The organism is Microbacterium sp. PF5 (assembly GCF_004794315.1).
Classification (GTDB): domain Bacteria; phylum Actinomycetota; class Actinomycetes; order Actinomycetales; family Microbacteriaceae; genus Microbacterium; species Microbacterium sufflavum.
The window spans coordinates 1-47,021 of sequence record NZ_SSDQ01000052.1; the positions used below are offsets into that span (position 1 = coordinate 1).

At 68.6% G+C, this 47,021-nt stretch carries 54 protein-coding genes and 1 tRNA gene; 42 read left to right on the forward strand and 13 right to left on the reverse strand.

Features of this window, described 5'->3' with window-relative positions; translation table 11 throughout:
• The 17 genes from DW297_RS18725 to DW297_RS03005 form a co-directional block, all read left to right on the forward strand.
• A partial coding sequence (locus tag DW297_RS18725) for a hypothetical protein (RefSeq protein WP_168442775.1) occupies window positions 1–206 on the forward strand: 206 nt, incomplete at its 5' end.
• An 18-nt stretch (window positions 207–224) separates the two neighbouring features.
• Window positions 225–644: a Gp19/Gp15/Gp42 family protein gene (locus tag DW297_RS02930; protein WP_136029201.1), complete on the forward strand. Its 420-nt coding sequence runs from the start codon at window positions 225–227 to the stop codon at window positions 642–644.
• Window positions 641–970, forward strand: a complete 330-nt coding sequence (locus tag DW297_RS02935) for a head-tail adaptor protein (protein ID WP_168442776.1) — start codon at window positions 641–643, stop codon at window positions 968–970. Before DW297_RS02930 ends, DW297_RS02935 begins: the two co-directional genes overlap by 4 nt.
• A 321-nt stretch (window positions 971–1,291) precedes the next feature.
• Entirely contained in the window at window positions 1,292–1,684 is a 393-nt protein-coding gene (locus DW297_RS02940) for a hypothetical protein (RefSeq protein ID WP_136029205.1), read from the forward strand.
• 63 nt (window positions 1,685–1,747) lie between these two features.
• The gene (locus DW297_RS02945; protein ID WP_136029207.1) at window positions 1,748–2,584 is read left to right on the forward strand and encodes an IPT/TIG domain-containing protein; all 837 of its coding nucleotides are present in this window, start codon (window positions 1,748–1,750) and stop codon (window positions 2,582–2,584) included.
• Between the two features lie 84 nt (window positions 2,585–2,668).
• On the forward strand, window positions 2,669–3,013 hold the full coding sequence (locus DW297_RS02950; RefSeq protein WP_136029209.1) for a hypothetical protein: 345 nt from the start codon (window positions 2,669–2,671) through the stop codon (window positions 3,011–3,013).
• Window positions 2,988–3,605 (forward strand): hypothetical protein, encoded by a 618-nt coding sequence (locus tag DW297_RS02955; protein WP_136029211.1) that lies wholly within the window; start codon window positions 2,988–2,990, stop codon window positions 3,603–3,605. Before DW297_RS02950 ends, DW297_RS02955 begins: the two co-directional genes overlap by 26 nt.
• A gap of 40 nt (window positions 3,606–3,645) precedes the next feature.
• Window positions 3,646–5,688 (forward strand): tape measure protein, encoded by a 2,043-nt coding sequence (locus tag DW297_RS02960; protein ID WP_136029213.1) that lies wholly within the window; start codon window positions 3,646–3,648, stop codon window positions 5,686–5,688.
• Window positions 5,688–6,425 (forward strand): hypothetical protein, encoded by a 738-nt coding sequence (locus DW297_RS02965; protein WP_136029215.1) that lies wholly within the window; start codon window positions 5,688–5,690, stop codon window positions 6,423–6,425. The genes DW297_RS02960 and DW297_RS02965 overlap by 1 nt, the downstream gene beginning before the upstream one ends.
• Before the next feature lie 6 nt (window positions 6,426–6,431).
• The gene (locus tag DW297_RS02970; RefSeq protein ID WP_136029217.1) at window positions 6,432–7,505 is read left to right on the forward strand and encodes a hypothetical protein; all 1,074 of its coding nucleotides are present in this window, start codon (window positions 6,432–6,434) and stop codon (window positions 7,503–7,505) included.
• Window positions 7,505–8,491, forward strand: coding sequence for a hypothetical protein (locus DW297_RS02975; RefSeq protein ID WP_136029219.1), 987 nt, complete (start codon window positions 7,505–7,507; stop codon window positions 8,489–8,491). The genes DW297_RS02970 and DW297_RS02975 overlap by 1 nt, the downstream gene beginning before the upstream one ends.
• A 2-nt stretch (window positions 8,492–8,493) precedes the next feature.
• Entirely contained in the window at window positions 8,494–9,300 is an 807-nt protein-coding gene (locus DW297_RS02980; RefSeq protein WP_136029221.1) for a hypothetical protein, read from the forward strand.
• Between the two features lie 30 nt (window positions 9,301–9,330).
• Window positions 9,331–9,696, forward strand: a complete 366-nt coding sequence (locus DW297_RS02985; protein WP_136029223.1) for a hypothetical protein — start codon at window positions 9,331–9,333, stop codon at window positions 9,694–9,696.
• A gap of 2 nt (window positions 9,697–9,698) precedes the next feature.
• Complete coding sequence (locus DW297_RS02990) at window positions 9,699–10,277, forward strand: collagen-like protein (protein ID WP_136029225.1); 579 nt, start codon at window positions 9,699–9,701, stop codon at window positions 10,275–10,277.
• On the forward strand, window positions 10,274–10,819 hold the full coding sequence (locus DW297_RS18730) for a holin (RefSeq protein WP_168442777.1): 546 nt from the start codon (window positions 10,274–10,276) through the stop codon (window positions 10,817–10,819). The genes DW297_RS02990 and DW297_RS18730 overlap by 4 nt, the downstream gene beginning before the upstream one ends.
• On the forward strand, window positions 10,819–11,280 hold the full coding sequence (locus tag DW297_RS03000) for a hypothetical protein (protein WP_136029227.1): 462 nt from the start codon (window positions 10,819–10,821) through the stop codon (window positions 11,278–11,280). The genes DW297_RS18730 and DW297_RS03000 overlap by 1 nt, the downstream gene beginning before the upstream one ends.
• A 268-nt stretch (window positions 11,281–11,548) precedes the next feature.
• Window positions 11,549–13,093: a hypothetical protein gene (locus DW297_RS03005; protein ID WP_168442778.1), complete on the forward strand. Its 1,545-nt coding sequence runs from the start codon at window positions 11,549–11,551 to the stop codon at window positions 13,091–13,093.
• Between the two features lie 67 nt (window positions 13,094–13,160).
• Here the strand turns inward: DW297_RS03005 and DW297_RS03010 are convergent, their stop codons facing one another.
• The 3 genes from DW297_RS03010 to DW297_RS03015 form a co-directional block, all read right to left on the reverse strand.
• A complete protein-coding gene (locus tag DW297_RS03010; RefSeq protein WP_136029231.1) occupies window positions 13,161–14,474 on the reverse strand; it encodes a hypothetical protein in 1,314 nt (437 codons plus the stop codon).
• On the reverse strand, window positions 14,471–14,647 hold the full coding sequence (locus tag DW297_RS18735; RefSeq protein WP_168442779.1) for a hypothetical protein: 177 nt from the start codon (window positions 14,645–14,647) through the stop codon (window positions 14,471–14,473). Before DW297_RS18735 ends, DW297_RS03010 begins: the two co-directional genes overlap by 4 nt.
• A gap of 339 nt (window positions 14,648–14,986) precedes the next feature.
• Window positions 14,987–15,166, reverse strand: a complete 180-nt coding sequence (locus DW297_RS03015; RefSeq protein WP_136029233.1) for a hypothetical protein — start codon at window positions 15,164–15,166, stop codon at window positions 14,987–14,989.
• A gap of 186 nt (window positions 15,167–15,352) precedes the next feature.
• Here DW297_RS03015 and DW297_RS03020 point away from each other — a divergent pair, with 186 nt between their 5' ends.
• Window positions 15,353–15,859: a hypothetical protein gene (locus DW297_RS03020; RefSeq protein WP_136029235.1), complete on the forward strand. Its 507-nt coding sequence runs from the start codon at window positions 15,353–15,355 to the stop codon at window positions 15,857–15,859.
• Between the two features lie 24 nt (window positions 15,860–15,883).
• A complete protein-coding gene (locus DW297_RS03025; protein ID WP_136029237.1) occupies window positions 15,884–16,984 on the forward strand; it encodes a fatty acid desaturase family protein in 1,101 nt (366 codons plus the stop codon).
• Between the two features lie 162 nt (window positions 16,985–17,146).
• On the opposite strand, the gene DW297_RS03030 is transcribed toward DW297_RS03025, so the two are convergent.
• The gene (locus DW297_RS03030) at window positions 17,147–17,404 is read right to left on the reverse strand and encodes a hypothetical protein (RefSeq protein ID WP_136029239.1); all 258 of its coding nucleotides are present in this window, start codon (window positions 17,402–17,404) and stop codon (window positions 17,147–17,149) included.
• A 242-nt stretch (window positions 17,405–17,646) separates the two neighbouring features.
• Here DW297_RS03030 and DW297_RS18740 point away from each other — a divergent pair, with 242 nt between their 5' ends.
• Window positions 17,647–17,817, forward strand: a complete 171-nt coding sequence (locus DW297_RS18740) for a DUF5419 family protein (protein ID WP_168387267.1) — start codon at window positions 17,647–17,649, stop codon at window positions 17,815–17,817.
• A gap of 402 nt (window positions 17,818–18,219) precedes the next feature.
• On the opposite strand, the gene DW297_RS03040 is transcribed toward DW297_RS18740, so the two are convergent.
• From DW297_RS03040 to DW297_RS03055, 3 genes are all read right to left on the reverse strand, one after another.
• The gene (locus DW297_RS03040; protein WP_136029243.1) at window positions 18,220–18,753 is read right to left on the reverse strand and encodes a hypothetical protein; all 534 of its coding nucleotides are present in this window, start codon (window positions 18,751–18,753) and stop codon (window positions 18,220–18,222) included.
• A gap of 372 nt (window positions 18,754–19,125) precedes the next feature.
• Window positions 19,126–19,198, reverse strand: a tRNA-Arg gene (locus DW297_RS03050).
• Between the two features lie 16 nt (window positions 19,199–19,214).
• Window positions 19,215–20,021 (reverse strand): SGNH/GDSL hydrolase family protein, encoded by an 807-nt coding sequence (locus tag DW297_RS03055; protein WP_136029247.1) that lies wholly within the window; start codon window positions 20,019–20,021, stop codon window positions 19,215–19,217.
• A gap of 93 nt (window positions 20,022–20,114) precedes the next feature.
• On the opposite strand from DW297_RS03055, the gene argS reads away from it, so the two are divergent.
• Window positions 20,115–21,779: an arginine--tRNA ligase gene (argS, locus tag DW297_RS03060; protein ID WP_136029249.1), complete on the forward strand. Its 1,665-nt coding sequence runs from the start codon at window positions 20,115–20,117 to the stop codon at window positions 21,777–21,779.
• A 28-nt stretch (window positions 21,780–21,807) separates the two neighbouring features.
• Window positions 21,808–22,650: an LmeA family phospholipid-binding protein gene (locus tag DW297_RS03065; protein ID WP_136029251.1), complete on the forward strand. Its 843-nt coding sequence runs from the start codon at window positions 21,808–21,810 to the stop codon at window positions 22,648–22,650.
• 4 nt (window positions 22,651–22,654) lie between these two features.
• Here DW297_RS03065 and DW297_RS03070 read toward each other — a convergent pair whose 3' ends face one another.
• From DW297_RS03070 to DW297_RS03085, 4 genes are read right to left on the reverse strand one after another with little or no spacing between them, the layout of a single operon-like run.
• Window positions 22,655–23,407 carry an alpha/beta fold hydrolase gene (locus DW297_RS03070; protein WP_136029253.1) on the reverse strand — a complete coding sequence of 251 codons (753 nt, stop codon included), beginning with the start codon at window positions 23,405–23,407 and terminating at the stop codon, window positions 22,655–22,657.
• Between the two features lies 1 nt (window position 23,408).
• Window positions 23,409–23,990 (reverse strand): TetR/AcrR family transcriptional regulator, encoded by a 582-nt coding sequence (locus DW297_RS03075; RefSeq protein WP_136029255.1) that lies wholly within the window; start codon window positions 23,988–23,990, stop codon window positions 23,409–23,411.
• A complete protein-coding gene (locus DW297_RS03080) occupies window positions 23,983–24,870 on the reverse strand; it encodes an alpha/beta fold hydrolase (RefSeq protein ID WP_136029257.1) in 888 nt (295 codons plus the stop codon). The genes DW297_RS03075 and DW297_RS03080 overlap by 8 nt, the downstream gene beginning before the upstream one ends.
• A 57-nt stretch (window positions 24,871–24,927) precedes the next feature.
• Entirely contained in the window at window positions 24,928–26,010 is a 1,083-nt protein-coding gene (locus tag DW297_RS03085; RefSeq protein WP_136029259.1) for a YihY/virulence factor BrkB family protein, read from the reverse strand.
• Between the two features lie 149 nt (window positions 26,011–26,159).
• Between DW297_RS03085 and lysA the strand changes: the two genes are divergently transcribed.
• The 6 genes from lysA to DW297_RS03115 all read left to right on the forward strand — a co-directional run bounded on the left by lysA (window position 26,160) and on the right by DW297_RS03115 (window position 33,545).
• The gene (gene lysA, locus DW297_RS03090; protein ID WP_136029262.1) at window positions 26,160–27,578 is read left to right on the forward strand and encodes a diaminopimelate decarboxylase; all 1,419 of its coding nucleotides are present in this window, start codon (window positions 26,160–26,162) and stop codon (window positions 27,576–27,578) included.
• Between the two features lie 22 nt (window positions 27,579–27,600).
• Entirely contained in the window at window positions 27,601–28,905 is a 1,305-nt protein-coding gene (locus DW297_RS03095; protein WP_136029264.1) for a homoserine dehydrogenase, read from the forward strand.
• Window positions 28,902–29,870, forward strand: coding sequence for a homoserine kinase (thrB, locus tag DW297_RS03100; RefSeq protein ID WP_240744499.1), 969 nt, complete (start codon window positions 28,902–28,904; stop codon window positions 29,868–29,870). Before DW297_RS03095 ends, thrB begins: the two co-directional genes overlap by 4 nt.
• A gap of 163 nt (window positions 29,871–30,033) precedes the next feature.
• Window positions 30,034–31,992 carry a transcription termination factor Rho gene (gene rho / locus DW297_RS03105; RefSeq protein WP_136029303.1) on the forward strand — a complete coding sequence of 653 codons (1,959 nt, stop codon included), beginning with the start codon at window positions 30,034–30,036 and terminating at the stop codon, window positions 31,990–31,992.
• 8 nt (window positions 31,993–32,000) lie between these two features.
• Window positions 32,001–33,080, forward strand: coding sequence for a peptide chain release factor 1 (gene prfA / locus DW297_RS03110; RefSeq protein WP_136029266.1), 1,080 nt, complete (start codon window positions 32,001–32,003; stop codon window positions 33,078–33,080).
• Between the two features lie 33 nt (window positions 33,081–33,113).
• Window positions 33,114–33,545: a phage holin family protein gene (locus tag DW297_RS03115; RefSeq protein WP_136029269.1), complete on the forward strand. Its 432-nt coding sequence runs from the start codon at window positions 33,114–33,116 to the stop codon at window positions 33,543–33,545.
• Here DW297_RS03115 and epsC read toward each other — a convergent pair.
• Window positions 33,533–34,102 carry a serine O-acetyltransferase EpsC gene (gene epsC, locus DW297_RS03120; protein ID WP_136029271.1) on the reverse strand — a complete coding sequence of 190 codons (570 nt, stop codon included), beginning with the start codon at window positions 34,100–34,102 and terminating at the stop codon, window positions 33,533–33,535. The two genes, DW297_RS03115 and epsC, sit on opposite strands and share 13 nt — an antisense overlap.
• A gap of 8 nt (window positions 34,103–34,110) precedes the next feature.
• A complete protein-coding gene (gene cysK / locus DW297_RS03125) occupies window positions 34,111–35,049 on the reverse strand; it encodes a cysteine synthase A (protein WP_136029273.1) in 939 nt (312 codons plus the stop codon).
• Window positions 35,050–35,149: 100 nt separating this feature from the next.
• Here cysK and prmC point away from each other — a divergent pair, with 100 nt between their 5' ends.
• From prmC to DW297_RS03195, 14 genes are all read left to right on the forward strand, one after another.
• A complete protein-coding gene (prmC, locus tag DW297_RS03130) occupies window positions 35,150–36,010 on the forward strand; it encodes a peptide chain release factor N(5)-glutamine methyltransferase (protein WP_136029275.1) in 861 nt (286 codons plus the stop codon).
• A 52-nt stretch (window positions 36,011–36,062) separates the two neighbouring features.
• Complete coding sequence (locus tag DW297_RS03135) at window positions 36,063–36,767, forward strand: L-threonylcarbamoyladenylate synthase (protein WP_136029277.1); 705 nt, start codon at window positions 36,063–36,065, stop codon at window positions 36,765–36,767.
• A complete protein-coding gene (locus tag DW297_RS03140; protein ID WP_136029279.1) occupies window positions 36,764–37,936 on the forward strand; it encodes an MraY family glycosyltransferase in 1,173 nt (390 codons plus the stop codon). The genes DW297_RS03135 and DW297_RS03140 overlap by 4 nt, the downstream gene beginning before the upstream one ends.
• Entirely contained in the window at window positions 37,933–38,451 is a 519-nt protein-coding gene (locus tag DW297_RS03145; RefSeq protein ID WP_136029281.1) for a hypothetical protein, read from the forward strand. Before DW297_RS03140 ends, DW297_RS03145 begins: the two co-directional genes overlap by 4 nt.
• 143 nt (window positions 38,452–38,594) lie before the next feature.
• Window positions 38,595–39,383 carry a F0F1 ATP synthase subunit A gene (atpB, locus tag DW297_RS03150; RefSeq protein WP_205828218.1) on the forward strand — a complete coding sequence of 263 codons (789 nt, stop codon included), beginning with the start codon at window positions 38,595–38,597 and terminating at the stop codon, window positions 39,381–39,383.
• Between the two features lie 43 nt (window positions 39,384–39,426).
• Window positions 39,427–39,663: an ATP synthase F0 subunit C gene (atpE, locus tag DW297_RS03155; RefSeq protein WP_025103147.1), complete on the forward strand. Its 237-nt coding sequence runs from the start codon at window positions 39,427–39,429 to the stop codon at window positions 39,661–39,663.
• Window positions 39,664–39,690: 27 nt separating this feature from the next.
• Window positions 39,691–40,248 (forward strand): F0F1 ATP synthase subunit B, encoded by a 558-nt coding sequence (locus DW297_RS03160; protein WP_136029285.1) that lies wholly within the window; start codon window positions 39,691–39,693, stop codon window positions 40,246–40,248.
• The gene (locus tag DW297_RS03165) at window positions 40,248–41,039 is read left to right on the forward strand and encodes a F0F1 ATP synthase subunit delta (protein WP_136029287.1); all 792 of its coding nucleotides are present in this window, start codon (window positions 40,248–40,250) and stop codon (window positions 41,037–41,039) included. The genes DW297_RS03160 and DW297_RS03165 overlap by 1 nt, the downstream gene beginning before the upstream one ends.
• Before the next feature lie 47 nt (window positions 41,040–41,086).
• Window positions 41,087–42,727, forward strand: a complete 1,641-nt coding sequence (gene atpA / locus DW297_RS03170) for a F0F1 ATP synthase subunit alpha (protein WP_136029289.1) — start codon at window positions 41,087–41,089, stop codon at window positions 42,725–42,727.
• 19 nt (window positions 42,728–42,746) lie between these two features.
• A complete protein-coding gene (locus tag DW297_RS03175; protein WP_136029291.1) occupies window positions 42,747–43,646 on the forward strand; it encodes a F0F1 ATP synthase subunit gamma in 900 nt (299 codons plus the stop codon).
• A gap of 23 nt (window positions 43,647–43,669) precedes the next feature.
• On the forward strand, window positions 43,670–45,124 hold the full coding sequence (gene atpD / locus DW297_RS03180; protein WP_136029293.1) for a F0F1 ATP synthase subunit beta: 1,455 nt from the start codon (window positions 43,670–43,672) through the stop codon (window positions 45,122–45,124).
• A gap of 2 nt (window positions 45,125–45,126) precedes the next feature.
• Window positions 45,127–45,387 (forward strand): F0F1 ATP synthase subunit epsilon, encoded by a 261-nt coding sequence (locus DW297_RS03185; RefSeq protein ID WP_136029295.1) that lies wholly within the window; start codon window positions 45,127–45,129, stop codon window positions 45,385–45,387.
• A gap of 71 nt (window positions 45,388–45,458) precedes the next feature.
• On the forward strand, window positions 45,459–46,205 hold the full coding sequence (locus tag DW297_RS03190) for a YaaA family protein (protein WP_136029297.1): 747 nt from the start codon (window positions 45,459–45,461) through the stop codon (window positions 46,203–46,205).
• A 108-nt stretch (window positions 46,206–46,313) separates the two neighbouring features.
• On the forward strand, window positions 46,314–47,021 hold a 708-nt coding region (locus DW297_RS03195; RefSeq protein ID WP_136029299.1), incomplete at its 3' end, for a DUF5684 domain-containing protein.

Sequence of the window (47,021 nt, forward strand, 5' to 3'; positions counted from 1 at the left end):
ACGAGTCCGACGACGAGTCCGACGACGAGTCCGACGACGAGTCCGACGACGAGTCCGACTCGAGCATCCCTCCCCTCAAGGGCCCGGGTTCCTCCGCGAAGGCGTGGGCCGCGTACGCGCTCAAGCAGGGCTTCGAGGTGGAGAAGGACGCGAAGGCGTCCGAGATCCGCGACGCGCTGGCTGAGGCTGGCATTCCCGTCGAGTAGGCAGAGAGGACCCTCCACATGGCACTTGATCCATTCGCAACCGTCGAAGACGTCGAGGCTGTGTGGGGGGAACTCCCCGTCGACGAAGAGACGAAGGTGGAGGCGTGGCTGCTGATCGCGTCGAACAAGCTGCGGCTGAAGGGCCGCAAGTGCGGTATCGACGTCGACCAGTTCATCGCCGGCGACGAACTCCTCAGTGAGGCCGCCAAGGACGCGGTCGTGGCGTCGATCCGCCGTGTGCTGCTCAACCCGAAGGGGCTCCGGCAGCGCTCCGTCACGACCACTGACGGACCATTTTCGGACACGGGTTCCGAGACCGTCGACACCGCAATCTCATCGTCTGCGATCTACCTCGCCGATGAGGACCTGACCTGGTTGCCGTGCGCTCCGAAGAACCGACTGCGGTCGTTCTCGGTCAAGTCGGGGTTCCGGCAGTGACTCCGCGGTACGAACCCGTCATCATCCGACGTGCAGTCGAGGTCCTCAACCCTGATGGCGACCCCGTAGGAGCCGACTGGACCGACCATCTCACTCTCTCCGCGAAGTTCGCCCCATCGAATCCCTCCGAAGCGCTCGAGGTTGGGAAGAACACCGTCATCACCGGCGGCATGGTCTACGTGCGGGATCTCCCAGTTCGACCAGACATCACCTCGAGTGATCGTGCCAGCGTGCGCGGCGTCGAGTACGAGATCGACGGCGAGATCGGGGTGTGGCTCCGCGAAGACACCTGGGCCGTCCAGTTCGCCGTCCGCACAGCCAAGTGAGGAGAGCAGGTCATGAAGGTACGAGTGAAGTTCCCCATGATCCGCAACCCTGAAGGGTCCCCGACTGAAGCCCGCCAGAACCACAAAGTGATACGCGAGTCCCTCCTCCTGGACACGACCGGCTCTGGGGTCGAGAAGGCTCTCGTGGACGCCGCGCAACGCGCCACAGGCCCAGGGCAGGAGGTATTCGTTTCGCGTGGCTACGGCCCCGCAGGACGTCTATCGGTGTGGATCGTTGACCAGTCGACAGACGGGCGTCGCCGCGACAAGCAGCAACGGCTCCGGGCCGCGCTCGCCCGCGTGCAGATCTAGGGGTGAGACATGGCAGAGTTCGCGTCGAAATGGCCCCACGTCCGTCGCTGGGCCATCAACACCATCAGGGCGTCCGTCACCGCAGATCGCGTATCCGCTGAGCGCGACGAAAGTCTCCGACGCCAGGTCGTTGTCTCCGTCGCACCGTCGCGGCTTGAGACGGCCGTGTCGCGGCAGTATCTCGTCACCGTTGACTGCTGGGCGTACGCGAACAGCGTGATGGCGAAGGACGACGCGTTCGAGCTCTGCACCGACGCCGCATACGCCGTCGAGTCCGCGGCCCGCGACGGCGCCCCGGTCGTCCGGACTGAGCTAAACGCTGGCCCCACGGAAAACCGTGACGAGGCCGGCCATTACTACTACACGGCCACCGTCTTGGTGGTCGCCCACCGACTCCCGTAACCGCGGGGGACCGCCACCAGTTGCCGGGTGGGTCACTCACTGACACAGGAAGGTAGCTGGCACATGACCGCTGCACTCATCGAAAACGGCCGGACCATCAACCCGGCTGACGTGCGCCTGGTGCAGGATGGTCGAATCCTGCTCGGCGCCTACGGAATCTCCGCCCCCACCGGACCCAACTGGGATCCGACCGCGGACCTCGCCTCGAAGATCCGTACTGATCTTGGGTACTACGGCGAGGACGGGTTCTCGCTCACCGCCGAGCCCGGAGACAACAAGCGATTCGTCGCCCACAACGAGGACGTCGTCATCGATCAGGACGGCCCGGGCACATGGGCTGTCGCCTTCTCTGGCATTCAGCGATCGCGCACCCTCACCGAGGCGTACTTCGACACCGAGGTGAACGCGACGACGGGATCGTTCACCCTCACGAAGGCGTCGGTCAATACGTTCCGCGATCTCGTCACCGTCGGCATCTCTGGGGACGACGTGATCATCACCCACTATCCCCGGGTGAAGGTCGCCGACCGTGAGGCCGTCCAGTTCGGTGCTACGGCGATCAACGCGCTCGGGATGACACTCCGCGCGTTCCGAGACCCGATCCTCGGCTACCAGGTGCGCCAGTGGGACACCACCCTCATCGAGGTCGCACCAGCTGCTCCCACGATCACCACGACCGTCCCCGCCACGGAGCAGGCGGCGGCCGGGAACGTCATCATTTCCGGAACCGGGTTCACCGGTGCCACGTCGGTGAAGTTCGGTACAGCCGAAGCATCCTTCCAGATCCTCTCCGATACTCAGATCGTCGCCGTGATGCCCGGTGGGACCGTCGGCGCGGCGAACATCACCGTCACGACCGCAGGCGGCACTTCCACCGCGAAGACCTTCGCCCGTTCGTGAACAAGCCCCGGGGGTGGTGGAGCGGCAACCCCGCCACCCCCGGTCAAACTCCCGGTTGCCAGACACCACGAAAGGTTGCCGACCATGACTGAAGAGACCCCCACCGAAGTCCAGATCACCCCTACCGCGCCCGCAGCTGTCGAGCTCATCGCGTTCAACATCGTCGGCGTGGGCAAATTCGACCTCCCGGTTCTCGGGACGCCCGGGGTGCCATTCGGTATCACCTCCGCATTCGGCCAGTTCGAATCGTCCCGGCGTACCGGGACCGCGCAACAGAAGATGACCGCGTGGACGCGACTCATCGACACGCTGGCGGACACCTACCCGGACGCTGTCCGCGTGATCGCGCGGCTGGGAGGGGACGACATCGCGGAGATCTTCAAGCAGTGGGGCAAGAAGTCTCGTGAGCACACTTCCTCTACTCGGTGAGCGCGACTGTCCCATAGAGGTATCCCATGCCTTTGCGCTCCTCGAAGGCGACTACGAGTGGTCCGAGGAGCGCAACGAACGGTGGCTGCACCTGTGGGACGTGCTCGCCGGATACCCGGACCTGCATGCGCGTGTGCACACACTCGACACCGGCGCGTTCACTGAGTTCGTTCGACAGTGGGTGGGCAAGTCGAGCACCTTCGACCACCGGTCGGCGATCATCGTCCCGATCATGCGCCACCACCCCGGCGAACTCCGGCACGATCTCGCGAAGATTGGGATCGCGTACAAGGACCTCGAAGATGGCACGCTCACATGGAATGAGATCTGGGCCTACGTCGGCGGCGTCATTCGGGACCGATCCTCGACCACCGTCGCCGCGATCCAGGGGCACAAGTACGTGCCATCGCCCGCAGAGATCGCGGCGTGGGACATCCACGAGCGCGAGATGAACGCGCAGCGCGGGAAGAACGCCCAGTACAGACGATTCCCTCGTCCGTGGGCAGGGAAACCGCCGACCTACTCGACGACACCCACAGAGGTAACGCCCGAGCGGGCGGCCCGGCGCGCGAAGCTCGCCGCCATGTTCTAAGCCCTGTTGCCGCGGGGACGTTCCGTAAGGAGGAGTCCCCGTGGCTGAAGCTGTCCTCTTCGTCGAACTCGTCCCCACAACCACTGGTGTCAAGCGAGGGATCGAAAAGGACCTCAACGGCGCGTTCCAGGAAACCGAGAAGCAGGGAACTGGCGTTCTCAACAAGCTCGGTGCCCTCGCCAAGGGCGTGGGTATCGCCGCGGCGGGGGCGGTTGCAACCTTCGCGGGAATCGCCGTCGCAGGCGGCTTCTCGCGTGCGATGAAGATCGACGAGGCGCAGGCGAAGCTCCGCGGACTCGGCAACGACACCAAGGCCGTCGACACGATCATGGCCAACGCCCTGGCGAGCGTGCAGGGCACTGCCTTCAGCCTCGACGCTGCTGCAACAACAGCGGCGGGTGCTGTCGCCGCCAACATCGCTCCGGGGGAAGAGCTCGAGCGTGTCCTGACGTCTGTGGCGAACGCGGCTGCGGCCGCTGGTGTCGACATGGCCGACATGGGCAGCATCTACAACAAGGTCGCCTCTCTCGGCAAAGCCCAGAACGACGTTCTTCAGCAGGTCGCCGATCGAGGAATCCCGATCTATCAGGCCCTCGCTGACCAGCTCGGCGTCACTGCCGACGAAGTCTTCCGCATGGCTTCTGCCGGCGAGATCGGATTCGCGCAGTTCGAGGCCGCGATGTCCGCGGCCTCCGGCACGGTCGCCGACGAGATGGGGACCACCTTCTCCGGGCAGTGGGCCAACATGATGGCCTCTGTCAGTCGCATCGGTGAGGGCCTGATCTCTGGGTTGTTCCCGCAGATCAAGGACGGCGTCGCCGGGGTGACCGACCTCTTCAAGCAGTGGGAAGTCGGAGCCAAGGACATCGGCGCCGCAATCGGCGAGTTCGTGGCTGATGCCGGCCCGAAGATGGTGGACGTCCTCAACCAGGTCTGGGAAGCCGGCGCGAACGTCGTGGGGTGGATTCAGGACAACATCACCTGGCTCGGTCCACTCGCCGCCGCCGTTCTCGGAGCCGTCGCCGCCTATGGTGCCTGGAAGCTTGTCACCGAGACGGCGACAGCTGTCCAAGCGGCCTTCAATCTCGTGATGAACGCGAACCCGATCATGTTGATCGTCACTGCGATCGCGGCTCTCGTGGCCGGGCTGGTGTGGTTCTTCACTCAGACCGAGCTTGGGAAGACGGTCTGGGCGGAGTTCACCCGATTTCTCGGTGAGGCGTGGGCGAACATCTCCGGGTTCTTCACCGACGCGTGGGAGAACGTAATCCAGCCGATCTTCCAAGGGATCGGTGAGGTGTTCACCTGGATCTACGAGAACATCATCGTCCCTGTCGTCACCGGGATCATGCTCTACATCGGCCTCTGGGCGGCTCTCATCACCTGGCTGTGGGAAACCGTCCTTCAGCCTGTGTTCGCCGGCATAGGTGAGGTCTTCACCTGGATCTACGAGAACGTCATCGTCCCGATCATCGACGGCATCATCCTGTACTTCCAGGCATGGGGTGCGATCTTCACGTGGCTGAACGACACGATCATCCAGCCTGTCTTCGCAGCGGTCGGCGCCGCCTTCACGTGGATCTACGAGAACATCATCTCGCCAGTCGCGACCGCGATCTCGGGTGCGATCCAGTTCGTCGGTGACACGATCCACGCCGTCTTCTCCGGGATCTCCGCGTTCATCGGCGCAGCGTTCGAATCGGTGCTGTCGGTCGTGCGGGGCCCCATCAACGGGCTCATCGGGCTGATCAACTCCGTCATCGACGGATTGAACTCCGTGAGCGTCGACATCCCCGAATGGGTACCCATGGTGGGCGGGCAAACGTTCGGGCTGAACATCCCGCATATCCCTCAGCTGGAGGACGGCGCGCTGGTCAAGGCGCGCACCGGGGGGATCATCGCGAACATCGGCGAGGGCCGGTACGACGAGATGGTCATCCCGCTGTCTCCGCAGGTCCTGGGGCAGCTCAACGGCGGAGGCAACGGCCCATCGGTGAACGTGTACCCGCAACCGGGCATGTCGGAAGAAACCGTCGGCCGGATCGCGGCCGACCGGCTCGCCTATCAGCTCGGGAGGTACTGATGTTCCGAGGAGCACGGATCGGCGGGGTCCACTTCGAGGCGGTACCTCGGGACTTCGACTCCTTCGTGATGGTCAGCCCAGGGGGATACACGCGGTCGTCGTCTGTGCGGCGCGAGGACGTACCTCGCGCCGCACAGCACGGTTCGTTCGCGCTGTCCGCATACCGTGACGCACAGACCTTCTCCATCAAGGGCATTGCCAAGCGGCGCACACCCGAAGAGATGGAGAATCTCGAGCTGCATGTGCGCGGACTCTGCGGCGACGGCGGCTGGGACACACTCGCCATCGACGAGGGCACCGGATCGTACTGGGCGAAGGTCGGACTGTCGTCGGTCGACTTCGACATCCTCGGCTCCGACCCCACGATCGCTGAGTTCCTGATCCAGCTTTGGTCACCGGACCCGTGGCTACTCGGCGAAGTGGAGGACTTCCCTGCGGGGGTTCCTGCGTTCCACCGGGGCAACTTCCCCGCGACCCCGACGTTGCTGGTCGGCGCGGGCACTGGTGGGTACACGATCACCGGCCCCGGCGGCCGCATCATCACTGTCACGTCCGCGCCCGCTGCGGCGCACGAGATCGACTTCGAGCAGGGCGGGCTGTTCCTCAACGGCGTTCGGCAAGTCGGCGCGATCACTGTGTTCCAGGACTGGAAGGTTCCCGCGAGTCTGCCGGGCGTCACAGCAACCATCAGCGGATCGCGATCCCTCACCCAAAGGGTGACAAAGACGAAGGTGTGAGTGCGGATGGCTGAAATGCGCGTGCACGTCTGCAACGGCATCACGGGTGCGCGCGTCGAGACCGTGCGGGCCTCAGCATTCAGCTACGCCCGGCTGCTGTCCGCGGGCGCGGAAGGGACCGCGACGATCCCGCTGGACGGCTCGATGAGCCCCGCCGAGATCGACGCCTTGTTCGCGGCATGGAAGCACATGCTCGTCCTTGAGCGAAACGGTGTCGTCGAGTTCATCGGCTACATCGTCGCTGAGCCGCAATACACCCGTGGCACATCCACGCTTCAGCTGAAGCTAGGTGATCTGTGGTCTCTTCTCGCCGGACGCCTCGCCGTCGATCACTCCGTGGGGCAGGCGGTGCTTTGGTCCCAGACGGTGACGGGAAACCTCGCGACGCACGCGAATACCGCGCTGGTGTGGGCTCGTGACTCGTACACCGGGCTACCCAACGCGTCGTTCCCCCTCACCATCCCGGGAGTGCCCGGGGGGACCTCCGTCACCCGCACGTACTACGGCTACCACCTGCAGCCGCTGCCCGCGATGTTGAACAACCTCATGGACGAGGGGCTGGACATCTACTTCAAGCCGCAGTGGCTCGCGCCTGGAATGGCTGGCTGGGTGACGCACGCGAACAACGCCTGGTCGTCGGGGACCACGCGGGAGATGTCTGTCACCGCGCCGTTCTCCCAGGTGACCGGATTCACGCAGCGAAAAGACGCTGCTCGCGTCATCAACAACTCCATCCGTGCCGGTGAGGGTTCCGAGCTCGACATGCTCGCCGTGTCGAACATCGACATGGCCTCGCCGTTGCCGCTACTCGAACGGGTCACCAACTCGAAGGATGTCACCTCGGCGTCGCAGCTCTCCGTGCTGGCGGGACAAGACCTCGTCACCTACGGGGAGGCGACCGTCCAGTGGGACCTCGAGGTCCTCGCTGACACCCCAGTCGATGTCGGCGACACCCTCCGCCTTCACTTCTCTGGTGACCTGCGAATCCCCGACGGCTGGTACACCCGCCGAGTAGTGAAGATCGCCGGCGACATGGGGAACTTCAAGACCGTGTCGGTGCAAGCAACTGGGGGTGCCTGATGAGCGTGAAGCACCTCGGGGAGGGCGCGACCGAGCAGCAGATCCAGCGTCTGTGGACCGCCATCAACAATCTGTCCCGCGCGACCCTGCAGCATGCGTCGATCGGCCGTGCGGGCATCCGCGTGCACAGCGGCGGGTTCATCACCATCGAGAACGGTGGCCTGGACGTCACCGGCATGGCCACCGTCGCCGGGGTCCTCACCGGCTCGGGCGCCTTCGACTGGTGGGGCCCCTCCATCCTCCGCGGCACGGTCAACGTCACCGGCGACCTCTACACGTCCGGGCAGATGGGCATCGCCGGGCTGCTGACCGTGGCCGGCTCGACGACGCTGAACGGCGCCGTCACGATGAACAACGACCTCACCCTCGGCACTGGTCGCGTCCTGGCCGGTCCGCTGCGGATCGACCGGGCGGGCGGCTACGGCGGCCGCGTGTACTCGTCGAGCATCCTCGTGCTGGAAGCAGCGAACGCCGTGCTCATCCCGAACGACGTCGACATCCGCGGAATCCTCCTCACCGACGGCCTCGACGTGGACGGGCCGAAGAACTTCCGGATCGACCACCCCACGAAGCCCGGCTACTGGCTGCGCCACGGCTCGACCGAATCACCGGTCTCCGGCACCGAGTACACCGGCACGGCCACCATCGGGCCGGACGGGTCCGTCGACGTCGAGCTGCCGGACTACTTCGAGGCGCTGAACAAGCCCGACGGCCGGACTGTGCACGTCACCGCGGTCGGGCGGCCCTTCCTCGTGGGTGCCGACAAGCCCCGTGACGGGAAGGTCACGATCTACGGCGACCCGGGCCGCGACGTCGACTGGATTGTGAAGGCCGAACGCGAAGGGGCCGACTTCCCCCTCGAGGAGAAGATCCCGACCGAGCCGGAGCCCGAGGCGGAACCCGAGCGGCCGCAGGAGCCCGAGGGTCCCGCGGATGAGCCCGCATCGATCTGGGAGCTTCCCGGCGTGCGGGCAGGAGAGGAGTAGCCATGGGTGGACTCGTCATCGAAACCGTACGCCCCGGGGTGCAGTTCGTCCCGGTCGCGGCCGCCGCGTTCCGCCGAGCCAACGCGCAGGTGCGGGCCGAGTTCGGGCGCGACATCGACTCGAACTCCACGTATCGGTCCTGGTCGGACCAGATGCTCATGTTCACGAACTGGAACCGGTACGTCGCCTCCGGGCGGCTGCCGGCGCTGTACCCGGGACACAGCAAGGCCGTGCACCCGTCCGAGTCGTTCCACGTCAGCGGGCTCGCGCTCGACTCCGACGACTGGAAGATCCCGCGGATCGTCGCGATCCTCGCCGAGCACGGCTTCATTCGTACCCGCCTGCACGTGCCCGGTGAGGACCACCACTTCGAGTACGTCCAGAAGCGCGACCGCCACTTCGGCGAACCGATCCCCACCGGCAGCGCGACCGCGCCCGCCACCACCGCACGACCCGAGTCCGAGGAGGACGAGATGCCCGATTCCATGTTCGCGATCGTCGACGGCGTGCCGTCCTGGTGCTGGCTCAACTGGGGCACCGGCGCTCTCATCGCCGTGCACACCCAGGCCGAGGCCGACTGGATCGGCTCCTACATGGGGTCGATCCGGCAGGATCTCCGGTTCGCTCGCGTCAACGGCGCGCAGGTCACGGATGGCGGCACCGAGCTCTACAAGAACAAGCTCGCCATGTTCGGGCTGCTCTGCCCGAAGCCGACCATCCAGCGGGGCGGCTTGTCCGACGGGGACTTCACACGCCTCGAAGCGATGATCACCGCCGGCGTCAAGGACGCGCTGACCGGCGTCGCCTGATGCGCACGCGCGTAGTCGGGGGAGGTGCGCATGGCTGAGGAGCTCCCACCGTCCCTGTTCAACATCCTGCGCAGCGACCTCCGGGATACGCGCACCGAGATCAACGGACGCCTCGACGGGCTCTCGCGCGACATGGTCACCGCCTCGATGCTCGCGCAAGTCCAGGCGAACCAGAAGGAGCGCGACGACCGGCAGGACGCGCGACTCCGCGACCTCGAAGAGGCCGACACCGAACGTGAGAAGGAAGCGCGCCGCATCGCGGAGGAGCAGCGGAAGACCCGCGCGCAGCAGATGTTCTCCATCGGCCTCGCCGGATTCGGTGCCCTGCTCTCCGTCATCGGCGGAATCGTCCTCTGGACCGTGACGACCGGTCTGCAACAGATCGCAGGAGGTTGAGCATGTTCTCGACGAAGATGTGGACCGTCGGCTACAAGGTCATGGGCGCGCTGATCGTCGTGCTCGTGCTCGGTGCGATCGTCCTGGTCTCGCTGAACAACGCGCAGCTGCGCGCCGAGAATCAGGACATGTACGCCGACCTGCAGGCGTCGCAGGCCAACGCGCAGAGCCTTTACGAGCAGCTGCTCGCTGAGGGCGTCGAGCCGGAGGGCGAAGCGCCCGCCGAGGTCGTCCCCGGACCCGCAGGAGATCCCGGCCCGCGCGGACCGTCTGGCCCTGCAGGCGATGACGGCCAGCCCGGCGCGGCAGGGCTCCCAGGTGCACCCGGCGCGAAGGGTGACACCGGCGACCCCGGACCGCAGGGCACACCGGGAGCCACCGGCCCCAAGGGCGACATGGGCCCCGCCGGGCCTCCCGGCGCCACCGGCGCGACCGGCCCCACCGGACCCGCAGGTCCGCTCTGCTCCGACGGGTCCAAGGCCGTAACCGGCTGGATCACCATGGCCGGCACCGAGTTCGGCCCGTTCACCCCGACGCAGGCGACCGTCTGCGTCCACCCAACGACAGGAGTCACCCCATGAGCAAGCTCACCGACCGCACCTGGTGGAAGGCAGCGCTGCTGCGCGCTCTCTACACGGCCATCGCGATCGTCCTCCCGTACCTCGGCGGCGCGCTGCTCGCCGATGTCCCGTGGATCACCGCGGCATCCGCGGCCGCGCTCGGCTTCCTCGCCTCGCTCGCGACGTCCCTCGCCGGACTCCCCGAGACGCAGGGCACGAACCTGCCCTGGTGGCTCGCCGCCGTCGAGCGCGTCGTCAAGACCTTCGCCCAGGCCCTCGCCGCCGGATTCCTCGGCGCGACACTGCTCTCCGACGTCCCCTGGTCGACCGTGGTCCAGGCCGCACTCATCGCCGCGCTCACCTCGCTGCTGCGCCTCGTGCTCGCCACGCTTCCGCAGGACCCGACGATGCAGCCCTCCGACGGCATCACGATCCGCGGCCCGCTTCGTCTCTCGGGGACAGCGATCGTTGTCGACCAGGTGAACCACTTCGACACCACGGACCCGCGCGAGGCGGCAGAGCTCACGTCCACGCAGCTGCGTCGAGACCTCAAGGGGGAGTGATGGCCGTCGTCACCTTCACGCTGACCGACTTCGGACTGGAGACGCTCACCGACAAGTCGCCGCGCGTCATCTTCACGCCGTCGTCGGCTGGCGTGAAGGGGGCGCAGCTGTTCCCGACGACCCCGATCGTCACGATCCCCGACGCCGCCGGCAACGGGTCCGTCACGCTCGAGGCGACCGACGGGGTCGTGCCGACCGTCTGGTATTCGGTGTCGATCGAGCACCTGCAGCCCGGCGGTGAGTACACGCACTACGACGTGCTCGGCTATCGGCTGTTCGTGCCCGAGCAGGGCGGGCCGATCGGTTCGCTCCCGGGTGCGCCCCTGTCGCCGCAGAGCGTCCTCGTGTCCCTCGACCCGCCACCGCCCGGATACAAGGGCTGGTGGCTGTATTCCCCCGCGCAGGGGCAGGAGATGCCCCTCGACGACCCCCTCATCGGGGAGCTAAGGCTGGTGAGCTGACATGGCCGACATCATCCCCATCACGAACCTCCGCGGGCCCGCCGCGCGCATCTCCTCGTTCACGGCGAAGACCGTGCCGGCTGATCAGCCCGCTGCAGCTCGCATGACGGGGCCCGACCAGAACCGGCAGATTGAGGTCGACGTCCCCCGGGGGCTCCCTGGTGTGAACGCCGTGGAGAACGACCAGGCGGTCGCCACGTACCTGGGCGCACCAGACTCGCAGACCTACCAGGCCGCGGCCGGGTCCTTCACGCGCGCCGACGAGCTCGTGATCAATGTGGCGCGCTTCCCGACCGTTCAGGCTGCTTTCGACGCCGCACCGGACGGCGCGCGCCTGTACTTCCCGCCGGAGATGAGCCCGGTCACTGTCCCTCCGAGCAGCTTCCAGCACAAGGCGAACAACCAGACGGTCGACGCCATGGGTGTGGAGTTCCTCGTGTCGACTTGGGGGACGCCGGTCTTCTTGGCTGTTCGGTCCTCCCTGGGCGTCGGGGCGAATGGGCACACGTGGCGCATCGGCCTGGTGCGCTTCGTCGGCACCCGAGGCAACCACACAGGGGCGCCGATTCGCGGATCGGCGCCGTACTGCTCCGGCTGCGCCGTCTGGTCGAACGGCGACCGCAACTACGTCGAGTACCTGCGCACCGACGGCATGCCGACCCCGATCTTCTTCTCGTCGTGGGACGGGAGCAGCATGAACGACCGCACCGGAGTCGGCAACCGGATCGGATACCTCGAGGCGACCCGCTACAACTTCGCACTGCTGTTCGTCAGCCAAGAGGGATACGACTGGGGAGACGCGTACTGCCACGACGACCTCGATGACTCCGGGGGCGTCAATCCGACCCACGCCATCTATGGTTCTGCATCATCGACGTTCCGTTCCCGGGGCGGACGGATCGGGAAGTGGACGGTCGAGAACAACCTCAGCGGAGCCCCGTTCCAGCTGAAGTTCACCGACGGGGTGGTTGCGGGCACGCTGTCAGGCAACGGATCCGCAGGCGTCGTCAGCATTCAGAATTGCCACGACTTCACAGCGGAAGGCATTCTGGGACAGAACGTCAAGACGGCAGTGACGGGTTCGCGCTTGGTCGAGCTCGTAGGCACGGAGACCTGCAAGCGCCCGAACATCGGGCGTGTCTCCGTCGACAAGGCGACGGGCGTGAACACGGAGTCGGTGCTCCTCATCCTCGATGAGAGCGGCTACATCGGATCCATCACGGTCACCAGCCGCAACACGAGCAACGCCGGCGCAGAGGTCTCCCTGCGCGGGGTCGGAGCGTTCTCGATCCCTGCGATCCTCGTGAACGCGCGCGGCACAGCGAACCGACCGGTTCGTCTCGGCAACGGGGCGGAGGACGGGCGCGCGGCGGGCTGGAACTTGCCCAACGTCCGATCGGTCGGCGGCGGATCGACATACGACCCGATCCCCGTCGAAGAGTTCGCGCAGTGCTACAACAACGCGTGGGGCGACGGCAACGCGTACCTCATCGGATCGATTCCGAATAAGGGACTGTTCCGACGTGGAATGCGATGGAGCGCTTCAGCCCCATCGTCCGGCGCCCCTCGTGGGTGGACGCAAACCGTGAACGGTGCGCTTTCCAGCGCCACGTGGGCGGCGTCGACCGCGGTGGTCGCTGGCGCATGGTGGAAGCTGGCGAACGGCCGGGTGATCCGCTACCGCTCCTCCGGGACGACCGGAACGGCCGAGCCGAACCCCACCGCGATCGGCGAGCTCGGGAATGATGGAACCGCCTCCTGGGAGTACATGGCGGATTCATCCGGCGCCGTCGTTTCCGAGGGCAACCTATAGCTGGACCACAAGGGCCCCAGCCGCATCGAGTGATGCGGCTGGGGCCCTTCGTCGTGTGTGCGCGGAGCTAACTAACGGGCTGCGGTCGCCGCGACGCGAGCGCAGCCGTAGACCTCTCTTCGGCCGCTTGGCGTCGTCGGTCGCGTGCCACGAGCACGAGAAGAGTGATCATCACCCAAGTGACCGTGGAGATGCGGTTCGCGGTGAGCGGGGAGAATCCGGCGGAGCCCGCGACGGTCACGACCGCGAGCCACGTCGCGAACCACTTCGCCGACTTGTCCTGGTCGCGCCGCAGCGTGAAAATCGCCGCTGTGACGAAGGCGAGAAGGAACAGCCCGATCACTCCACCGACGATCAGCGCCTCGGCGACGGCGCCGTCGTACGGCATCTTCCAACCGGCCGCGCCAACTCCAGTGAGCGGGTTGTAGGCCAGCACCTGGCCAATCACAGTCGTGAAGGTGGAGTCGGTGTCGAAGCGGCCGGCGCTGTAGAGCTCCAAGAACCCCTGGTTGTTCGAGGTCACGAACAGCCGACCGAGGTAGTTGGCACCCGTCCACTGCGCGAACACTCCCGACTGCAGCACGCCTAGCGCGATGAGGGCCAGGCCGAAGACGGCGGCGACCTTCCGCCCGCCGCGCTGCGACCAGAACCAGTAGATGACGATCGCCGGAAGGCCCCCGAAGATGAAGACCTTCGACACGCTGATCAGCCCGCCGAGGGTCATCAGCGTCACGAGCAGCGCGACCAGCACGGGCCGGTTGTTCCACGCGTAGATCGCGCCGAGCCCTGCGACCCCGTAGAGCGCACCGGCCTCGGACGGGAGGTTGAAGATGCCCGAGTAGCGGCCCAGTTGGGCGGCGAGGTCAGCAGTGGTCGCGCTGTCCTCGCTGGCCCAGAACGGACGCATGAAGGCGGCGACATCCACGCGGGTGGAGAGTACGGCGATGGCGCCGTTCACCGCCATCGCGACGGCAACGATTTTCGCGAACCGCTTCAGCAACCGCTCCGCGTCATGTTCGGGGACGACCGACCAGATGAGGAACATGAGGGCGAGGGGAGCAAGTACGTTGTCCATGCCGCCGAGGAAGGAGCCTGCCTCGTACGGCATCTCGCCCGCACTCGGTGCGATCACTCCGAGCGTGGCGATCACGATGTACAGCACCCACGGAATGAAGAACCGGAGTCCACCTTGGGGGCGGAAATGTGAGAACACCACCGGAAGCAAGAGGAGAAAGAGCCCGTACACAGCTGCCTGCTCGGTGCGGATGCTCTCCCAGAGGTAGGGCCCGAACGTCGCCAGGGCGAGGCAGGTCACGACGAAGCCCGCGAGGCGGGAGCGGCGCGCGTCGGTGTGGGGACCGGTGAGCTTGGCCGTGATCATGCTCGCGGGTCTGACGTCGCCTTGCGGATGCGGATCGTCAGGGCCCACCCGGCACCACCCACGAGCAGAATCGCTGCATACCAGAACATCGCTGTGCCGTAGTTCAGCACCATCCCCAGCACGCCGATCACCATCACGGCGACGGCCCACATCAGGTCTTTCAGGGTGCTCACAGTCACGACTCTAAGCGATCCCAGCATTCATCTGCACGACGACGATCTTGCCGCGTGCCCGGACGGCGCCCTGGGCCTCTACTCGCCCCCGTGAAGAGGCCCGGGACGGGAGTCATCGTCTGTGCCGAAGTTCCCCAGAACATTCGTCGCCCCAGCGTTGCAGCAGATGGTGCTCCTTGTGAGCACGGGGGGCTGTGCTCACGCGAGTAACTCTAGTCGCGCGAGTAATTCGATTCTGGGGGGGGCGAGAGCTCGATTCCGCGCGCGGCAACGGTTGAAGTGTGGCCTTCGAACGGGCGTTGGAAGGCTGCTCTCGTCCGTGACGAGTCGCGCGACGGGTCAGGGCTCGGATCGCGTCTTGTGGCTGCGATTCCGTACGAAGCCGAAGATGAGCGTCCCGAGGAACAGGATGATTCCGATGATGGCTAGCCATAGGAGACCCTTGATGGCGAAGCCGACCACCGCCAAGACGGCCCACAGGATGAGCAAGATAACGAGGACTGTCCACATGTCGCTCACGCTACGCGCATCGACTCGGGATAGATATGCCAACTTCAGTGAGCTGCCTCATAGTGGAGCCGACACGCGCTGGCGATTAGTACCCGGGTGCACGCCGGATCAGCGAGAGCTTCGCGAAGGAACTCGGTCCACCGGCCCGCGCTGGAAGCTGTGAGCACGCACATCTTCGGGGCGTAACGTTTGAAGATGAACGCACAATTGAAGAACGTAGAACCGCTGGGGCTCAAAGCGGTCATGCTCAGCTCGCTTCCGGCGACGCTCATGACGGATGATGCCCCGGACCGCTACACCGTCGAAGCGGTGTTCACGCGTCAGGCCGATCGCGACGAAGTCGCCGCGATCCACGGGGTGCCGATGCGCGACTTTCTTTCCGCCCGTGGATATCCGACGGTGGAGTTGAAGGTCTCAGATCGCCGACTGGAGATCGCCAACACCAATCTGCCTGAGTTGCGAGACGGCCTTGCCGCAGTCATCGCGGAACAGTTGGTAGAAATCAACCGGCGCCTCGTCGCGGAACGACTCGTGTCCGCGCTGGGGCTCGAGAAGGCTTCGGCGCGCGAGCATGAACGAGTCGCGCTCGTGGCATCGCTCGCCGAGTCCGTGGTGTTCGCCGCGGGAGCCCACACCGCGTACAGCGACGACGCATCCCGGGCGAGCGACTGGGAAGAGGAGGGTGGGGCACCCCTAAGTTAGGGGCTCCACCGCTGGGAGGTCATCATGGGTGACACCGCTTCGGTCATCCGAACTCGCCCGCGTGACCGTGCCGCGAGTTCGTTCACGGCTCTCGCGCAGCAGGTGCGTGACGCTGGTCTGCTCCGCCGACGATACGGGTACTACTGGACCAAGTTGGTTGGGGCCCCTCTTGCGGTCGCGCTGGGTCTCTTTCTCTTTGTGTGGTTGGGAGACACCTGGTGGCAGTTGTTTGTGGCCGCAGGATTCGCGGTCCTTTTCACTCAGATCGCGTTCCTCGGTCATGACGCGGCGCACCGGCAGATCTTCGTCTCAGGCCGGTGGAACGACTGGGTGAGTCTCATCCTTGGTGACTTGCTTGTGGGCATGAGCTATGGATGGTGGCAGCACAAGCACACCAGGCACCACGGCAATCCGAACAAGCTCGGTGTCGACCCGGACATCGAGCTTCCGGTCATCGCTGTCACTGACGAGAGTGCCAAGAAGTACCAGCGTGGGCCGTTGCGGTGGCTGCGCGCACATCAAGGGTGGTTCTTCTTTCCGATCCTTCTTCTGGAGGGAGTTTCCCTTCACGCGTCTGGAGTCCGTCGGGTGTTCGCTCGAGGGCACCTGGATCGTCGATGGGTGGAGATCGTGTTCCTCGGGGTCCGTATCGGTGGCTACCTGGTCGTTGTCTTCTTGGTTCTTTCGCCAGGGATCGCTTTCACATTCCTCGCCGTGCAACTCGGGCTCTTCGGCTTCTACATGGGCGTATCGTTCGCGCCGAATCACAAGGGCATGCCGGTGGTGCCACGCGATCTGAGGCTCGACTTTCTTCGTCGCCAGGTGATGATGAGCAGGAACGTTCGTGGTAGCAGGCTGCTCGATGTTGCGATGGGGGGATTGAACTATCAGATCGAGCATCATCTTTTCCCCTCCATGCCACGCCCTCATCTCCGCCGCGCAGCGCCCATCATCGAGGACTACTGTCGCGCACAAGGCGTGCCCTACACCGGGGTAAGCCTGTTTCGGTCATACGCCATCGTTGTCGCGTACATCAACCGGGTTGGGTTGGGCGAAAGGGATGCCTTCGCCTGCCCGCTCGTCGAGGCGAGAGCCTCGATCGGATCAACTGCTTACGTCGCGTGAGGTGTGGGTTATGGGCTGATCCGATTGCGCGTAGTGTTGCAAGCAGAGCGCAGCTCGGGACTCTGGGGAGAACCCTTGTGAAGGCTCCGGTTGAGGGGCTCTTGCCCCGCGGTTGCGATTCGCCCGCCGCGCGAGAGCCCTTCTCCTGTGAGGCGGATCGAACTACAGGTTCCAGTCCGCCCAGTCGTCGGGCAATAGTCCCATCGCTGCGGCTTGAGCGGTCGGATCGACGCAGACCGTGACCCTGGTGTGGGCGCCGATGAGTACGCTGACTAGGCTGCCTGCGGTGGCGAAGGTAACGAACGCGGCGGTGTCGCTGTGGGCGGCGGCCTCGATGCGATCCATGAGAGCCACCACGTCGCTACCCGGTGGAAGCGGGTAGGTCTCGTCGTCGAACGTAATCGTCGTGCTCTGCGTCATGATCACCTCGATGTTGGTGCGCGCTGGCCGCCCGCCCCTTCAAGGCTAGCTGCGTGGTCACAGGTGCGACCGGGGGTTGCACTCCGGGATCGATCGTGCGCGGTATTGCTCCCACCTGGTGGATTGCCTCGTGACTAGGGATAGCGGTCGCGTCGACGGGATCGGAGCGATGGGCGGCTGCGGAAGTCCCTGGCAGCCGCCGTGTCCTCCGCCCGAGCATCCAGACGCGGTAGGTTCCCAGCATGAGTGAGCGGAGCCGATGGCGGGAATGGATGGCCGCGACCGATGACGAGCTGCACCGGCTGACCGGGTTGCGGTCCGACCGGCTCGTGCGTTGGGACTATCTGGGGGCCTTCGAACGTGGTCTGAGCCCGAGGGAGGCTGCCAGTCGCGCGGCGGCTGAGGCGGAGTGAGCGGATTGATGCTGACGCGCCGACCGGAATGGACGGGGCACGACTGAACTCACCCTGGTGAGACGCTTCGAAGGCGCTTCAGCTCCACCGCGGCGCGACGCACAATGGGTCCTAGAGTGGCCTGGCGCAGCCCTTGGCGGGGTGGTCGCTCGACTCGCGCCCCCTCCCTGTCCCCCGGGGAGGGGGCTCCTGCGGTTCTGATCCTGGGGTGGTGATCGCGCACTGCTCGCCAGCGATCACGGCCGCTGTCGATCCCGTGCTGCTGAGAGGATGCGAGCATGAAGAGTCCGGCGAATGTGGGCGCCGCAGAGCCTTCCGATGCCGCACGGCGCCGTTCCTGCGACATCGCAGTTCGCATCTTGGAGAACCTGGCGGAGCGTGACGCTCGCCTCGAGGCAGGCTCTACGGCAGCGGTGACAATCGAGGGGGAGGAGTGTATGGCTCGCGCGACCCATCTAGGCTGACAGGCACGCGGTCGGAGAAATCGCTGACGCCTTCCGCCCAGTCGCTCACCTCCTCAGTGATGTAGACCACGGTTCGCGGCGTCGGCTTGAGGAAACGTGGACCGGCGCCGCGGAACCTGAGATCGCGTACTCGCCAAAGCGGAAGCTCGGGCACGAGGATGCTGAGCGACGACTCGCTCACGTAGGTTCGCCGTCGCAGCGTGGCAAGATCGGCGTCGGCATAGACGTATCGGCGATCTGGGCTCGGAGGAGAGCGGTACCCGGCGGCGGGGCCGAGCACCCAGTCCGTGGCGACGGTAGCTTCCAGCCAGCGTCGAAAGAGGAGCTCGTCGAAAAGCCTCTGCCTGTCAGTCAACGTCCAGACTGGAGGGCCAAGTCGTGCCGGGGAGCGCAGGAGTGTTGAAAGACGTGCAGACGTGAGCCCCGGCGCGATAGTCCCGGCTTCCTCCAGAGTCAGCCACGCCGATTGCATGCCTCGACTATAGGTGGCGTGAGTGGACTGAATAGCAGGCGCCGGATTCAGCAAAGCTCCCGACAGATGGGGAGCTTTGCGTATGAGTGGCACTCGGGTCAGGCGTCAGAGCGGGGCTTTCTCCCTGCCCCGGCGCCCTTCCCGGGACGCGCCGCGTTCCATGCGTCGACCGTCTCGACCGTCCACCCGCGCGTAGTGCCGATCATCGCGTCCGGCTCGGATATCGGCGAACCGAACCCGAGTACGAAGCACGGATGGACGACATCTGAGACGACACGCCGCAAAACTTGTAGCCACCTCAGAAAGTTGAGGTGGCTACAGTTATGGCTACTGCCGCTCGGGGAAAATCCCCGACTTTTCAGTGTTTTCTAGTGCCCCCGACAGGAGTCGAACCTGCGACCTACGGTACCGGAAACCGGCGCTCTATCCACTGAGCTACGGAGGCGTACCGATCGACCTTATCACTCGTCCGGGGTGGTCTCCGACCCGCCCGCTTCGGTGACCGGGGCGGCCCGCAGCTCGTCGAGCGCGGCGGCCAGCTTCTCGGCGAGGTAGCGGTGGCCCGCGGTCGACGGATGCTTGCGTCCGACCTCCACGTCGATCACGGAGAGGTAGTTCTGCTCGGTGATCCAGTGCTGCTGCACGGGGGAGATGTACCACCAGCCGCGGGCGGCCGCGAGCTCGGACAGGTCGTGGTCGATGCGGGCGGTCTGCGTGCCGACGGGGAGCTCGTGCGGGGCGGGGCCGAGCACGACGATCGCGGCCTCCGGGTACAGCGCGGTGAGCGCGTCCCAGGCGGCGGTCACGGCGTCGCGGTAGCCCACCTCGCCCTGGGCGCGGTCGTTGATGGAGCCCTGCACGATCACCAGGTCGGGGTCGATCGCGGGGTCGAGGGCGGCGATCCGCTCCCCGAACGTGGGGCCGTCGAGCCCCGGCTTGAGGTAGCCGCTTCCGCGCACGCCGTTGACGACCGTGTGCCCGTGGATCAGGTCGGCGAGCACGTACGCGTACCCGAGCGTGGGATCCGTGGCCGCCGAGCCGTAGGTCCACGAGTCGCCGAAGACCAGCACGGTGGGGTCGTCGGGGAGCGTGAGAGGAGCCGGAGCGATGGCCGCGGTGGCGGTGTCGTCACCGGCGGCGACGGGCGCGGCGGAGGGAGCGGGAGTCCACGGCCGCCACACACCCAGAACGCCCGCCGTGACGGCGAGCACCAGTGCGGTGGCGACCCCGGCGGCACGCAGTCGGCGGCGGGTGGCGGGGGCCTTCATGGCATGAGAGTAGATCACGGTCGGCCGAACGCAAATTCGGCGCGACGCACGGGGGCGGAGATCACCCGTCCGCGCCCGTAAACTGGGGAGTCTATGAACCCCGAAACGCTCGCCTCCGCCATCCTCGCCGTCCTCGCACCGATCGCCGAGGCTCGACGTCCCGGCGAGCCGCTCGGGGTCACCGCCGCCGACGTCGTGCTGGAGCGTCCGCGCAACCGCGACCACGGCGACTGGGCCTCCAACATCGCGATGCGCCTGGCGAAGCCGCTCGGCACCAACCCGCGCGAGCTGGCGCAGGAGATCGCCGACGGACTCGTCCGCGTCGACGGGGTCGCGAGCGCCGAGGTCGCCGGTCCCGGGTTCCTCAACATCCGTCTCGACGCAGCCGCGGCCGGCGCGCTCGCGAAGGTCATCGTCGACGCCGGTCCCGCGTACGGCACCAACTCCTCGCAGGAGGGCGTGAGCGTCAACGTCGAGTTCGTGTCGGCCAACCCCACGGGTCCGCTGCACATCGCGCACACGCGCTGGGCCGCCCTGGGCGACGCGATCGTGCGCCTGCTGCTGGCGAGCGGCGCGCACGCGGTGCGCGAGTACTACATCAACGACGCCGGCGTGCAGATGGACCGCTTCGCGGGCTCGGTGCTCGCCGCCGCGAAGGGCGAGCCGACCCCCGAGGGCGGCTACCCCGGCGAGTACATCACCACGCTCGCCGGCCGCGTGCTCGAGGCCCGCCCCGACCTGCTCGACCTCCCCGAGGCCGAGCAGCTCGACGTCGCCCGCGAGCTCGCGTACGAGTACCAGCTCGCCGAGATCACGCACTCGCTCGACCGCTTCAACGTGCCGTTCGACGTGTGGTTCTCCGAGCGCACGCTGCACGCGAAGGACGCGTCGGGCCTGAGCCTGATCGACCGTGCCGTCGACCGCCTCCGCGAGCAGGGGCACGTGTTCGACCAGGACGGCGCGGTGTGGGTGCGCACGACCGACTTCGGCGACGACAAGGACCGCGTGATCCGCCGCTCGAACGGCGAGTACACGTACTTCGCCGCGGATGCCGCGTACTACCTCGACAAGGGCGACCGCGGCTTCCGCGACAAGATCTACCTCCTCGGCGCCGACCACCACGGCTACGTGCACCGCCTCAAGGCGGTCGCCGGTGCCGCGGGGGAGGACCCGGAGAAGAACGTCGAGGTGCTGATCGGCCAGATGGTGTCGATCAACGGCGCCCGCCTGAGCAAGCGCGCGGGCAACATCATCGAGATGGACGACCTGCTCGACTGGCTCGGCACCGACGCGCTGCGCTACTCGCTGGAGCGCTCGCCCGCCGACTCGCCGCTCGACCTCGACCCCGAGCTGCTGCAGAAGCGCACCAACGACAACCCGGTGTTCTACGTGCAGTACGCCCACGCGCGCACGCACAACGTGGCCCGCAACGCCGCCGACTCCGGTGTCGACCGCTCCGAGTTCGCGCCGGAGACGCTGACGCACGAGAGCGAGGCCGCCCTGCTGGGCGCGCTGCAGGAGTTCCCGCGCATCGTGGCGTTCGCCGCTCAGGTGCGCGAACCCCACCGCGTGGCCCGCTACCTGGAGGAGCTCGCGGGCCTGTACCACCGCTGGTACGACAACTGCCGCGTGATCCCGCTCAGCGACGACCCGGTCGAGAGCGTGCACCGCACCCGCCTGTGGCTGAACGACGCCGCCGGTCAGGTGTTCCGCAACGGCCTCGGCCTGCTGGGCGTCTCGGCTCCCGAGCGCATGTGACCGGCCGCCCGTGCGGCAGGATGACACCATGAGCGACGACAACCACACGCTGCCGTACCCCGAGCCGTCGCGGGAGCACCCGACGCTGGTGATCCCCGACGCGGCGGCGTCGCAGCCGGAGAAGGCCAGGCGACGGCCGCGGTGGCCGTGGGTCGTGCTGATCGTGGTCGTGGTGCTCGCGGTGCTCGTCGTGGCGGCGGAGCTCATCGCCCGCGCCGTGCTTCCCGGCGTGGTGCGGTCGATCGTGATCGAGCAGCTCGACCTGCCGGCGGATCAGCAGCTCGACGTGGAGACCACGGGCCTGCTCCTGCCGCAGCTCATCGGCGGACGCCTCGACACGTTGCACCTGTCCACCGATGCGGTGACCCTGGAGGGCATCACCGGTGCGGCCGACGTGACCGCGACCGGCGTGCCCCTGCGCGGCGGCGACCTCGACGGCGCCGACGGCACGATCCGCATCGACCAGGAGCAGTTCACGGCGCTGCTGGCCACGACCGACCTCCCGGTGGACTCCGTCGAGCTGGACGAGCCGAATGCCACGCTGGGCGGCTCCTTCGACGTGCTGGGCACCGCGGTGCCGGTGTCGATCACGCTCACCCCGGGCGCGGTCGACGGCGATCTGGAGCTGACCCCCGTGGCGGCGAGCGTCGGCGGGATCGACATCGACCTGTCCCGCGTCGGCTCGTCCCTGGGCGGGCTGGGCGAGGGCCTCACGGAGCCGCGCCGCGTCTGCATCGCGGATCAGCTGCCGGCCGGGCTCACCCTCACCGGGCTGCAGATCTCCGGCGATGCCGCCGTGATCGACGTGGATGTCGACGGCGCGATCGTCACCGACGAGGCGCTGCAGGAGAAGGGCACCTGCCCGCGCTGACCGGCTACCCGGCCTCGGCGCGCGGTCCGTCCATCCGGGCCCGTAGGAGCTCGGCGAGCCACTGCGGCCGCTGCAGCGGGATGCCGTGGCCACAGCCGTCGACCGTGACCAACGTGCTGCCGGGGAGCGCACGGTGCAGTGCCGCGGCGGAACGGTGCATGAGCTTCTTCTCTTTCTGTCCGACGAGGACGAGCGCCGAGCCGGGGAACTGCGACCACGCGGGCGGCGGCGCGAAGCGCAGGTTCTCCGCCACCGCGGTCACCAGGGTCTCGCGCGAGATGCCGGCCGAGGTGCGCAGGTAGGCGGGGAGCAGGTCGTCGGGCACGAACAGCTCCCGCGCCTGCAGCCGGGCGAAGCGCTCGTTCTTCGCCAGCCCGGCGGTCGCCCGCAGGAGCGCGAGGGTCGGGCCGATCGCGCGCGCCGGTTCCGCCTGGGCGCTGATCACCACCGCGTCGGACACCAGGTCGGGGCGCTGCGTCGCGAGCAGCACGGTCAACTGCGCGCCGAGCGAGAACCCGACCACGGTCGCGGGGGCGGACTCGTGCTTCAGGATCCGGGCGAGCGCGTCGACGGTCGCGGCGTGCGACACGTACGGCTCGGTCGCACTCGCGCCGTGGCCGGGCAGGTCGGGCACGATCACCCGCTGCTGCTCGCCGAGCCGGGCGCGCACCGGGTCCCACATCCACCCGGCGACCCCGCCACCGTGCAGCAGGAGAAGGGGTCGTGTGCCGGTCGGGCCGGAAGTCTCGTGGTGCACGTCACTGCCTCTCGAACGTCGCCGCCATGCGGCCGATGGTGTCGATCGTGCTCTCCAGTCGATCGCGATTGAGGGGGCCGAGCAGCCGCGCGGCCGACAGCAGGCCGAGCGTGGCGCTCGACAGGGCGAGGGCGAGCGACTCCGGCGCCACGTCGGCGACGACGAGCCCGCGTCGCTGCAGGTCGTGCACCCACGCGATCACGCGCTCGTGTCGTTCCCGGTACCGTCCGTCCTGCTCCTCCGCGACGTGCGCCCCGAGCACGCCGGTGTCGTCGAGGAACGCCGCGGTCATCAGCTCGTCGTCGAGCAGCGCGCGGGCGGTCGCACGATATGCGGCGGCGAGCGAGGGGTGCGCGCCGAGCTCCTGCTCCACGCGCGCGGCGATGCGGGCGTTGCCGCGCTGGAGCAGGGCGTCGCGCACGTCGCGCTTCGACGTGAACTCCCGGTACACGGCGCCCTTCGCGATCCCCGCGTCCTCCGCGACGGCGGCGATGCTCATGGCGTCGAAGCCGCGGGCGAGCACGAGCCGCTCGGCCGCGTCGAGGATGCGGTCGCGGCGGTGGGGGATGAGCGGTCTAGGCATCGGCCCGCCCGTCGAGGTGTTCGAGCAGCGCCGCGGTGACGACGTCGGGACGATCGCGCTGCACCCAGTGGCCGGCGCCGGGGACCACGACCAGACGGGCGTCGGGCAGCAGGCGCGCAGCGGTGCGGATGCGGTCGAGGGGCACACCGGAGTCGCGGTCGCCGTGCACCAGCAGCGTCGGCGTGCGCACGGACGGCAGCCGGTCGGTGTACACCGTGCGCAGTCGGTTCCACCGCACCTGGTCGCGCTGCCACTCGCCGAACGTCGCGAGCCCGGTGCCCGTGGCGGCCTCGGAGAGCACGGCTTCGACGAGCTCGGGCGTGCGCGCCTCCGGGCTGCGCACCAGGTCGGCGAGACCCTTCTCCATCGCGGTGGCGTTGCGCGCGTACGAGCGCGTCATCGCGGAGAGCAGGCCGGAGCGCAGCAGCAGGAAGGTGGAGAAGTGGGTGAGGGCGCCGAGCGGACCGTCGGCCAGCCGCGGCATCAGCCCGTAGCAGCCGAGCAGGGCGGCCGCGCGTGCCTGCCCGGGGCGGTCGAGGAGGTGCCCGACGGTCAGACCACCGCCGAGGGAGAGCCCGGCGACGACGTAGTCGCGCAGGCGCAGCGCGTCGACGAGCTCGCCCACGTACTGCACCAGCCGCTCCTGCGTGAGCCTCCACTCCGGACGGGGACTGTGCCCGAAGCCGGGGTGGTCCGGCGCGAGAACCCAGTGCCCGGCGGCGGCGAGCTGCGGGCCGATGCCGCCCCAGGAGAGCTCGGCGCTGTCGGCTCCGCCGCCGTGCAGCAGCAGGAGGGGCGAGCCGGATTCGTGCGTCGGGGTCCATTCGCACAGTGAGACCTCGGCGCCGGGGAGGCTGATGCGCGTCCGCGTGGGAGTCATGCGTGTCCTCTCGTTGTGACCAAACTAGCAGTTATGGTCACAACGAGGGTCGCGCGGTCAGCGGTCCTCGTGTGCGGCGCCGGTCCCGGCCTCCTCTGCGGCGGCGCGCTGGGCTTCGCGCAGCTCCGCGGTCGCCACCTGCACGTCCACCTCGGCGCGCTGCAGCCGGCGCTGCACGAACGTCCGAGCGCCGAACCGCTCGTGCAGCCGGTCCTTGCGCTCCTCCTCGGCGGTCACGATGTACGCGCAGGCCACCAGAATCACCTGCGTCGACAGGTTGAGCCAGATCAGCAGGGCCAGCAGCGAGGCGAACGACGCCAGCAGCGGGTTGCTGGTGGCACCGCCGACGAACAGGCCGGACAGCTCCTGCAGCACGATGAGCCCGAACGCCCCGAGCAGCGCCCCCGTCCACAGCGACCGCGCCGCGGGGCGCACCCCGGACAGCAGAAGGAACGCGCCGACGATGAGCGCGGCGTCGAGCGCGAAGACCACCACGAGCGACAGCAGCCGCACCGTCACGGCGACCGCGGGGGAGTCCGACGGCAGACCCAGGAGGTCCGCGATCCACGTGGCGCCGAGCTGCCCGATGAACGTCAGTGCGGCCGCGAGCACGAAGGCCACGCCGATGCCGAGCCCCAGGAGCAGGTTGCGCACGATCACCCAGATCCACAGGATGTCGGACTGCACGGTCCCGGCGATCACGCGGATGGCCGTGCGCAGCGAGCCGATGGCTCCCAGCGCCGCACCGATCAGGGCGACCAGGGAGACCAGCCCGGCGACGGAGAGCGACGCCGGGGCGCGGAGGTCTTTCGCATCGATCACGCCGTCGTCGCCGATCAGCCCGGGCACGGCGGCCTGCACCGCGTCGATGATCGCGCGCCACGCGTCGGGGTTGCCCGCGAGCCACAGCGCCGCGATCGAGAACCCGAGCAGCACGCCAGCGAACACGCTGAACAGCGCGCGGTAGGTGACGCTGTCGGCCAGCATCGGGCCACGGCGCTCGGAGTACAGCAGCGCCGCGCGGACGGGGCGACGCGCGAGGGCCCAGGCGATGACGGGTCCTGTGATGCGCGCGACGAGTCCGGGCCGCGACGGCCCGTCGGATCGGGTGTGAGCGTCTGTTGCGTCGGTGTCTGCCACGCCCCCACCCTAGGAGAGCCGCGACGGGGGTCCCCAGGGGCTTGACGCGGGCTGTCACCGTGCGCAGGCGGATCGGGGCGTTGCCCTAGAATCGGGGGCAACTCGATGTGCGCCCTCCCGCCCGAGACCCGACCCACGATTGGTGCTCCGTGCTTGCTCCTGCCGACTCGCTCGCCCCGGAATGGCTCCTCGTCCCCGATGACCCGAACGATCTCGCGAGCGGTGTGTGGCCGGCGTCGGCCCGTCGTGACGAGGATGGAGCGCTCGTGCTCGCCGGCGTGCGCGCCACCGAGCTCGCCCGCACCTACGGCACCCCGGTCCTGGTGCTCGACGAGGACGAGGTCCGCACCAGGGCCCGTGCCTTCCGGGTGGCGTTCGACCGGGCCGCGGCGGAGCACGGCACCACGGCGCAGGTGTACTACGCGGGCAAGGCGTTCCTGAGCACGACCGTCGCCCGGTGGGTCGTCGACGAGGGGCTCCGCGTCGACGTGTGCACGGGCGGCGAGCTCGCGGTGGCCCTGGCCGCCGGGGTCGCACCCGCATCGCTCGGCTTCCACGGCAACAACAAGTCGGTCGCCGAGCTGGAGCGCGCGGTACAGGTGGGCGTCGGCACGATCGTGGTCGACAGCGCGATCGAGATCGAGCGGCTGGCCGCGATCGCGGCCCGCACCGATGCGGTGCAGCGGGTCATGGTGCGCGTCATCAGCGGCGTGCACGCCGAGACCCACGACTTCCTCGCGACCGCCCACGAAGACCAGAAGTTCGGCTTCCCCCTCGCGGAGGCGGAGGTCGCCGTCGCCCGCATCCGCGAGATCCCCGGGCTGGAGTTCGCCGGTCTGCACTGTCACATCGGTTCGCAGATCTTCGGCGTCGCCGGGTTCCGCGAGTCGGCGTCGCGCGTGCTCGAGCTGCATGCGGCGCTCCTGGAGCACGGACCGGTGCCGCAGCTCAACCTCGGCGGCGGTTTCGGCATCGCGTACACCCGGGTCGACGACCCCACGCCGATCGATGAGCTCGCTGGCGCCATCGTGGCCGCGGTCGCCGAGGGCTGCGCGGCCAGGGGCATCCCCGTGCCCGCGCTGTCGTTCGAGCCGGGCAGGGCCATCATCGGCACGGCCGGAGTGACCCTGTACGAGGTCGGCACCACGAAGGACGTGACGATCGCCTCCGGGGCGACCCGCCGCTACGTCAGCGTGGACGGCGGGATGAGCGACAACGCCCGCACCGCCCTGTACGGCGCCAGCTACTCGGCGCGGCTGGCGTCCCGCACGGGGGAGGGCGAGCCGCAGCTGAGCCGCGTCGTCGGCAAGCACTGCGAGTCGGGCGACATCGTGGTCGACCACGAGTACCTTCCCGCCGACCTCGCACCGGGCGACCTGCTGGCCGTTCCGGCGACGGGCGCCTACTGCGCCTCGCTGTCGAGCAACTACAACCACGTCCCGCGACCGCCGATCGTGGCGGTGCGCGACGGCCGTTCGCGGGTGATCGTCCGCGGCGAGACCGTCGATGACCTGCTGGCCCGCGATGCGGGCATCGACGGGGCCGACGCCCCCGAGGGAGACCGATGACCCACCCCCTGAAGGAGCACGCATGACTGACTACCGACGACTTCGCGTGGCGCTGCTGGGCGCCGGAGCGGTCGGCTCCCAGGTGGCGGCGCTGCTGCTGCGTCACGGCGACGAGCTCGCCGATCGCGCGGGAGCCGCCCTCGAGCTCGCGGGCATCGCGGTGCGCGATGTGGACGCCCCGCGCGACGTGGAGCTGCCGAAGGAGCTGTTCACGACCGACGCCGAGTCGCTCATCCTCGGCGCCGACATCGTGATCGAGCTGATCGGCGGGATCGAGCCGGCGCGCTCCAACATCCTGCAGGCGATCGGCTCCGGTGCCGACGTCGTCACTGCGAACAAGGCGCTGCTGGCGACGCACGGGCCCGAGCTGTTCGAGGCGGCCGACCGCGTGGGCGCCTCGGTGTACTACGAGGCCGCCGCGGCCGGTGCCATCCCGATCATCCGGCCGCTGCGCGACTCGCTCGCGGGCGACCGCGTGGTGCGGATCATGGGCATCGTGAACGGCACCACGAACTACATCCTCGACCGGATGGACACCGAGGGGGCCGACTTCGCCGACGTGCTCGCCGATGCGCAGCGCCTGGGATACGCCGAGGCCGACCCCACCGCCGACGTCGAGGGCTACGACGCGGCACAGAAGGCCGCGATCCTCGCGAGCCTCGCCTTCCACACCGCCGTCCCGCTCGACGCTGTGCACCGCGAGGGCATCACCTCGATCACGGCGTCGATGATCGAGGAGGCGCGCGCGGCGGGCTTCGTGATCAAGCTGCTCGCGGTGTGCGAGCGCATCGAGGCGAACGGTGCCGAGTCGATCTCGGTGCGCGTGTATCCGGCGCTGGTCCCCGCGACCCATCCGCTGGCCTCCGTGCACGGCGCGAACAACGCCGTGTTCGTCGAGGCGGAGGCCGCCGGCTCGCTCATGTTCTACGGCGCGGGCGCCGGCGGCGTGCAGACGGCCTCTGCCGTGCTGGGCGACGTGGTCTCGGCCGCGCGGCGCCACATCGCCGGCGGCGTCGGGGTGGGGGAGTCGACCAGGGCGAACCTCCCCATCGTGCCGATCGGTCACGTCACCACCCGCTACCAGATCACGCTCGAGGTCTCCGATGCGCCGGGCGTGCTCGCGACGGTCGCGGGCATCCTCAGCGACGGCGGCGTCTCGGTCGCGACGGTCGTGCAGACCGTCGAGGGTGAGGACGAGCCGACCGCCCGCCTCATCATCGGCACGCACCGCGCGACGGAGCAGGCACTGAGCGACACGGTCGCGGTCCTCGCGGGCAGCGACGTCGTCGCCCGCGTCGTGTCCGTGCTGCGGGTGGAAGGCGAGTGAGCACCGTGGCCGCCCCGGCGCCGGAGGAGAAGCGCTCGATCCTCGGCCGCACGGTCGAGGTCACGGTGCCAGCGACCAGTGCCAACCTGGGCCCCGGCTTCGACACGCTCGGCCTGGCGCTCAGCGTGTACGACCACCTCGAGGTCACCGCCCTGCCGGCCGGACAGCTGGAGATCGAGGTCACGGGGTCGGGCGCGGACGACATCCCGCGCGATGCGTCGAACCTGATCGTCCGCACGGTCGCCTACGTGTTCCAGGACGTCGGGCGCCCGGTCCCCGGGCTGCGCATCGTCGCGGAGAACGGCGTGCCGCACGGCCGCGGACTCGGGTCGTCGGGTGCCGCTGTCGCCGCGGGCGTCCTGGCCGCGAAGGGTCTGCTGGCGGGCGACGTGGATCTGTCCGACACCGACCTGCTGCGTCTGGCGACCGAGATCGAGGGTCACCCCGACAACGTCGCCCCCGCGCTGTTCGGCGGGCTCACGATCGCGTGGATGGGCGAGCGCGGACCGCAGCACAAGAAGCTGCTCGTGCACCGGGGCGTCTCGCCGCTCGTGCTCGTCCCCGCCTACACGATGTCGACGTCGCAGGCGCGGTCGCTGCAGCCGCCGCACGTGTCGACGGCCGATGCGGTGTTCAACCTGTCGCGCTCCGCCCTGCTGGTCGCGGCGCTCATGCAGAGCCCTGAGCTGCTGCTCGATGCGACGGCCGACCGGCTGCACCAGGACTACCGCGCCGAGGCGATGCCCGAGACGCAGCGGCTCGTGCAGGCGCTGCGCGCGGCCGGGTTCGCCGCGGTCGTGTCGGGTGCGGGCCCCAGCGTGCTCGTGCTCGCCGACGGCCCGGGCAGCCGTCAGGACGCGGTGGAACTCGCCGATCGTGTGACCGACACCCCGTGGGAGGCGCTGCTGCTCGCCGTCGACGTTCGTGGTGGTACAGTGGGGGATCGAGCGGAGGGCTCCACGTAACGTCGTGAATCTGGCCCCATTGCAACTCTTGCAAGACCCGCACGCAAACCCTTGAGGCACAAGTGCCGAGGCTGGCTGACGCCGAGCGTCAGCCCGTGCGATCGTGCGCAGCACCCGTTGTGCGCGTTCACGCTCATATCCCATGACCTATAAGGGAGTACTCGTGGAGAACCTCTCCGAGACCCAGAACGATCAGGCTGCTCCGGTGGCCGACGCCGTCCAGACCGCGGAGTCCGCGCCGGTGCGCAAGCGCGCTCCGCGCCGGGCGACCACGGCGACCGCCGCCGCGAAGGCCGAGAAGTCGGCCGAGGAGTCGGCCGCGGCACCCGCCGAGGCCGAGTCCGGCGAGGCAGCGCCCAAGGCGAAGGCCCCGCGCCGCTCGCGGGCGAAGAAGACCGATGCCGATGCCCCGGCCGCCGAGGCGACGGAGGCTCCCGCGGCGAGCGAGGCTCCGGCTGCCGCCGAGGCGCCCGCCGAGGCGCCCAAGACGGGTCGCGGTCGTCGCACCAAGAAGACCGAGGCCGAGGCGCCCGCCGCCGAGCAGGGTGAGGGCGCCGCCGCACCGGCATCCGCCGACGCCCCGAGCGGCGCCGCGGAGACCGCTCCGCAGGCTGACGACGCCAAGGGCGACGACGCTCGCGCCGAGCGCCCCAAGAACAACGGTCGCGGCAACCGCCGTGCCGAGGCGGCCGAGGGTGGCGACGACGCCGGCCAGGATGCGCCGTCGAAGGACTCCTCCTCCGATGCCGACGGCGGCGAGGAGCAGGGCGGCCGTGGGCGCAGCCGGAGCCGCAACCGCAACCGTGGCCGCGGTCAGGGCGGCGGCGGCCAGGAGCAGCAGCCCGCCGCGTCGGACGACGACCAGGCGAACGGCAACGGCCGCAACCGCCAGCGCAACAAGCGCCGCGGGGGCACGCCGGTCGACGAGTTCGAGACCGAGATCGGCGAGGACGACGTCCTGATCCCGATCGCGGGCATCCTCGACGTGCTCGACAACTACGCGTTCGTGCGCACCACCGGCTACCTCGCCGGCCCGAGCGACGTCTACGTCTCGCTCGGCCAGGTCAAGAAGTACAACCTGCGCAAGGGTGACGCCGTCGTCGGCTCCATCAAGCAACCGCGCGAGGGCGAGCAGCAGGGGCGCCAGAAGTACAACGCGCTCGTGAAGGTCGACTCGATCAACGGCCTCTCGGTCGACGACGCCGCGACCCGCGTGGAGTTCGGCAAGCTCACGCCGCTCTACCCGCAGGAGCGCCTGCGCCTGGAGACCGCGCCCGAGAAGCTGACGCAGCGCATCATCGACCTCGTCGCGCCGATCGGCAAGGGCCAGCGCGGCCTGATCGTCGCGCCGCCCAAGGCCGGCAAGACGATCGTCCTGCAGCAGATCGCCAACGCGATCGCGCAGAACAACCCCGAGGTGCACCTGATGGTCGTGCTCGTTGACGAGCGCCCCGAAGAGGTCACCGACATGGAGCGCACCGTGAAGGGCGAGGTCATCGCCTCGACCTTCGACCGCCCCGCGGAAGACCACACCACGGTCGCCGAGCTCGCGATCGAGCGCGCCAAGCGCCTGGTCGAGCTGGGCCGCGACGTGGTCGTGCTGCTCGACTCCATCACGCGCCTCGGCCGTGCCTACAACCTGGCCGCCCCCGCGTCGGGTCGCGTGCTCACGGGTGGGGTCGACGCGTCGGCGCTGTACCCGCCGAAGCGCTTCTTCGGCGCGGCGCGCAACATCGAGAACGGCGGATCCCTCACGATCCTCGCCACCGCTCTCGTCGAGACCGGCTCCAAGATGGACGAGGTCATCTTCGAGGAGTTCAAGGGCACCGGCAACAGCGAGCTGCGGCTGTCGCGTGCTCTCGCCGACAAGCGCATCTTCCCGGCGGTCGACGTGAACGCGTCGAGCACCCGCCGCGAGGAGATGCTGCTGTCGGCCGACGAGGTCAAGATCACCTGGAAGCTGCGTCGCGCCCTCGCCGGCCTCGACCAGCAGCAGGCTCTCGAGGTCGTGCTCGGCAAGCTCAAGGAGACCCACTCCAACGTGGAGTTCCTGGTCCAGATGCAGAAGTCGATCCCGACGCTGCCCTCGGGCGCGCACGGGCACGACAACAACATCCGCTGAGACGCGACGTGTTCGAGTCCGTCCAGACTCTGATCGACGAGCATCGCCGGGTGCAGGAGGAGCTCTCCGACCCGGCGGTGCACGCCGACGCCGCCCGCGCCAAGCGCGTCAACCGCCGCTACGCCGAGCTGTCGCGCATCGTCGCGGCGCACGAGGCGTGGACGGCGGCGGTCGACGACCTGGAGGCGGCGAGGGAGCTGGCGCGCGAGGACGAGGCGTTCGCCGCCGAGGTCCCCGCGCTGGAGGAGGGCGTGCAGGCCGCGCAGGAACGCCTGCGCCGACTGCTCATCCCGCGCGACCCCGACGACGCCCGCGACGTGATCATGGAGATCAAGGCGGGGGAGGGCGGCGCTGAGTCGGCGCTGTTCGCCGCCGACCTGCTGCGCATGTACATCCAGTACGCCGCGTCGAAGGGCTGGAAGACCGAGCTGCTGGAGCGCAACGAGTCCGACCTCGGCGGCTACAAGGATGTGCAGGTCGCGATCAAGGGCTCCTCGTCCGATCCGGCCCAGGGCGTGTGGGCGCACCTCAAGTACGAGGGCGGCGTGCACCGCGTGCAGCGGGTACCGGCGACGGAGTCCCAGGGCCGCATCCACACCTCCACCACCGGGGTGCTGGTCTTCCCGGAGGTCGATGAGCCGGAGGAGATCCACATCGACCAGAACGACCTGAAGATCGACGTGTTCCGCTCTTCGGGCCCCGGGGGGCAGTCCGTCAACACGACCGACTCGGCGGTGCGCATCACCCACGTGCCGACCGGCATCGTCGTGTCGATGCAGAACGAGAAGTCGCAGCTGCAGAACCGCGAGGCCGCGATGCGGGTGCTCCGCGCGCGGCTGCTGGCGAAGCAGCAGGAGGAGCTCGACGCGGCGGCCTCGGATGCGCGCAAGTCGCAGATCCGCGGCATGGACCGCTCCGAGCGGATCCGCACGTACAACTTCCCGGAGAACCGGATCGCCGACCACCGCACCGGCTTCAAGGCATACAACCTCGACCAGGTGATGGACGGCGCGCTCGATCCGATCATCGAGAGCGCGATCGCGGCCGATGAGGAGGCGCGGCTCGCCGCGGTGGGATCCGATTCCTGAGTGCGGCCTCTCGGTGCCGCTATGCTCGGCCCCGTGATCACCCTCCTGTTCCGCGCTCTCCTGTATCTGGTGTCGGCGGGCCTCGGTCTGCTCGCGGCCGACGTGCTGCTCGACGGTTTCCAGATCCAGTGGAGCCAGTGGTGGGGCTTCGTGGTGTGCATCCTCGTGTTCGCGGTGCTGCAGACGGTGCTGTCACCGTGGGTCAGCAGGCTCGCGGATCGCTACGCGCCGGTGCTGATGGGCGGCATCGGGATCGTGTCGACCTTCATCGCGCTCCTGGTCGTCGTGCTGCTCCCGATCGGCGGTCTGCGCATCACCGATCTGACCGGGTGGCTGCTGGGGTCGGTGATCGTGTGGCTGGTCACGGCCGTCGGCAGCGTGCTGCTCCCGTGGCTGTTCCTGCGGCGCCGACTCGAGGCGCGCGGCGCGAGGCGTGCGCCCCGTGCCGGGCGTCAGATGGAGTAGTCGGGGGCGGTCAGCAGGGCCCTGGTGTCCTCGCCCGCGGTGCGCTGACGCGGCTTCGCCGGCACACCCACCAGCACGCTATCCGCGGGGGCGTCCTTCGTGACGACCGCGTTCGCCCCGATGACGCAGCGGTCGCCGACCGTCACCGGGCCGAGGATCTTCGCGCCGGCTCCGACCGCGACGCCGTCGCCGAGCGTCGGGTGCCGCTTGCCGACGTCGCGGGTGCGTCCGCCCAGGGTGACCCCGTGGTACATCAGCACGTCGTCGCCGATCTCCGCGGTCTCGCCGATCACGATGCCCATGCCGTGGTCGATGAAGAAGCGCCTGCCGATGCGCGCGCCGGGGTGGATCTCCACGCCGGTGAGCCAGCGCGACAGCTGCGACCCCGCGCGGGCGAGCAGTCGCAGCCGTCGACGCCACAGCGCGTGCGAGACCCGGTGCGCCCAGATGGCGTGCAGGCCGGGGTAGAGCAGGGCCACTTCGAGCGACGTGCGCGCGGCGGGGTCGCGGAGGCGTGCGGCGGCGATGTCCTCGCGCATTCGCGCGATCAGTCCCATCGGCGGTCTCAGTCTTCGCGCAGGTCCTCGAACAGCGCGGTGGAGAGGTAGCGCTCACCGGTGTCGGGGATGATCACGACGATCGTCTTGCCGGCGTTCTCTGGTCGCGCGGCGACCGTCAGCGCGGCCGCGACCGCGGCACCGGACGACATGCCGACCAGCAGGCCCTCCTTCGCCGCGAGCTCGCGCGCGACCCGCAGCGACTCGTCGAACTCCGCCGTGATGATCTCGTCGAGCACGTCGCGGTCGAGCACGTCGGGGACGAAGTTCGGGCCGATGCCCTGGATCTTGTGGGGGCCGGGGTGCCCCTCGGTCAGCACGGGGGAGTCCTTGGGCTCGACGGCGATGACCTGCACGCCGGGCTTCGCGGCCTTGAGCGCCTGCCCGGTGCCGGTCACCGTGCCTCCCGTGCCGACGCCGGCGATGAAGATGTCGACCGCGCCGTCGGTGTCGCGGAGGATCTCCTGCGCCGTCGTCTCGCGGTGGATCTGCGGGTTGGCGGGGTTCTCGAACTGGCGGATCCAGATCGCGCCGGGGGTCTCGTCGACGATGCGCTTGACCTCTTCGATCGCCCCCTTCATGCCCTTCGTGGGGTCGGTGAGCACGATCTCGGCGCCGAACGCCTTGAGCAGCACCCGGCGCTCCTTCGACATCGACGCGGGCATCGTGAGGATCACGCGGTAGCCGCGGGCCGCGCCGACCATGGCGAGGGCGATGCCGGTGTTGCCGCTGGTGGACTCGACGATCGTGCCGCCCGGCTTCAGCTCTCCCGACGCCTCGGCCGCGTTGATCATGGCGATGCCGATGCGGTCCTTGACGCTGGAGGCCGGGTTGTAGAACTCGAGCTTCGCGAGCACGGTGGCCCCGAGTCCCTCGGTCACCCGATTCAGGCGCACGAGCGGGGTGTTGCCGAAAGCGGTGGTGATGTCGGAGTGGATACCGGGCATGGGTGAGGCCTTCCTTCACGGGTCGCTGCGGCTCCCAGACTACGGGAGCGGCCTGTGGGGGAGGGCAATGTGACGGGTGCGGGCGCTCTACGCTGGAGGCATGCCCGACTCCTCGCTCGCTGCCGTCGTGCGCGCCGCCGCGCAGAGCCTCGCCGATGCCGGTGTCCCCGACCCGCTCGTGGACGCGGAGCTCCTGGCCGCGCACGTGCTCGACCGGCGGCGGGGCGAGGTGCAGGCGGCGATCGTGCGGGGCGACCGCATCGACGAGGAGCAGCAGGCCGCGCTGACCCGCCTGGTGTCCCGTCGCGCCGGGCGGGAGCCGCTGCAGCACCTCACGGGTGTCGCGCCGTTCCGGCACCTGGAGCTGTCGGTGGGCCCCGGGGTGTTCATCCCGCGGCCGGAGACCGAGACCGTCGCCCAGTTCGCGATCGACGCCCTGCTGAACTCGGGCGAGGCCGCCCCGGTCGGCATCGACCTGGGCACGGGCAGCGGCGCGATCGCCCTGGCGATGGCGACCGAGGTGCCGCACGCGCGGATCTTCGCCGCGGAGCTGTCGGAGGAGGCCCACGCCTGGGCGGCACGCAACGTCGCCGGCACCGGCAACCTCACGCTCGTGCTGTGCGACCTGGCCGAGGCGTTCCCCGAGCTCGACGGCACCGCCAGCGTGGTCATCTCGAATCCGCCGTACGTCCCCGATGCCGCGGTGCCGCGCGACCCCGAGGTGCGCCTGTTCGATCCGGCGCTCGCGCTGTACGGCGGCGCGGACGGGCTCGACGTCGTCCGCGTGCTGAGCGACCGGGCGCTGCGTCTGCTCCGCCCGGGGGGCGTGCTCGTGATCGAGCACGGGGAGCTGCAGGGCGCGGAGATCCGCGAGCTGCTCACGGCGGACGGCTGGCGCGCCGCGGCCACGCACCGCGATCTGACGCTGCGCGACCGTGCGACCACCGCGATCCGGCCCTGATCAGGGGTCTCCGAGCATCTCCGACGTCCGTCCCGCATAGAATCGAACCGTCATGTCCCCCATCTTCGACTGCCGCGACGAGGCGCAGCTGCTCGCCGGAATGCGCAACGCGCGCCAGGCGATCGGCCGCGGCGACCTCATCGTCATCCCCACCGACACCGTGTACGGCGTCGCCGCCGACGCGTTCTCGCCGACGGCGGTGCAGCGTCTGCTCGACGCGAAGGGTCGAGGGCGCGATCAGCCGCCGCCCGTGCTGATCGGCAGCAAGGAGACCCTGACGGCCCTGGCCGAGTCGGTTCCGGAGCCGGTGCAGCGCCTCGTCGACGCGTTCTGGCCCGGCGGGCTGACCATCGTGCTCCCCGCGCAGCCGTCGCTGGTGTGGGACCTGGGGGAGACCCAGGGGACCGTCGCCGTGCGCATGCCGGAGGGCCGGGTGGTCCTGGAGCTGCTGGCCGAGACCGGGCCGCTCGCCGTGTCCAGTGCGAACCTCACGGGACGGGACGCGGCGATCTCCGCGCTCGACGCCGAGAAGATGCTCGGCGACAGCGTGGCGGTGTACCTCGCCGACGGCATGAGCGCGAACGGCATCGCCTCGACCATCGTCGACGCGACCTCGCTCGTGCGTCGCGGCGCCGACGACGGCGAGGGGGTCGTGCGGATCCTGCGGCACGGCGTCGTCACGCGCGAGCAGCTGCACGAGGTCCTGGGCGAGCTGCTCGAGCCGGAGCAGCAGCAGGAGCAGGACGGGGATTCGTGAAGCAGTACCTCTTCACGATCATCGTCACCGCCGCCATCACCTTCGTGCTGACGTGGGCGGTGTGGCGGCTGAGCCTCCGCTTCAAACTGTACCCGGGCATCCGCGAGCGCGACGTGCACACCACGCCCACCCCGCGGCTGGGCGGCGTGGCCATCTTCCTCGGCATCGTCGCGGCGTTCGCGGTGTCGGCCGCCAACCCGTTCTTCCAGAGCATCTGGACGCCTCCGCAGACCATGTGGGCGATCCTCGCGGCCTCGCTGCTGATCGCGGTGATCGGCGTCGTCGACGACCTGTGGGACCTCGACTGGATGATCAAGCTCGGTGCGCAGTTCCTGGCCGCAGGCATCATCACCGTGGGCGGGGGACTGCAGATCCTGTCGCTGCCCTTCGGCGACCTGATCGTGGTGTCGAGCTGGCTGAGCATCACCATCACGATGTTCGCGATCGTGATCGTGATGAACGCGGTCAACTTCATCGACGGGCTGGACGGCCTGGTCGCCGGCGTGTGCCTGATCTCGAACGGCGTGTTCTTCGCGTACTCCTACATCTTCACGCGCGACTCCGGCGCCTCCAGCTACTTCAACCTCTCCACGTTCCTCGCGGCGGTGCTGATCGGGGCGTGCCTGGGCTTCCTCCCGCTGAACTGGAGCCCGGCGAAGCTCTTCATGGGCGACTCCGGTGCGCTGGTGCTCGGCCTGCTCATGGCGACGTCCGCGATCGCGATCACCGGGCAGATGGATCCGTCGGCGCTGGAGCCGGATCGCCTCGGCCGGTCGCAGCTCGTCGGCGCGTTCCTGCCGATCCTGCTGCCGCTGCTGGTCGTGCTGCTGCCGCTGCTCGACTTCGGGCTCGCGGTGCTGCGGCGGATGAGCGCGGGCCGGTCGCCGTTCTCGCCCGACCGCAAGCACCTGCACCACCGGATGCTCGACCTCGGCCACCGCGACCGCGACGCCGTCCTCATCTTCTACGCGTGGACGGCGGTGATCTCCCTCGCCGTCCTCCTCATGTACGTCGGTGCGCGAGAGGACTGGCCCGGCCAGTACCTTCCCGGTGTCGGCTTCGGCGTGGTCGGCATCGCTGCCTGCCTCGTCATCACCCTGAGTCCCACCCGCCGCCGCAAGGCGCCGGCGGCCGCTGAACCCGACCCGACCCCCGTGGAGCCCCGATGAGCCCGAGTCCCGTTTCCAGCACGCCGATCCTGCGTCGCACCCTCGTCTGGTCGGCGGTGGCGACCGTCGTGCTGGCGCTGCTCGCCGGCGGCATCGGCTTCGCCGTCGCCCAGGGGGAGGGGCTGGTCAGCGGCCTGCTCGGCGTGCTGCTGGCGGCGCTGTTCCTCGCGATCACGGGTATCAGCATCCTGATCGCGAACCGGTGGTACGGCGACCCGCTGTACGTGCAGCTGTTCTTCGCGATCGTCCTGGGCGGCTGGCTGCTCAAGCTCGGCGTGTTCGTGCTGGTGATGATCCTGCTGTCGGGGCAGCCGTGGCTCGACCCGATGGTGTTCTTCCTCTCGATCGTCGCGGGGGTGGTGATGTCGCTGGTGATCGACGTGGTGGTGCTCACCCAGATGCGCCTGCCGAACGTGAGCGACACCACGCTGCCGACCGAGGTGCCGGAGGACCGCGCGCCCGGCGCCGCGAACGGCGGCTCCACCGGCCCGGCGGACGACGCTCCGCGGTCTTAGGGCACCCTTGGATTCTGATAGTGTTGGGGAGTGCCCGCCGCTCGCCCGCGAGCGCTTGCGCTTGAAGCACACCGACCATCGTCGCCCCGGTTCTGACCGGTGCCCCGAAGCTGGAGCCCGCGCTGTTTAATCTTGCTGCGACCCTGACCCCCCGACTCGCGTCTTCCGATGGCGAGTTCCACGGCCCTTCGATCGACGAGTTCTTCCCGCCGATCCTCTTCCAGGTCGGGCCTCTGCCGGTGACCCGCATCCAGTTGATCCAGCTCCTCTCGGTGATCGCCGTGGTCCTGATCCTCTGGCTGGGCACGCGCCGCATGAAGGTCGTGCCGGGGCGGTTCCAGAGCCTGGTCGAGATGGGCCTCGGTTTCGTCCGCGGCGGCATCGCGCACGACCTGCTCGGCCGCAAGGACGGCGACCGGTTCCTGCCGATCCTCACCACGATCTTCTTCATGGTGCTGTTCATGAACGTCACGGGCATCATCCCGGGGTTGAACATGCCGGGCACCGCGATCATCGCCGTCCCGCTCACCCTCGCGGTGGTCAGCTACGTCACCTTCATCTACGCCGGCATCAAGAAGAGCCCGAAGAACTTCTTCAAGAACGCGCTCTTCCCGTCGGGTGTGCCGTGGCCGGTCTACTTCATCGTCACGCCGATCGAGCTCATCTCGACGTTCATCATCCGCCCGGTGACCCTCACCCTGCGACTGCTGATGAACCTGGTCGTCGGCCACATGATCCTGGTGCTGTGCTTCGCGGCCACCCAGTTCTTCTTCTTCACCGCGGGTGGCGGCTGGGCCGTCCTTGGTATCGGAACCCTCGCCTTCGGCGGCGCCTTCACTCTCTTCGAGATCCTGGTGGCCGTCCTGCAGGCCTACGTCTTCACCGTCCTCACCGCGGTCTACATCCAGCTCGCGGTCGCAGAAGAGCACTGAGCGGGCGGGCAACAGCCCTCCCACCCAACGAAAGGAAAAACCCGTGGACGCAACTACGGTTCTCGCTGAAATCAACGGCCACCTCGCGGCGGTCGGCTACGGCCTCGCAGCCATCGGTCCGGCCATCGGTGTGGGCATCGTCGTCGGCAAGACCATCGAGGGCGTCGCCCGTCAGCCCGAGCTGGCCGGTCGCCTGCAGGTCCTCATGTGGATCGGTATCGCCTTCACCGAGGCGCTTGCGTTCGTCGGCATCGCCGTCGGATTCATCCCCTTCCCGTAATCCCCACCGACTTCTGAAGGAGACAGGATGCTGAACGCTCTTGTCACGAACCTCGCGGCAGCGGAGGGGGAGTCCCCCAATCCGCTGCTCCCCGCGGGGTACGACATCATCTGGTCGGGCCTCTGGTTCATCATCATCCTCGTCGTGGTGTGGAAGGTCGCCCTTCCCCGTCTGACGAAGATGCTCGACGAGCGGTCCGCCGCCATCGAGGGCAACATCGCCAAGGCCGATGAGGCGCAGAAGCAGGCGGAGGCCGCCCTCGAGGAGTACACCCGCCAGCTCGCCGAGGCGCGCACCGAGGCCGGGGAGATCCGCGAGGCCGCCCGTGAGGACGGCAAGAAGATCATCGCCGAGGCGAAGGAGACCGCAGCCAGCGAGGCTGCGCGTCTGACCGCCACCGCGCACTCGCAGATCGAGGCCGAGCGCCAGACGGCTCTCGTCTCCCTGCGCAGTGAGGTCGGCTCGCTCGCACTCGACCTCGCCGGTGGCGTGGTCGGCGAGACGCTGTCCGATGACGCTCGCGCGGCCGCCGTGGTCGACCGCTTCCTCGCCGATCTCGAAGCATCCGAGAAGGCGGCTCAGTAATGGGCAGCGCGACCGCTCAGGCACTCGCGGCATCCACTCAGGCGCTTGCCGCAGCGAAGGACGTCACCCTCGACACCGCGCGGGAGCTGTTCGTCGCCGCGCGCACCGTGGGCGATTCGTCTCAGCTGAGCGGCGCGCTGGCCGACCCGTCGGCGTCCGTGGAGTCGCGGAAGAACGTCGTCTTCGCGGTGTTCGGCGGGCTCTCGGCGGCGTCTCAGAGCGTTCTGAGCGCAGCCGTGGCGCAGCGCTGGTCGAGCGCCGACGAGCTCGTCGACGGCATCGAGGAGCTCGCGATCCGGTCCGCCGCGATCGCCGAGCCCGGTGTCGACATCGAGGGTGAGCTCTTCGCCTTCGCCCGGCTCGTCGCCGCGAACCCGGAGCTCGAACTCGCTCTGGGTAGCCGCCTCGGGGGAGAGGACGCGAAGGGGGAGCTCGTCGAGCGCCTCCTCGCCGGATCCTCCGCCGGTGCGGCCACCACGCTGATCGTCTCGTCCCTCGTGCGTCGTCCGCGCGAGCGGCGCGTCCGCCAGCTCCTGAGCAGGGCCATCCGCTTCGTGTCCGCCCAGCGCGGTCTCGTCGTGGCCACGGTGCACACCGCGACCCCGCTCAGCGATGCGCAGCGCACCCGTCTGGGCGACGCCCTCTCGCGTCGCTACGACGGCGAGGTCTCGCTCAACGTCGTCATCGACCCCGCCGTCGTCGGGGGTCTGCGCGTGCAGATCGCCGATGACGTCATCGACGGCAGCATCTCCGCACGACTCGCCGACCTTCGCCAGAAGCTCGCGGGCTAACACGACTTCGCGCGGGGAACCGCGCACCCAGATACAAAGGGAAGACAATGGCAGAACTATCGATCAGCCCCGACGTCATCCGTGACGCGCTGAAGGACTTCGCCGCCGCATACGAGCCCACCGGCGCTGCTGCGACCGAGGTCGGCACCGTCATCGACGCCGCCGACGGCATCGCGCACGTCGAGGGTCTGCCGGGCGTGATGGCGAACGAGCTCGTCACGTTCGCGGACGGCACCAAGGGCCTCGCCCTGAACCTCGACGAGCACGAGATCGGCGTGGTCGTCCTCGGCGACTTCACCGGTATCGAGGCCGGCCAGGAGGTCACCCGCACGGGTGAGGTCCTCTCGGTCCCGGTCGGCGACGGCTACCTCGGCCGCGTGGTCGACCCGCTCGGCAACCCGATCGACGGTCTCGGCGCGATCGCGACGGAGGGCGTCCGCGAGCTCGAGCTCCAGGCCCCCGGCGTCATGCAGCGCAAGTCGGTGCACGAGCCGATGCAGACGGGCATCAAGGCGATCGACGCCATGATCCCGGTCGGCCGTGGTCAGCGTCAGCTCATCATCGGCGACCGCCAGACCGGCAAGACGGCCATCGCGATCGACACGATCATCAACCAGAAGGCCAACTGGGAGTCGGGCGACGTCACCAAGCAGGTCCGCTGCATCTACGTCGCCATCGGCCAGAAGGGCTCGACGATCGCCTCGGTGAAGGGCGCGCTCGAGGAGGCCGGCGCCCTGGAGTACACCACGATCGTGGCCGCTCCCGCGTCCGACCCCGCCGGCTTCAAGTACCTGGCTCCGTACACCGGTTCGGCCATCGGCCAGCACTGGATGTACGGCGGCAAGCACGTCCTGATCATCTTCGACGACCTGTCGAAGCAGGCCGAGGCGTACCGCGCCGTGTCGCTGCTGCTCCGCCGCCCGCCGGGCCGCGAGGCGTACCCCGGCGACGTGTTCTACCTGCACTCGCGCCTGCTCGAGCGGTGCGCGAAGCTGTCCGACGAGCTGGGCGCCGGTTCGATGACGGGTCTTCCGATCATCGAGACGAAGGCGAACGACGTCTCGGCGTACATCCCGACCAACGTGATCTCGATCACCGACGGCCAGATCTTCCTCCAGTCTGACCTCTTCAACGCCAACCAGCGTCCGGCGGTCGACGTGGGTATCTCGGTCTCGCGTGTCGGTGGTGACGCTCAGGTCAAGTCGATCAAGAAGGTCTCCGGAACGCTGAAGCTGGAGCTCGCGCAGTACCGCTCGCTCGAGGCCTTCGCGATGTTCGCCTCCGACCTCGACGCCGCCTCGCGTCGTCAGCTGTCGCGTGGTGCCCGTCTGACCGAGCTGCTCAAGCAGCCGCAGTACTCGCCGTACCCCGTGGAGGAGCAGGTCGTCTCGATCTGGGCCGGCACGAACGGCAAGCTCGACACCATCGAGGTCGAGGACGTGCTTCGGTTCGAGCGCGAACTGCTCGACTACCTGCGTCGCAACACCAAGGTGCTCGACACGCTGCGCGAGACGAACGTGCTGGACGACGACACGGTCGCCGAGCTCGACAAGCAGACCGACAACTTCCTCCTGGAGTTCCAGGGCGGCAAGGGCCACGCCATCGGCGCCCCCGGCCACGAGGAGCACGCTGCGGCCGAGGCCGACGACGTCAACCAGGAGAAGATCGTCAAGGGTCGTCGCGCGTAATCGCGTGAGGTACTGATTCATGGGCGCTCAACTCAGGGTCTACAAGCAGAAGATCTCTTCTGCTCAGACGACCAAGAAGATCACGAAGGCGATGGAACTCATCGCGGCTTCGCGCATCCAGAAGGCGATGGCACGCGTCAAGGCGTCCACCCCCTTCGCGCGGGCCGTGACGAGGGCCGTGTCCGCCGTCGCGACGCACTCGAACGTCGACCACCCGCTCACGCGTGAGCCCGAGACGATCCGCCGCTCCGCGGTCGTGATCTTCTCGTCCGATCGCGGTCTCGCCGGTGCCTTCAACTCGCAGATCCTCCGTGAGGGTCTCGAGGTGGCGGAGCTGCTGCGCGAGCAGGGCAAGGAGCCGGTGTTCTACCTCATCGGACGCAAGGCGGTGGGCTACTTCCAGTTCCGTCGCATCGAGGCGGCCGCGGAGTGGACCGGCGACACCGACACCCCGTCCTTCCACACCGCGGAGGAGATCTCGCAGACGCTTCTCGAGGCCTTCAACCGCGGTGGCGAGGACGGCGGCGTCGACGAGATCACCCTCGTCTACAACCGCTTCGTCAGCATGATGACGCAGTCGCCGGAGTCCGTGCGCCTGCTGCCGCTGGAGATCGCGGAGGCCGACGACTCGGAGGCGGGCAGCACGGTCTACCCGCTGTACGAGTTCGAGCCGGATGCCGAGACGGTGCTCGACGCGATCCTGCCGGTGTACATCCAGAGCCGCGTCTTCAACGCCCTCCTGCAGTCGTCCGCCGCCAAGCAGGCGGCCACGCAGAAGGCGATGAAGTCGGCCAGCGACAACGCCGACAAGCTCATCACCGACTACACCCGTCTGCGCAACAACGCGCGTCAGGCGGAGATCACGCAGCAGATCGCGGAGATCGTCGGCGGCGCCGACGCCCTCTCGTCGAGCAAATAGACCATGAGGAAAGAGACGAAGAAATGACCACCACCGCCACGGCTGACCAGCCGGCGACCGCGGTCGTCGGGCGCGTCGCGCGCGTCAACGGTCCGGTTGTCGACATCGAGTTCCCGCACGACTCGATCCCCGACATCTACAACGCGCTGAAGACCACCATCGTGATCGGCGAGGAGTCGACCGAGATCACGCTCGAGGTCGCACAGCACCTCGGCGACGACCTGGTGCGCGCCATCGCCCTCAAGCCGACCGACGGCATCGTCCGCGGTCAGGAGGTGCGTGACACCGGTGAGGCCATCTCGGTCCCCGTCGGTGACATCACCAAGGGCAAGGTCTTCAACGTGATCGGCGAGGTCCTCAACGGCGAGCCCGGTGAGACCATCGAGGTCACGGAGCGCTGGCCCATCCACCGCAAGGCCCCGAACTTCGACCAGCTCGAGTCGAAGACCACGATGTTCGAGACGGGCATCAAGTCGATCGACCTCCTCACCCCGTACGTGCAGGGTGGAAAGATCGGTCTGTTCGGTGGCGCCGGTGTCGGCAAGACCGTCCTCATCCAGGAGATGATCCAGCGCGTCGCGCAGGACCACGGTGGTGTGTCGGTGTTCGCCGGTGTCGGTGAGCGCACCCGTGAGGGCAACGACCTCATCCACGAGATGGAGGAGGCGGGCGTCTTCGACAAGACCGCGCTCGTGTTCGGCCAGATGGACGAGCCGCCGGGGACGCGTCTGCGCGTCGCCCTCTCGGCTCTGACGATGGCGGAGTACTTCCGTGACGTGCAGAAGCAGGATGTGCTGCTCTTCATCGACAACATCTTCCGCTTCACGCAGGCCGGTTCCGAGGTCTCCACGCTGCTGGGCCGCATGCCCTCCGCCGTGGGGTACCAGCCGAACCTCGCCGACGAGATGGGCCTCCTCCAGGAGCGCATCACCTCGACGCGTGGTCACTCGATCACCTCGCTGCAGGCGATCTACGTGCCGGCCGACGACTACACCGACCCGGCTCCGGCCACGACCTTCGCGCACCTCGACGCGACGACCGAGCTCTCCCGTGAGATCGCGTCGAAGGGTCTGTACCCGGCCATCGACCCGCTGACCTCGACGTCGCGCATCATGGACCCCCGCTACCTGGGCGAGGACCACTACCGCGTGGCGACCACGGTCAAGCAGATCCTCCAGAAGAACAAGGAGCTGCAGGAGATCATCGCGATCCTCGGTGTCGATGAGCTCTCCGAGGAAGACAAGATCGTCGTGTCGCGCGCACGTCGCATCCAGCAGTTCCTCTCGCAGAACACCTACATGGCGAAGAAGTTCACGGGTGTCGAGGGTTCGACGGTTCCGCTCAAGGAGACCATCGAGTCGTTCGACGCGATCACCCGCGGTGACTTCGACCACGTCGCCGAGCAGGCCTTCTTCAACGTCGGTGGCATCTCCGACGTGGAGGAGCGCTGGGCGCAGATCCAGAAGGAGAACGCCTGATCATGGCGCTCAACGTCAGCCTCGTCTCCGCCGACGCGGAGGTCTGGACGGGTGAGGCGAGCCTCGTGGTCGCCAAGACCGTCGAGGGCGAGATCGGCTTCATGTCCGGTCACGAGCCGGTGCTGGCCATCCTCGCCGAGGGCCAGGTCCGGATCACCCAGACCGACGGCGCCAAGGTGCTCGCCAACGCGCAGGACGGCTTCCTCTCCATGGAGGGCGACGTTCTGACCATCGTGGCGGGCAACGCGGCTCTCATCGCCTGACAGTCCTGAACATCGCGTCCGCCTCGGCACCCTCGGGTGCCGAGGCGGACGCGTCTGCGTTACGAGGTGCCATGAAGATCCTGCTTCCGCCGTCCGAGACCAAGCGTCCCGGAGGCACGGGCGCGCCGCTCGACCTCGGTGTCCTGCCGCTGCCGTCTCTCGCTGAGCATCGCGCGGCCGTGCTCGACGCCCTGGTCGAGCTCGCGGCCGACGAGGAGGCCGCCCGCCGTGTTCTCAAACTGAGCGAGCGGCAGCTCGACGACATCGCGCACAACCGCGCTCTCCGCAGCGCGCCGACCATGCCGGCGATCGACCGCTACACCGGCGTGCTGTTCGACGCCCTCGACGCGGCCTCGCTCTCCCCGGCGTCACGGCGGTGGGCGGACGCCCACGTGTGGATCCAGAGCGCGCCGTTCGGTCCGGTCGGCGCGCTCGACCCGATCCCGACCTACCGCCTCGCCGCGGGAACGTCGCTTCCCGGGGTGCCGCCGCTCCGGCGTCACTGGGCGGAAGCCACGACCTCGGCGATCGGGGACGAGGCGCCGTCGTTCGTCCTCGACCTGCGCAGCGAGGCGTACGTGGGTCTCGGACCCGTGCCCGCATCGGTGCCCTCGGCGTATGTGCGCGTGGTCACCGAGCAGGGCAGAGCGCTGAACCACTTCAACAAGAAGTCGAAGGGCCTCCTGGTGCGTGCACTCACGGAGGACCGACCGCGCATCGGCTCCCGCCGGGCACTGCTGCGGTGGGCGGAGGGGCGAGGCGTCGTGCTGCGCGAGACCGACCACCCCGGCGAGCTGGAACTCGTCGTCGCGGAGTGAGACCGGTTCGCGGCGCGGGACGTCAGCGAGGGTCCTGCGCGCGGCGGCGGTGACGCGCTAGTGTAAGCAGCGCATCACCCGGGAATATCAGCCTTCTGGAGGGGAACCTTGGACGACTACTACGATTACGGCATCTCAGGCGGCGCACTCGTCGCGCTGACGCTGCTGTACACGATCCTGCCGCTCATCGTGTACGCGATCTACGCCTGGTTCTACATGAAGGTCTTCGAGAAGGCCGGTGTCCAGGGCAAGTGGCGTGCCTGGGTCCCGGTCTACAACTCGATGATCTTCTACAAGCTCGGCGACCTCAGCCCGTGGCTCGTGCTGTACCTCATCGGCGCCGGCGTGGTCGGGGCGATCATCCCGGTCCTGGGCTGGTTCCTCATCCTCCCGCTCGTCGGCATCGCCGGCCGTGTCCTCGACCTCATCGCCGCGTGGCGGGTCGGACTGAAGCTGCAGAAGGATGCGGTCTGGGTCATCCTGTACTTCTTCCTCCCGCCGGTGTGGCTGGGTATCAACGCCTTCGACAAGTCGCGGTGGAACCCCAACATCCAGCCCGCCTCGTGGGCCGGGAACGGCTTCCTCGGCGATCGCACGGTGTGGGACGGCATCCCGGTCCAGCCCTCCGCGACCGCGGCGCCGCAGGGGTACGGTGCCCCGCAGGGCTACGGTCAGCAGCCCCAGGGCTACCCGCAGCAGCCCCAGGGCTATGCGCCGCCGCAGCCCGGGTTCACGGCTCCGCCGGCTCCCGGCTACGCCCCGCCGGCCGCGCCCTCCGCCGCTCCCTCGACGAGCGCGCCTGTGCCGCCGACCACG

Bases quoted from the DNA above. Each gene is read 5' to 3' on its own strand.
- DW297_RS02990 (WP_136029225.1), top strand. From the start codon at position 9,699: ATGTTCTCGACGAAGATGTGGACCGTCGGCTACAAGGTCATGGGCGCG.
- DW297_RS02985 (WP_136029223.1), top strand. From the start codon at position 9,331: ATGGCTGAGGAGCTCCCACCGTCCCTGTTCAACATCCTGCGCAGCGAC.
- DW297_RS02975 (WP_136029219.1), top strand. From the start codon at position 7,505: ATGAGCGTGAAGCACCTCGGGGAGGGCGCGACCGAGCAGCAGATCCAG.
- DW297_RS18730 (WP_168442777.1), top strand. From the start codon at position 10,274: ATGAGCAAGCTCACCGACCGCACCTGGTGGAAGGCAGCGCTGCTGCGC.
- DW297_RS18740 (WP_168387267.1), top strand. From the start codon at position 17,647: ATGAGTGAGCGGAGCCGATGGCGGGAATGGATGGCCGCGACCGATGAC.
- DW297_RS03135 (WP_136029277.1), top strand. From the start codon at position 36,063: ATGTCCCCCATCTTCGACTGCCGCGACGAGGCGCAGCTGCTCGCCGGA.
- atpD (WP_136029293.1), top strand. From the start codon at position 43,670: ATGACCACCACCGCCACGGCTGACCAGCCGGCGACCGCGGTCGTCGGG.
- DW297_RS03025 (WP_136029237.1), top strand. From the start codon at position 15,884: ATGGGTGACACCGCTTCGGTCATCCGAACTCGCCCGCGTGACCGTGCC.
- DW297_RS03000 (WP_136029227.1), top strand. From the start codon at position 10,819: ATGGCCGTCGTCACCTTCACGCTGACCGACTTCGGACTGGAGACGCTC.
- epsC (WP_136029271.1), bottom strand. From the start codon at position 34,102: ATGGGACTGATCGCGCGAATGCGCGAGGACATCGCCGCCGCACGCCTC.
- cysK (WP_136029273.1), bottom strand. From the start codon at position 35,049: ATGCCCGGTATCCACTCCGACATCACCACCGCTTTCGGCAACACCCCG.
- DW297_RS03020 (WP_136029235.1), top strand. From the start codon at position 15,353: ATGAACGCACAATTGAAGAACGTAGAACCGCTGGGGCTCAAAGCGGTC.
- DW297_RS03040 (WP_136029243.1), bottom strand. From the start codon at position 18,753: ATGCAATCGGCGTGGCTGACTCTGGAGGAAGCCGGGACTATCGCGCCG.
- DW297_RS03075 (WP_136029255.1), bottom strand. From the start codon at position 23,990: ATGCCTAGACCGCTCATCCCCCACCGCCGCGACCGCATCCTCGACGCG.
- DW297_RS03165 (WP_136029287.1), top strand. From the start codon at position 40,248: ATGGGCAGCGCGACCGCTCAGGCACTCGCGGCATCCACTCAGGCGCTT.
- DW297_RS02940 (WP_136029205.1), top strand. From the start codon at position 1,292: ATGGCAGAGTTCGCGTCGAAATGGCCCCACGTCCGTCGCTGGGCCATC.
- argS (WP_136029249.1), top strand. From the start codon at position 20,115: ATGAACCCCGAAACGCTCGCCTCCGCCATCCTCGCCGTCCTCGCACCG.
- DW297_RS02965 (WP_136029215.1), top strand. From the start codon at position 5,688: ATGTTCCGAGGAGCACGGATCGGCGGGGTCCACTTCGAGGCGGTACCT.
- DW297_RS03160 (WP_136029285.1), top strand. From the start codon at position 39,691: ATGCTGAACGCTCTTGTCACGAACCTCGCGGCAGCGGAGGGGGAGTCC.
- DW297_RS02950 (WP_136029209.1), top strand. From the start codon at position 2,669: ATGACTGAAGAGACCCCCACCGAAGTCCAGATCACCCCTACCGCGCCC.
- DW297_RS03095 (WP_136029264.1), top strand. From the start codon at position 27,601: ATGACTGACTACCGACGACTTCGCGTGGCGCTGCTGGGCGCCGGAGCG.
- DW297_RS02945 (WP_136029207.1), top strand. From the start codon at position 1,748: ATGACCGCTGCACTCATCGAAAACGGCCGGACCATCAACCCGGCTGAC.
- DW297_RS03080 (WP_136029257.1), bottom strand. From the start codon at position 24,870: ATGACTCCCACGCGGACGCGCATCAGCCTCCCCGGCGCCGAGGTCTCA.
- DW297_RS03055 (WP_136029247.1), bottom strand. From the start codon at position 20,021: ATGAAGGCCCCCGCCACCCGCCGCCGACTGCGTGCCGCCGGGGTCGCC.
- DW297_RS03175 (WP_136029291.1), top strand. From the start codon at position 42,747: ATGGGCGCTCAACTCAGGGTCTACAAGCAGAAGATCTCTTCTGCTCAG.
- DW297_RS02980 (WP_136029221.1), top strand. From the start codon at position 8,494: ATGGGTGGACTCGTCATCGAAACCGTACGCCCCGGGGTGCAGTTCGTC.
- atpA (WP_136029289.1), top strand. From the start codon at position 41,087: ATGGCAGAACTATCGATCAGCCCCGACGTCATCCGTGACGCGCTGAAG.
- DW297_RS02930 (WP_136029201.1), top strand. From the start codon at position 225: ATGGCACTTGATCCATTCGCAACCGTCGAAGACGTCGAGGCTGTGTGG.
- prmC (WP_136029275.1), top strand. From the start codon at position 35,150: ATGCCCGACTCCTCGCTCGCTGCCGTCGTGCGCGCCGCCGCGCAGAGC.
- DW297_RS03030 (WP_136029239.1), bottom strand. From the start codon at position 17,404: ATGACGCAGAGCACGACGATTACGTTCGACGACGAGACCTACCCGCTT.
- DW297_RS03010 (WP_136029231.1), bottom strand. From the start codon at position 14,474: ATGATCACGGCCAAGCTCACCGGTCCCCACACCGACGCGCGCCGCTCC.
- DW297_RS03185 (WP_136029295.1), top strand. From the start codon at position 45,127: ATGGCGCTCAACGTCAGCCTCGTCTCCGCCGACGCGGAGGTCTGGACG.
- DW297_RS03065 (WP_136029251.1), top strand. From the start codon at position 21,808: ATGAGCGACGACAACCACACGCTGCCGTACCCCGAGCCGTCGCGGGAG.
- DW297_RS03145 (WP_136029281.1), top strand. From the start codon at position 37,933: ATGAGCCCGAGTCCCGTTTCCAGCACGCCGATCCTGCGTCGCACCCTC.
- DW297_RS02970 (WP_136029217.1), top strand. From the start codon at position 6,432: ATGGCTGAAATGCGCGTGCACGTCTGCAACGGCATCACGGGTGCGCGC.
- DW297_RS03190 (WP_136029297.1), top strand. From the start codon at position 45,459: ATGAAGATCCTGCTTCCGCCGTCCGAGACCAAGCGTCCCGGAGGCACG.